Annotated in this window: 55 protein-coding genes and 1 other annotated feature (2 of these 56 cut by a window edge); of the genes, 2 read left to right on the top strand and 53 right to left on the bottom strand. The window is 30.6% G+C overall.

The window, feature by feature from the left end:
- The 42 genes from HYG85_RS20330 to HYG85_RS20125 all read right to left on the bottom strand — a co-directional run.
- Positions 1 to 2,973, bottom strand: partial view of a hypothetical protein gene (locus HYG85_RS20330; protein WP_212691200.1) — the 5' portion only. The gene continues 114 nt to the left of window position 1, outside the view; the window shows 2,973 of its 3,087 coding nt (coding positions 1-2,973); it begins with the start codon at positions 2,971 to 2,973; its stop codon lies beyond the left edge, outside the window.
- 130 nt (positions 2,974 to 3,103) lie between these two features.
- Positions 3,104 to 3,571 (bottom strand): IS200/IS605 family transposase, encoded by a 468-nt coding sequence (tnpA, locus tag HYG85_RS20325; RefSeq protein WP_212691167.1) that lies wholly within the window; start codon positions 3,569 to 3,571, stop codon positions 3,104 to 3,106.
- A 66-nt stretch (positions 3,572 to 3,637) separates the two neighbouring features.
- The gene (locus tag HYG85_RS20320) at positions 3,638 to 3,856 is read right to left on the bottom strand and encodes a hypothetical protein (RefSeq protein WP_212691199.1); all 219 of its coding nucleotides are present in this window, start codon (positions 3,854 to 3,856) and stop codon (positions 3,638 to 3,640) included.
- Between the two features lie 156 nt (positions 3,857 to 4,012).
- Positions 4,013 to 4,885: a secretion protein F gene (locus tag HYG85_RS20315; RefSeq protein WP_212691198.1), complete on the bottom strand. Its 873-nt coding sequence runs from the start codon at positions 4,883 to 4,885 to the stop codon at positions 4,013 to 4,015.
- 4 nt (positions 4,886 to 4,889) lie between these two features.
- On the bottom strand, positions 4,890 to 5,813 hold the full coding sequence (locus tag HYG85_RS20310) for a type II secretion system F family protein (protein ID WP_212693805.1): 924 nt from the start codon (positions 5,811 to 5,813) through the stop codon (positions 4,890 to 4,892).
- A gap of 1 nt (position 5,814) precedes the next feature.
- Positions 5,815 to 7,137 carry an ATPase, T2SS/T4P/T4SS family gene (locus HYG85_RS20305; RefSeq protein WP_244971232.1) on the bottom strand — a complete coding sequence of 441 codons (1,323 nt, stop codon included), beginning with the start codon at positions 7,135 to 7,137 and terminating at the stop codon, positions 5,815 to 5,817.
- A complete protein-coding gene (locus tag HYG85_RS20300; protein WP_212691196.1) occupies positions 7,130 to 7,951 on the bottom strand; it encodes a ParA family protein in 822 nt (273 codons plus the stop codon). Before HYG85_RS20300 ends, HYG85_RS20305 begins: the two co-directional genes overlap by 8 nt.
- The gene (gene cpaB, locus HYG85_RS20295) at positions 7,944 to 8,750 is read right to left on the bottom strand and encodes a Flp pilus assembly protein CpaB (protein ID WP_212691195.1); all 807 of its coding nucleotides are present in this window, start codon (positions 8,748 to 8,750) and stop codon (positions 7,944 to 7,946) included. Before cpaB ends, HYG85_RS20300 begins: the two co-directional genes overlap by 8 nt.
- A gap of 53 nt (positions 8,751 to 8,803) precedes the next feature.
- Positions 8,804 to 9,049 (bottom strand): hypothetical protein, encoded by a 246-nt coding sequence (locus tag HYG85_RS20290; RefSeq protein WP_212691194.1) that lies wholly within the window; start codon positions 9,047 to 9,049, stop codon positions 8,804 to 8,806.
- 72 nt (positions 9,050 to 9,121) lie between these two features.
- Entirely contained in the window at positions 9,122 to 9,418 is a 297-nt protein-coding gene (locus HYG85_RS20285) for an SIR2 family protein (protein ID WP_212691193.1), read from the bottom strand.
- The gene (locus tag HYG85_RS24830) at positions 9,366 to 9,584 is read right to left on the bottom strand and encodes an SIR2 family protein (protein WP_408647995.1); all 219 of its coding nucleotides are present in this window, start codon (positions 9,582 to 9,584) and stop codon (positions 9,366 to 9,368) included. Before HYG85_RS24830 ends, HYG85_RS20285 begins: the two co-directional genes overlap by 53 nt.
- A 195-nt stretch (positions 9,585 to 9,779) precedes the next feature.
- Positions 9,780 to 10,214 (bottom strand): hypothetical protein, encoded by a 435-nt coding sequence (locus tag HYG85_RS20275; RefSeq protein ID WP_212691191.1) that lies wholly within the window; start codon positions 10,212 to 10,214, stop codon positions 9,780 to 9,782.
- A gap of 71 nt (positions 10,215 to 10,285) precedes the next feature.
- Complete coding sequence (locus HYG85_RS20270; protein WP_212691190.1) at positions 10,286 to 11,512, bottom strand: hypothetical protein; 1,227 nt, start codon at positions 11,510 to 11,512, stop codon at positions 10,286 to 10,288.
- A gap of 668 nt (positions 11,513 to 12,180) precedes the next feature.
- Complete coding sequence (locus HYG85_RS20265) at positions 12,181 to 12,591, bottom strand: prepilin peptidase (RefSeq protein WP_212691189.1); 411 nt, start codon at positions 12,589 to 12,591, stop codon at positions 12,181 to 12,183.
- Between the two features lie 5 nt (positions 12,592 to 12,596).
- Positions 12,597 to 12,863, bottom strand: coding sequence for a winged helix-turn-helix transcriptional regulator (locus tag HYG85_RS20260; RefSeq protein WP_212691188.1), 267 nt, complete (start codon positions 12,861 to 12,863; stop codon positions 12,597 to 12,599).
- Positions 12,844 to 13,182, bottom strand: a complete 339-nt coding sequence (locus tag HYG85_RS20255) for a hypothetical protein (RefSeq protein WP_212691187.1) — start codon at positions 13,180 to 13,182, stop codon at positions 12,844 to 12,846. The genes HYG85_RS20260 and HYG85_RS20255 overlap by 20 nt, the downstream gene beginning before the upstream one ends.
- Positions 13,183 to 13,192: 10 nt before the next feature.
- Positions 13,193 to 13,402, bottom strand: coding sequence for a mercury transporter (locus HYG85_RS20250; protein WP_212691186.1), 210 nt, complete (start codon positions 13,400 to 13,402; stop codon positions 13,193 to 13,195).
- Between the two features lie 65 nt (positions 13,403 to 13,467).
- Entirely contained in the window at positions 13,468 to 14,307 is an 840-nt protein-coding gene (locus HYG85_RS20245) for a conjugal transfer protein TrbL family protein (RefSeq protein WP_212691185.1), read from the bottom strand.
- Positions 14,308 to 14,337: 30 nt separating this feature from the next.
- Positions 14,338 to 14,556, bottom strand: coding sequence for a DUF6133 family protein (locus HYG85_RS20240; protein ID WP_212691184.1), 219 nt, complete (start codon positions 14,554 to 14,556; stop codon positions 14,338 to 14,340).
- Positions 14,557 to 14,614: 58 nt separating this feature from the next.
- Entirely contained in the window at positions 14,615 to 14,953 is a 339-nt protein-coding gene (locus HYG85_RS20235) for an Mbov_0395 family pilin-like conjugal transfer protein (RefSeq protein WP_212691183.1), read from the bottom strand.
- Positions 14,954 to 17,059: a VirD4-like conjugal transfer protein, CD1115 family gene (locus HYG85_RS20230; protein WP_212691182.1), complete on the bottom strand. Its 2,106-nt coding sequence runs from the start codon at positions 17,057 to 17,059 to the stop codon at positions 14,954 to 14,956.
- Between the two features lie 164 nt (positions 17,060 to 17,223).
- Positions 17,224 to 18,192: a relaxase/mobilization nuclease domain-containing protein gene (locus HYG85_RS20225; protein ID WP_212691181.1), complete on the bottom strand. Its 969-nt coding sequence runs from the start codon at positions 18,190 to 18,192 to the stop codon at positions 17,224 to 17,226.
- Positions 18,141 to 18,470, bottom strand: coding sequence for a plasmid mobilization protein (locus tag HYG85_RS20220; RefSeq protein ID WP_212691180.1), 330 nt, complete (start codon positions 18,468 to 18,470; stop codon positions 18,141 to 18,143). Before HYG85_RS20220 ends, HYG85_RS20225 begins: the two co-directional genes overlap by 52 nt.
- Positions 18,471 to 18,510: 40 nt before the next feature.
- Entirely contained in the window at positions 18,511 to 18,825 is a 315-nt protein-coding gene (locus HYG85_RS20215; protein ID WP_212691179.1) for a hypothetical protein, read from the bottom strand.
- Between the two features lie 275 nt (positions 18,826 to 19,100).
- Positions 19,101 to 19,412 carry a hypothetical protein gene (locus HYG85_RS20210; RefSeq protein WP_212691178.1) on the bottom strand — a complete coding sequence of 104 codons (312 nt, stop codon included), beginning with the start codon at positions 19,410 to 19,412 and terminating at the stop codon, positions 19,101 to 19,103.
- Positions 19,413 to 19,597: 185 nt separating this feature from the next.
- On the bottom strand, positions 19,598 to 19,939 hold the full coding sequence (locus HYG85_RS20205) for a helix-turn-helix domain-containing protein (protein ID WP_212691177.1): 342 nt from the start codon (positions 19,937 to 19,939) through the stop codon (positions 19,598 to 19,600).
- 130 nt (positions 19,940 to 20,069) lie between these two features.
- Positions 20,070 to 20,882, bottom strand: coding sequence for a hypothetical protein (locus HYG85_RS20200; protein WP_212691176.1), 813 nt, complete (start codon positions 20,880 to 20,882; stop codon positions 20,070 to 20,072).
- Positions 20,883 to 20,894: 12 nt separating this feature from the next.
- Complete coding sequence (locus HYG85_RS20195; protein ID WP_212691175.1) at positions 20,895 to 21,851, bottom strand: DUF3991 domain-containing protein; 957 nt, start codon at positions 21,849 to 21,851, stop codon at positions 20,895 to 20,897.
- Positions 21,852 to 21,865: 14 nt separating this feature from the next.
- Positions 21,866 to 22,585 (bottom strand): JAB domain-containing protein, encoded by a 720-nt coding sequence (locus HYG85_RS20190; RefSeq protein WP_212691174.1) that lies wholly within the window; start codon positions 22,583 to 22,585, stop codon positions 21,866 to 21,868.
- A complete protein-coding gene (locus HYG85_RS20185) occupies positions 22,578 to 22,826 on the bottom strand; it encodes a hypothetical protein (RefSeq protein WP_212691173.1) in 249 nt (82 codons plus the stop codon). The genes HYG85_RS20190 and HYG85_RS20185 overlap by 8 nt, the downstream gene beginning before the upstream one ends.
- A gap of 45 nt (positions 22,827 to 22,871) precedes the next feature.
- Positions 22,872 to 29,045: a helicase-related protein gene (locus HYG85_RS24860; protein WP_244971231.1), complete on the bottom strand. Its 6,174-nt coding sequence runs from the start codon at positions 29,043 to 29,045 to the stop codon at positions 22,872 to 22,874.
- A gap of 16 nt (positions 29,046 to 29,061) precedes the next feature.
- On the bottom strand, positions 29,062 to 30,102 hold the full coding sequence (locus tag HYG85_RS20175) for a ParB N-terminal domain-containing protein (protein ID WP_212691172.1): 1,041 nt from the start codon (positions 30,100 to 30,102) through the stop codon (positions 29,062 to 29,064).
- A gap of 286 nt (positions 30,103 to 30,388) precedes the next feature.
- Entirely contained in the window at positions 30,389 to 31,165 is a 777-nt protein-coding gene (locus HYG85_RS20170; protein ID WP_212691171.1) for a ParA family protein, read from the bottom strand.
- A gap of 516 nt (positions 31,166 to 31,681) precedes the next feature.
- The gene (locus tag HYG85_RS20165; RefSeq protein WP_212691170.1) at positions 31,682 to 32,689 is read right to left on the bottom strand and encodes a M48 family metalloprotease; all 1,008 of its coding nucleotides are present in this window, start codon (positions 32,687 to 32,689) and stop codon (positions 31,682 to 31,684) included.
- Entirely contained in the window at positions 32,682 to 33,029 is a 348-nt protein-coding gene (locus HYG85_RS20160) for a DUF4160 domain-containing protein (RefSeq protein ID WP_212691169.1), read from the bottom strand. The genes HYG85_RS20165 and HYG85_RS20160 overlap by 8 nt, the downstream gene beginning before the upstream one ends.
- 287 nt (positions 33,030 to 33,316) lie before the next feature.
- Entirely contained in the window at positions 33,317 to 35,092 is a 1,776-nt protein-coding gene (locus HYG85_RS20155) for an alanine--tRNA ligase (protein ID WP_212691168.1), read from the bottom strand.
- Between the two features lie 160 nt (positions 35,093 to 35,252).
- On the bottom strand, positions 35,253 to 35,720 hold the full coding sequence (tnpA, locus tag HYG85_RS20150; protein ID WP_212691167.1) for an IS200/IS605 family transposase: 468 nt from the start codon (positions 35,718 to 35,720) through the stop codon (positions 35,253 to 35,255).
- 157 nt (positions 35,721 to 35,877) lie between these two features.
- Positions 35,878 to 36,123: a binding site (T-box leader), on the bottom strand.
- Positions 36,124 to 36,621: 498 nt separating this feature from the next.
- A complete protein-coding gene (gene metA, locus HYG85_RS20145; RefSeq protein ID WP_212691166.1) occupies positions 36,622 to 37,548 on the bottom strand; it encodes a homoserine O-acetyltransferase MetA in 927 nt (308 codons plus the stop codon).
- Positions 37,549 to 37,676: 128 nt separating this feature from the next.
- Positions 37,677 to 41,300, bottom strand: coding sequence for a chondroitinase family polysaccharide lyase (locus HYG85_RS20140; RefSeq protein ID WP_212691165.1), 3,624 nt, complete (start codon positions 41,298 to 41,300; stop codon positions 37,677 to 37,679).
- Between the two features lie 547 nt (positions 41,301 to 41,847).
- On the bottom strand, positions 41,848 to 43,029 hold the full coding sequence (locus HYG85_RS20135) for an iron-containing alcohol dehydrogenase (RefSeq protein WP_212691164.1): 1,182 nt from the start codon (positions 43,027 to 43,029) through the stop codon (positions 41,848 to 41,850).
- A gap of 18 nt (positions 43,030 to 43,047) precedes the next feature.
- Complete coding sequence (locus tag HYG85_RS20130) at positions 43,048 to 43,530, bottom strand: hypothetical protein (RefSeq protein ID WP_212691163.1); 483 nt, start codon at positions 43,528 to 43,530, stop codon at positions 43,048 to 43,050.
- Positions 43,531 to 43,787: 257 nt separating this feature from the next.
- Positions 43,788 to 44,825 carry a LacI family DNA-binding transcriptional regulator gene (locus HYG85_RS20125; protein ID WP_212691162.1) on the bottom strand — a complete coding sequence of 346 codons (1,038 nt, stop codon included), beginning with the start codon at positions 44,823 to 44,825 and terminating at the stop codon, positions 43,788 to 43,790.
- A 200-nt stretch (positions 44,826 to 45,025) separates the two neighbouring features.
- On the opposite strand from HYG85_RS20125, the gene HYG85_RS20120 reads away from it, so the two are divergent.
- The gene (locus HYG85_RS20120; protein ID WP_212691161.1) at positions 45,026 to 46,363 is read left to right on the top strand and encodes an alpha-amylase family glycosyl hydrolase; all 1,338 of its coding nucleotides are present in this window, start codon (positions 45,026 to 45,028) and stop codon (positions 46,361 to 46,363) included.
- A 72-nt stretch (positions 46,364 to 46,435) separates the two neighbouring features.
- Here the strand turns inward: HYG85_RS20120 and HYG85_RS20115 are convergent, their stop codons facing one another.
- From HYG85_RS20115 to HYG85_RS20105, 3 genes are read right to left on the bottom strand one after another with little or no spacing between them, the layout of a single operon-like run.
- Positions 46,436 to 47,311 (bottom strand): sugar ABC transporter permease, encoded by an 876-nt coding sequence (locus HYG85_RS20115; RefSeq protein WP_212691160.1) that lies wholly within the window; start codon positions 47,309 to 47,311, stop codon positions 46,436 to 46,438.
- A gap of 4 nt (positions 47,312 to 47,315) precedes the next feature.
- The gene (locus tag HYG85_RS20110; protein ID WP_212691159.1) at positions 47,316 to 48,686 is read right to left on the bottom strand and encodes an ABC transporter permease subunit; all 1,371 of its coding nucleotides are present in this window, start codon (positions 48,684 to 48,686) and stop codon (positions 47,316 to 47,318) included.
- Between the two features lie 29 nt (positions 48,687 to 48,715).
- Complete coding sequence (locus HYG85_RS20105) at positions 48,716 to 50,209, bottom strand: sugar ABC transporter substrate-binding protein (protein ID WP_212691158.1); 1,494 nt, start codon at positions 50,207 to 50,209, stop codon at positions 48,716 to 48,718.
- Between the two features lie 259 nt (positions 50,210 to 50,468).
- Between HYG85_RS20105 and HYG85_RS20100 the strand changes: the two genes are divergently transcribed.
- The gene (locus tag HYG85_RS20100; RefSeq protein ID WP_212691157.1) at positions 50,469 to 51,797 is read left to right on the top strand and encodes an alpha-amylase family glycosyl hydrolase; all 1,329 of its coding nucleotides are present in this window, start codon (positions 50,469 to 50,471) and stop codon (positions 51,795 to 51,797) included.
- 65 nt (positions 51,798 to 51,862) lie between these two features.
- Here the strand turns inward: HYG85_RS20100 and HYG85_RS20095 are convergent, their stop codons facing one another.
- The 8 genes from HYG85_RS20095 to HYG85_RS20060 form a co-directional block, all read right to left on the bottom strand.
- Positions 51,863 to 53,953, bottom strand: a complete 2,091-nt coding sequence (locus HYG85_RS20095) for a methyl-accepting chemotaxis protein (protein ID WP_212691156.1) — start codon at positions 53,951 to 53,953, stop codon at positions 51,863 to 51,865.
- A gap of 160 nt (positions 53,954 to 54,113) precedes the next feature.
- Positions 54,114 to 54,710 carry a hypothetical protein gene (locus HYG85_RS20090; RefSeq protein WP_212691155.1) on the bottom strand — a complete coding sequence of 199 codons (597 nt, stop codon included), beginning with the start codon at positions 54,708 to 54,710 and terminating at the stop codon, positions 54,114 to 54,116.
- Between the two features lie 137 nt (positions 54,711 to 54,847).
- Positions 54,848 to 55,183 carry a hypothetical protein gene (locus HYG85_RS20085; protein WP_212691154.1) on the bottom strand — a complete coding sequence of 112 codons (336 nt, stop codon included), beginning with the start codon at positions 55,181 to 55,183 and terminating at the stop codon, positions 54,848 to 54,850.
- A gap of 30 nt (positions 55,184 to 55,213) precedes the next feature.
- Entirely contained in the window at positions 55,214 to 55,720 is a 507-nt protein-coding gene (locus HYG85_RS20080) for a putative signal transducing protein (protein WP_212691153.1), read from the bottom strand.
- Between the two features lie 43 nt (positions 55,721 to 55,763).
- A complete protein-coding gene (locus HYG85_RS20075) occupies positions 55,764 to 56,420 on the bottom strand; it encodes a class I SAM-dependent methyltransferase (protein ID WP_212691152.1) in 657 nt (218 codons plus the stop codon).
- Positions 56,421 to 56,434: 14 nt separating this feature from the next.
- The gene (locus HYG85_RS20070; RefSeq protein WP_212691151.1) at positions 56,435 to 57,127 is read right to left on the bottom strand and encodes a hypothetical protein; all 693 of its coding nucleotides are present in this window, start codon (positions 57,125 to 57,127) and stop codon (positions 56,435 to 56,437) included.
- Between the two features lie 2 nt (positions 57,128 to 57,129).
- Positions 57,130 to 57,375: a hypothetical protein gene (locus HYG85_RS20065; protein ID WP_113675618.1), complete on the bottom strand. Its 246-nt coding sequence runs from the start codon at positions 57,373 to 57,375 to the stop codon at positions 57,130 to 57,132.
- 35 nt (positions 57,376 to 57,410) lie between these two features.
- Positions 57,411 to 57,671: the 3' portion of an NUDIX hydrolase gene (locus HYG85_RS20060; protein ID WP_212691150.1), read on the bottom strand. 156 nt of this gene lie beyond the right edge of the window; 261 of the gene's 417 nt are visible here — the last part of the coding sequence; its start codon lies off the right edge, out of view — the gene reads right to left on this strand; the stop codon is at positions 57,411 to 57,413.

Below are 57,671 nucleotides of genomic sequence, written 5' to 3'. Positions count from 1 at the left end.
GAAATAATACAAATTACAATACATATCTATACTTTTAATCTTACCATTTAATGCTTTGTGGAGTATAGATTGCATATCTTGAGTGACCACTTTAGATTCAAATTCTTTGAATAAATTAAGCTCAGCAAGTGTACAATAATTTCCATCATTACATGACGCAACTTCATCAAGGCTCAAATTATTATCTTTTATTAAATAGGCTGCATCATCTGTCAATATTCCTTCTAATAATTTTTTCTTATGTGATTTGCTGGTATAACTTTCTTCTTCATTATGATATTCAACATTAATACCATACTCTGATATAATTTTAGTCTTTGCGTTTTTTGAATTAAATCTTAAGGACTTTCCACTCCATTTGATATAGTCTAAAGCTAAATTCTTATATTTTGAGTTTAAGACATTTTCAATATCATCATATTCAATATAAGAGTAGATATATCTTCGCTCCATTTCATGATACAACAGGTTAACAAACTCTTGTCTTCCTAGCATTTCTATATGTGTAACAGGAAGTTCAAGCCAACGAACATTTAAATCCTTTAAGTCATATTTTCTCCTCATCCTCTTTATTATTGATGTATCACAACTATTAACATAGTTATGTAAAATATGTCTAATACCTTTTTCAGATAAATTTTGAACATCAATAATAATTTCTAAAGATACTTCTGGTGAAATAAAACCACATTTCTCAAATACAATTAGTGCAGTATCAACATTTACTACTGTGTAATCTTTCCTCATATAATACATTGCAAAATAACTACTTATGCTTTCAATATCTATTTTTCTAGATTGAAAAATAGATAATCTAAGATAGTTTAGTATATGTTCTCGTAAATCAAATGACCCTTCATTCTTATATATCTCAATAAGAGCTGCTAAAGACTTGTCTATATACTTATTTTTAACATTAATAATACCCAGTGCATTAAGTTTGTTAGAAACTTGAATTAATGTATGCCTAATAAAAGTAGTATTCATTTTATGTTTTGTCATGAAAGTTTCAATTCTTTTTTCTGCACTACAAACATCTTTGTCATCTATAAAAGATCTAATAGCACCTTCAAGCTCTTTAATTTCACTAATATCTGTCCCATTAATATAAATATTCACAAGTAATTCAATTAAATATTCATGATAGTTTCCCTCTTTTGAAAGAAATGCTCGCATACTATTATTCATGGTCATTTGACATTCTAGATGTTTAAAAAACAACTTTTCCACCTTTATATCATTAAGAAAATTGGTGTAATAATCATCAATTGAATAGTTATTATCAGAAGTCATCCTTAATAAGACATCAATATTATTCTCTTCGATGTAATAAAACATTCCAAAAAGAAATTCAGAACTTGTTATATCTTCAATTGTATATCCATTAAAGATTAAAGCTTGTACATAGGTGTATAAAAATCCATTTAGTGTACTAAAATGGTCACGGCTAACTATGTTAAGGATTAAACCAATATCATAATATTCTTCCAGAGTTAAAGCATTAGGAGGTATTCTATATATTTCATTTCTGATTTCTAAATAAAAATTTCTTAAGGCTTCAAAATCAATGCATTTCTTCAAAGCATTGTTGAAACAATCAATATTTGCATACTTTTTAATTATGTATAATTTCTGTTCTGGTAATAATTCGAATAGACCAAATCTACTTTGAAATCGACTTTCTTCCTTAATCAGTGATTCGTATACTTTATTGTATATTGGTTCAAGTAAACTACTGTATTGCGGAATGCTTTCTCTTATAAATGTATTAAAACTATCATGAATAAGTGATACTCTATTTAACCTTACTTCAAATAAGTATGGATAGTCATTTAAAAACTCATTGATTGTTTCGCAAAGCAAAGGATCACTAAGTAATAATTTAATTTCAGAAATCATCAAATATGATTTAGTACACAAAAAAATTGTCAGCGCAGATTTTACTCTTACTCTACGAGTCAATTGATCATAATATTCATTTAAGTCATTAATAGTTTCTAATTTAGGAATTGATTTAAATTTGCTGTAGTGTTTGCCCAAATAGTTAACAATAATAGGATAACCTTTGGATATTTTATATATTTGCATTACAACTGTATAATCTGAAATCATCAACATTTTATCCAAATAAATTTCTACTTGATTAAAATTCCAGTTACTCAAACAAATTTTTTTCCAGCCAGTCTCAATTCGTAAAGGTCTAGTAAAAATAATAATTTTCGCATTTTCCCAATTATGATTCAAAAAATTGATGAACAAATTTAGTTGTTCATAGTTATAGTTTTCTACATGATCTAAACCATCGATAATCAATAGTCTTGATGTTTCATCAAGTTTACTAATTATTTTATCCATACTTCTAAATACTAAGTCATTAAACAAGCTCTTAGATAAGTCAAAAAGAAAATTATTAAACTCTAACCTATTTCGATAATCAGTATCTTGATTTGATATCCAAAATCTATATATAATATCATAATCATCTATTTCAATATGGTTAACTAAATGACTCTTACCTACACCAGGCTTGCCTTCAATTTGTATAATTTTATTATGTCCTAGTTTTATATTACCTAGATTCACAGTTTGGTCCAGTAATTCTGTTGAGTACACTTCTATATAAGGAAGATCTTTACGAGTTAACTTCAAGTGTCTTATATCCAATTTTCTTTCAAATATTTTTTCTAACCTAGGTATTCTACTAATACAATGTTGATACATTTCCTCAATTATTTCGTAAATTTCTACTCTAGAAAGCCCTATAATATATACATTTTTCATCTGATATGCTTTAAATCCTAATATTTTTGAATTGTATTGTAAATCTAAATGTTTAACAAAGATAATATTTTTATTAGATGAGATATCATGCGATTTTCCTTTAATAATAACTTGATCTTCTACTATTTTAATATCTTTTATTGAGATTTCACTAAAGTCCTTTAACTGACAACTTATTTCTTCATTTTCCAAAATCACCACCACCCGTAAAACGGGTGGTTTGCACTTACCCTATAAGGGTATATTACTAGCTGAGTCTCAAGACTCATTGAATAGTCTGCCAACTGCATCTATTCTCAAGTTACACCTAAAGGTGTTTTCATTAGCCTTTTATTATCGGCTTACCCGTAAACGGGTCAATATATTCCTTCAGACTTAATTGATCTGAGGCTATATCTTCTTGTAATTGATTTCTTATATACTGTTCTATTGCCTTCTTGTTCCTTCCTACTGTATCTACAAAATATCCTTTACACCAAAATTTTCTATTCCCATATTTATATTTTAAATTAGCATGTCTGTCAAATATCATCAGCGAACTTTTTCCTTTTAGATATCCTACAAACTGTGATACACTTAATTTAGGTGGTACACTTACTAACATATGTATGTGATCTTTACATGCATTTGCTTCTATTATTTCTACGCCTTTATACTCACATAATTTACGAATTATCTGCCCAATATCTTTTTTTATCTTTCCATAAATTATTTGACGTCTGTATTTTGGTGCAAATACTATATGATATTTGCAATTCCATTTGGTATGTGCTAAACTTTTGTTGTCCATTTGGACTTCCTCCTTTGTCTATTATAGATGCGGTCGGCAAACCTGCTTCTATCTTAGCATTGGAGGTTATTTTTTTCTACTCATAGCTATAAGCTTTTTAGAACCACAGGCATAGCCTGTGGTATTCATTAATACAACAAGAATTAAATCATCAAATTGATGATTTACATCTGCTTCAATTTCAATTTCTTTAATTTTTCGTTCAACATCCATTTTTGCTATCATTAAGAAAGCTACAGATTTTTGATAGCTATAACCTATAAATGCATTTCGTGCTGGTTTCATTTAACACCTCACATTAATTAAACATTGGTACTATTTTTTAATATTGCTAAAAATCTAGTATTTTATAATATATAAATCCTTTTATTTACACTATTATTATAAAATCCACATATGCCAATTATACACCTGCTAATTTATTCCTGTCCACCAAATATATTAAAATAACTCTCCCATACTCTCAATAATCTGCAACACCATCACCACAAGATACATCATCACAAAACACCCAAGCATCATCATAGAATATTTCTTTATCTTCGCTGGTCTTCTCATAACTTCTGATTTTAATCTTTGCAGTTCCAATTGCTTAAAATCATGAGCTAACATATGAAAGTACACGATATTATTGTCACCTCTAATTGTCCCTATGAGTCCTCTAATTACATCTGATAACATACTACTACCTATCCTTGTTTCAAATCTAGTCAAAGCACTTTCAAGATTACCTGACTTCATATCAGCTATAGTTATTTCTAGCTCTCTTTTAAATACTCCACTTGAATTTTTCTTATAAGTTTCAAGTATAGATAATACATCTCTACTTCCTTGAAGTTCTTGAGCTAATGTATTGACAAAGCGTGGTAGTTCATATTCTATGTTCCTTTTACTTTTCTTTAATATCTCTTCTGCACTACTTATCTCTTTAAAATAAATAAGAATAGCTACTATTAAAATCACTGGAGCTAATAATGGTAATATTAGAATAGCAGGAACGATACATAATAATGTCATTCCTGCTTTTACATAAGCTTTAGCAATATAGGTTTCAGGCATTAATTTTATATTTGCTGACCTTAAAGTCATTATTAACTTTCTTTTTTTGTAATTACCCAATTTAATATATTTACCTAATTTCTCTGATAGTTCTAATACGATTACTTCTGATAGCTTAGGCTTGTTTATTCCTTTTTTACTAACAGCTAAATAGACTTTATCAGCTCTTTTAGTTGGTACTTTCAAAAAATCAAGTAAGATAAAAAACAGCCCTACACTAAAACATATAATAAATAAAAATAATATTTTTATCACTTGGTCACCTCCTATATTCTACTGGTTTTGATAATTTTACAACACCTGCTATGGAAAAGAATAATACACTTGTACATATGGCAAGTGTCCCTTTACCTACTGGTGTGAATATAAGTGATTTGTACCAGTTACAATTAAGAAAATAAATTAGAGGTATGTTTGCTATAAGAAGTGCTGCCATTATCATAAATTCTTTTAATGGTTCATAGAGCATATTATTTAGTTCAGCTGATACTATTCTCATATCTGACAATTTTGTTACTATTGGCGTTAATGTTGATTTAAGATTCTTATCTTCTTGACATTCAATAACAGCATCTACCCACTGTCTAAACACATCACTGTCTATCTTACTTCTGAGTTTTTCCAGTGCCATAGTAATATTAGAATTTATAAGTGTACTATCTGCTAGAAATGATTTAAAAACATTATAGACTGGTGGGTTTATGTACTCAGCATTTTCTTCAATGGCTGTTATGATGCTATCACATCTCATATATGAGGTAGTAACTACAGATAATGCTGTTTCCAATTCTGCATTAAGCTCATTTTTCCACTTAGTAGCAATTAGTTTAACATACCAAAACGGAGCAAAAGCAAAACCCAACCCAAAGACTGGTATTAATAACATATTGTTTATCATAATAGCCAATAACATTCCCCCTACCGATAAAATAATAGATAGCATGGTAATTAAGTAAAAATGTTCTTCTCGACCAGTCATTTTAAGAATATCCTTCGTTTCAGTAATGACCAATTGAATATTTTTAGCTTTCTTTTTATGGGTTACTTCTAGAACTCTTTTCCTTATACTTTCTTTTTTCCTATTATGCTTTAGTAATTTAATCTTATCAAATAATTTTAAAGGGGATAACCTTATAAGTATAAATATACCTGTAACCATTAATATAAAAGCTATAGCAATCATACTATTCAATATCTTCACCTCCAACAAATTTTCTTAGTTCTGTCTTAGGCATACCATTTTCCAGTAATCTTTTTTGCATAGCTTTAGAGATATTATTAACCTTCTTATAATAACCTTCAATTTTAAGCGTACCATCAACTTCATTGTTATCTGTTATATTGTATTTATATAATGTATGTATTTCTCTGCTACCATCTTCTTTTATTAGGCATTCTGTAATCTCCATGATATGTCTAGTGTTGTCCTCTAATTTCTTACAGAACATTACTATTGGAAACGCTTCTGTTACAAGATTATACAATGTTTTCTCATCCATATCATATCGTTGTTTACATAATGTAACCATACGATAGTAAGTGGCTATACAAGAATTAGCATGGATAGTGGTACTTACTCCATGACCACACCTTGCACTTTCTTGTGCATAAAAAGCTTCATCACTCTTCATCTCTGCTACACATATATAATCAGGATTAACTGTAAGTGCTGTTTCAAGTAATTTTGCCATGGTAATAGTTTGCTTAGGATCATCACTATGTTTTGTAACAGCATGAATAACGTTGTTAACTATCTGACCACTCTCATCCTTTTTAACAAGATTGAATTCTCTTGTACCATTTTCGATAGTAAAAAGTCTTTTATTATTAGGAAGTGTAGACAGTACATAACTCATTAGTGTGGTCTTCCCACTTGATGTTGCTCCAGTAAAACAAATACTCTCACCGTATCTATGTGCCAATGTCAAAAAATCCAGCATCTCTTCACTAGCTGTACCACTTTTTATAAAATCTTCTTTTGTTAATTTTTTAGGGTTTACTATACGAATGGATACTGATACACCAACATTTTTATCCACTATACCTTTAGCTATAGCTGTAATTCTTATCTTATCACTTAGATGTCCAACTACAATAGGTTGAGAACTATCAAGTATCATACCACTTTGATGAAGTAGCCTTCTTATAACATCCATAGCATGAGAAGGTGAATTGAAATGTTCATCAGAAGGCTTAATTTCTCCATTAGAATAGGTGATTTTTATATCATTGTAACTATTGATATTAATTTCTTCTATATCGTTTCTATTAAGGTACTGTGTAAGGAAACTAAATTCAGCCATTTCAGTATATAGTCTATCTATTAAAGCTGTGGTAGTAAATCCGTCAACCTTTAGCTTATAATCTTCTATATATTTCTTAATATAAGCCTTGAGTTTAACTTTGCTATTTTCTATGTCATCACTAGATATAAGGATAGCATAATTACTTGAAATATGCTCTTGTACACGTCTTAACACCTCAGTAAAATCCACATACTTACTCATCTTCATCCTGCTCCTTCATCTTTTTTACTTTTAGTAGTTTAAATACATTATTGACTTTATTGACGTTCTTTTTATCTTTTGTTTTCCCTGTTATTCTAAAAAGCAGTTTTTCAAGATTGTCATTATAATATACACTTTTCTTATTACTCAATGCGTTTAATAAGCATCCTTCCTTATATTGGATTTGCAACTCTTCAGTGTACGGTAAATTGCTAAAAATAGTTCCATAATGATTAGTTATTATTGCCTTTGGTTCACCATCTTTTAATTTAGCTAATATCTTGATATGTTTATTTATGTTAAATGATTTATCTATAAGTAATGGAAATATAGATTTATAATAACTAATAGCTTTTAAATTAGTTCCACATAGTCTGATAACCTCATCTGCTAATTTTAAGGATGATCTTGAAAGTAAATCAAATTGTATAATTGATGATGTATCAATGATTAGATAATCAGCTAAATGTGATAAGTTAATAATTAATTCGTTGGCTCTATCCACTGTATACTGAGCATATGATTTATAGTTTTCTGTTTGGGCATAACCGAGAAAAGCTATGTTTTTATTATCCTTTAATGTTATTAGATTTTTTAAAATATCTTCTTGAGTCAATGTAACCATCTCTAATAACTTTCCCACTGATTTATCCTTTTCTTTAGAATAAGGTAATAACACTCCAATTGTTGGAGCAATTATATCTGTAGATAACATTATGACATTATTATTCTTAGATAATTCTTTAGCCAATTTAATTGCCAAGGTTGTCTTTCCACTATTAGGATTACCCCATATAGTAATTATTTTACTCAACTTTATTTACCTCCCATGTGTTTTTCTGTATTTCATCATTCAATTTATTAATTGATTCATCATCATTATCTTGTTTTTCTAACTCCTCTAAAATCTTTTCTTGCTTAACTAAAAAAGCCTTTGTATTATCGTCATTTCCACGATATACAAAGGCTAAATGTATCTTTCCATTGGCTTCAAGATCTGCTAACTTTATTGCCTGCTGCTCTGATACTTTTAATGTTACTGTAGATGGTAATTCTTTATCTTCTCCATCATCTGTTTCTTTTTGACTTGTATCATATCCAGTACTTAATGTTACCGCTAAAACTTCAACATATTTTAGTTCTATGGGTGATAAGGTTTGTTTTCTATCTCCGTATTCTGCTACATATACAGATACTATATCTCCATTTTGCAACTTACCTGATAGACCACTAGCTAAGCTTCTTAATGTTACTGATATGGCTCTTTTATCTCCAGTAAAGTTTTCAAGATAACCATATTCAGCAAGTGGTGTATTAGATAGCTTTGATGGCAATATATAATCACCTCTTTTCATGTCAGTAGTTACATACTTTCCTATAATATTTTCTTTGTTTTTGATAACTTCATTTGGTAAATTATATCCACCTACTTCTATACTCTGTACCATACTTGCTGTAATCTCATCACCTATGGTAATGTCTTTTGTTACCCTTACTATTTTAACTTTGTTAGCTACTGCTTTGTTGAACAATGGTGTTAAACCAAAGCAAATAAAAAGAGATAGTACTAAACTAGCTATCCCTAGGGTCGTTCTGTTTTTTAAGATTCTCATTATTTTTTCCTCCTCATAATTTTTTTTGACATATAAATTCATATAAAATAACTCTATTTAATATATTTACAAATAGAAATATGATATTTATTATCTGAACTTTTAATATTGATACCCGTTTCTTTTGTAATCCTATTTATTAAATCATTCGCATAAGACCAATAATCATAACCTAGTTGCTTTGCAACTTCTAGTAGTGTGTAAGGAAATGCAATATTAAATGCCGAAGGTTCACTAATATTAGTTATTCCAAATATCTTATTAATGTCTTTATCATCTTTTAACGCTGACTTAAGCATATCGTAATCTATTTCTATTCGATGTTTAGGTATATCTGTTCTAATTAATTCATATGTATGAGATATTAATGCTCATAATAATTTAGGATTTACTCTTTCTATAGCACTTTCATTTGTAAAAGCTTCATAAATCCAATCATAATCTTTCGCAGCTACTGAATTAATCCAAATAGTTTTTTTATCATATAAATTAATGAGCTTTTCTGTAGGATATGTATTGTCTTCTATAATATTTTCCTTATAATCAACTATAAAAAGATTAGGTACAATCTCATCAATATCAGATAATATTGACTGTATATTTAGATCACTGGCACTATATCCAATAAAAACAAGTGGATGTTCCAAAAAAAAAGTGAATAATTGCACTTAAGTATTTTTTCTTAGAATTAAATAATTCATAGTCATCACTAGTAAATACTAGACTTTCTGGCAAACTTATACAACCATGTATTTTAAATATTTCTCCAACTGTAATAAATTCAGACGTTAATATCTTTTGACCTATAACAGGAGTATACTCTGGAAAAATCATTTCTAAGAATTGATCATAATTAGTTTTATTATAAACAATTAATAGATAGTACAATGATATATAATTGCACTATCTATTTACTCTAATTAAGCATTCTCTTTATATAACAATATATACTCTTGAAGGTGACAATGATTTCTTTTTTAAAGATATAATTTCCCAGTTTTATATTGTTTTATTGAACTTCATTAATACCTACTTCTCATTCTCTTGATTATCTAAGTCAATTAATTTATCGTCTTTAAATATATCCCATATTTTATAATCATATATTTCAGTATGAATTGGATTGCTATAGCTTGTTCTTAAGCGATAATTAGGAATATTATCTTTTTTAATACTGCCATAATATATTTCTATTGTAAACTCACTAGGTGGTTGACTTGATTCTGAATACTTTTTTCTTATTTCCACCATATTTTCTATTGTGGTAAATTCTCTTGCTATTTGTAATATATTATTAAGGTGGCTTTTATCAAAGCTATCATTTACCCCCAGATAACATGTTATAGAATTTATTTGATAGATTAACTCAACTTCATCAATATAAATTAACTCTTCTAATGATTCAGTGAATTTTTCTGATTCACTTGTTTTAATTTTTTGAGCACTATTCTTCTTATAAGCCAAGTTGCTAATTATAATGAGTGATATTATTATTAATAATGTTATAAATAAAAGTTTTTTTATATAAATCACCTCTATACTTTTTTAAAATAAATATATGTATTAGGATATGCATCTACAAGCAATTTTAAATTAAATGAATACCTTTCTCCCCATGATGAAATGGCAATAAAACGATCATCAGTAGCATTATTTCTAAAATATTTAGTTATTGTTGTCCAATGCCAATTAAAATGATTTAAGTCACCAGTAAAGTCATCGTCATCATGTTGCATCATTGCTACTGGAGAGTCTATACTTAATCCTTCTTTAATAAAATTTGAAGTTTTATCAATATTATCTAGATATGATGGGTTGTCGTATATTCTTGCATATAAGTATACATTCTTGCTTCTAGCATACTCTAAAAACTTATTTTTTATATCGTTAACACCAGGTATGCCTGGAAGTATGCCAGTATGAGGAGTTACATAATCATAAACATCTTCCATATGATTTATAAAATAAGGTCTATCCAATATACTTGTTGAATACTTGTATAAATTGCTACAACCTTGAACATATGCAGCCATATGATATGCAATATTAGCAGCCGCAGCAGTACCACAACCTTGTTCATTTCCTAATTCTGAGCTAAACCATGCTTGATTACAACCATAATAAGTTTTTGAACCATCTTTAATTGGTACAAATGTAAGATCAGGATTACCAGATAACATAACTATTTCATGTGTAGAATCTGTAGTAACGATATTTTTATTAATATTATTGTTTATTAAATTTAACTTTCGAGATTGGATTTTAATATTATCAACAATATTTAGTGCACTTGATTCTGGTAATATATATTTCTCAATATTTTTATTTTCGCTTGATTCTTTCATCTTCAACTTAATTTCTGTTTCAGTCTTAATTCTATTTGGAAATATATACACCAATTTTTCATTTTTACTTTTTTCTAAAATATTATCAAGCTCTTCAACATTATAATTAACCTCACAAACGCCATATCCATTGATTCTTGAATCAATAATCATAAATCCTTTTTGCTCACCTTTCTCATTTGCAAATGGAACTAAATAGGCTATTTCTTTACCTGTTACATCATCTAATAATATTTCATTATCAGAAATTATAATTTCTTCATTTAATTCTCTCTCAAGATATTCATTAATATGATATTCAGCTAATATTTTTATGCTATTTTTATCAAGATATTTTTCTTCCTCTTTTGCATTAACATTAGAAAAATTTAATATAAAAGTCATTAATAAAATTAAAGTCAATACATTTCTTTTCATAAACATTCTCCTTTGTATTTATATTCATATAAATATGTATTCTTAAAATTTGCAATGCATTACTTTAATATTTTATATTATAAATATAATGTTGTCAATAAATCTATTTTATATAATATTTAATAAATATTGTTTTTTATCTAATTTAAGACAACTTTTCAAACTACTTGTTTTATATATTTCAGCATATAATCGCATTATATATCAGTAATGTATACGTATTAACATATTGAATTTCTCACAGTATATTGAATAGAATGAGTTGACCTATTGACCATTAACATCGTTATGAATGTGTCTTAAATGATATTGATAATACTATAGGGCTAAATAAAGCAATGAATTTTTGGGAATGGCTGAATAAATTACGTAAGCAAACTAAGCCCGATAGTATTTCATGGATTTATCAATGCGCTAAAAACAATATTCCTTTAGATAAAATTCTAAAAGTGTTAAAAATCACTTAGTGGTTAGTTTAATTATCAACTGTAAAAATTTGTAATCTAATTTGCTTTAGAGTTTATATATTAAAAAACTATGTCTCCAACAGAATTTCATTATAAAATATAATATCATTTTATACCTATTGCATTGCCAATAATCCCCCTTTATAGTATCTCCTTTTTTATTTTCAACTTATATATTTTTCTATAAACATAATATATACATTAATAATTTACCATAATTAATAAATACCCCACCCCCAAATAAGGAACTAAAGCAATTTTACCATTATATTTCTTCAATTTATATCTAGAGTATAATATACTTGTCAATATTCCGAAAGCCAGTCCTACACTACTTCCTATCAGTCCTCCTGTAAATCCTAAATAAAATGAACAAGCCCCAACCAACTTAACATCCCCACCACCCATAGACCCATTTCTAACAAGTGCCACCACCAAAAAAGGCAATGGCACTAACACTAATCCCAAAATTGAAGGTATCCAATTTAAATTAATTAACCCTAACAAAATAATTATAATATGAACTCTATCAGGTATTATTCTAGTCTTAATATCACAATAGCTAGCATATACAAGCACCAAGACAAACAACACATATTTAACTACTAACACTACCATCACCTCACTATATACTCATTTGCCAATCTGCCACCATCACTTGTATATCTACTCCTTATATATATCTGACCATTTTCCTCAAGTCTTCTAAGATTTCTACTTACAGCTGATTTACTAATACCTAATATTTCACTTAATTTTCTATGTGATATATTAACTACTCCATTTTTATCTGCCAACTCATTCAATAGCATATACAGCATTTTACCCGATATAGTTGTGTTTATCTTACCTACTACTTTAAATTCACTTATCTTGTCTGCCATATCTTCTCCTTTCCAATTTATAAACATACCTATATTTCTTTTGCCGAAATCTATACTTTATTAAAAATCCAATCTGATCCACTACTGAAATATTCGAATTGTCTTTTGTGAGCATAATAACAGTTCCAGATACAGCTACTAGCATAAATACTATCGCTACTACTGTATTTTTAACAAAGAAAAATAGCAGTGCATCTATTACACCTGCTATTAAAGTAACTATGATTGTTTTAATCAACTCTTCCTTAGAAAACCCATTAAAAATTTCTGTTCTCAGCTTAAGTCCTTGCGGTATATACAATGGTTTTTCTCTTGCCATTTCATCACCTCTATGTATAATACTTGGTTACTAAATCTTTAATCACATAACAACTCTCTGCTAATATATAAAATACAATTACATTCCTTATTTTCTTTTTATACGCCTTTTCATTTTCTTCATCTGTTCCCATCATTACAAAGCAATAAATAACTCTAAAGACTGTACCACTCCTTATAAGTATTAAAAAAGCATCTGATAACTCCTTAATCATATCCATTTTTATTCTAATCCTTCTTCTCTGATATTAAATATATCCCTATTAATTTTAATCATCTCAACCTCCTACTTCTTAAAGAATGTTTTACCCATCTGATATATTCTTGCTGTAGAATATATTTTATTGCTTATTCCACCACCTTGTCCTCCTGAAATAATCAAGAATTCCTGTAAGAACTTAGGTGTTCTTATAGCTAACATCATACTTGCCACGCCCCAAAATACATGAGCATTAAGCATAAGTCCTACACCTAATTTAGCTAATGTAATCTGAACTAATACAGCGAGTGTACTTTGAAAAAACTTTTGTATATAACTTTTAAAGAGATTACTATCTGTTCTATCCATCAATCCAACACAAGCAAGGGGTAACCCTATCCTAAGTATCATTATCTCAAGTCCTCTAGTTAAAAACTGTATATATAATATGAAAAAACATATGAAAAAGATTAAAGATACTATACCTGTAAAAAGACCTGCTGAAGCTACACCTGCTATGACAGTCTCAAAAGATATTGGCATCCCATCAGAAATAAGTAAAATAAGTTTATTAGACATATCTTCTATAATAGTGGCTAGCCACCCATACATGGTTGGGAAACATATAGCTATTGCCAAAGCTTTTAAAAATCCTATAAATAAAGTAGACGGTTCATCTGTTGAATCACCATCATGCCATAGAATATATTTATTAAATCCATTCTTTAGAAACTTAAGGATAATTAGAGATATACCAAAGGCAAAGAATATATCAAAGATTGGCTCTATAGCATTTGTCCCTAACAAGGTATCCATATACCTTTCAGAATATAACACCATTGGAACTAACCCTTCTAATAGGGTGTCCACATAAGCTAGACACCCTGATAAAATAGCAGATATAAGGAGCATAATTACTATTTCCAAGCTTTCACCTCCTCTTGATTATTGCAATGACTAACCTTTGAAGTTAAACATATCTGTTATTCTATTTTTTAATTCTGGAAGTACAGTATCACCAATTAATGCATATAATCCTGCAAGTAATAATGCTCCTAATACAACACTGATAAGTACAGTAATAGCTGTATTTAAAGCTCCTTCACCTTTTTTATCAGCTAATACATTCTTTACTCTCAAAACCATTCCCATTGCTTTTACTTGTAATTTTCTCATTTTACATCTCTCCTTCGATTTGTTTTATTTATCTTTAAAAGCAGTATTGCTCTTAAATTTACTTGTAGTAACCTATTACAAGGTTAATAATGGCACTTCCTAAAACTGCTCCAACTACTGAAATAATCGCAGTTGTAATACGATTATTCCATCTTTTCTGATCCTGCTCATCTGCTCCACTTCTTCTAATGAAAAAATAGATAATTAACAGTCCACCTACAATAGGTGCAAGTATCATAAGCCATGTTGTAACATCATTAAGTAGTGCCTCTGTTCCTGTTGCTATTTTGCTCTTTCCTACGTTATTGCTAGAACCAGCAAATACGCTTGTTACATTAAAAAACAGTACTTGTATTATCACAAATACTGTTAATACTTTGGATTTAATTTTACTCATTTATGAGTTTCCTCCCATCTGTGTGTATTTTATTTCTTCTTTTCTTTTACCAGACAATGAGTTACTTTGCATCTGCTCTTTATGAAATTCCCATACATTCCAAAGATCAATATAGCTTACACTCTCCTTTTCAAATCTTTGCTTTTCTCTAAACTCTCTCACCTTACGATTATGCTCCCTATTACCTAAACCAAATAAACTATTAAAACTCCATTTTGATAGATCAGGAATTTTCATCATAGCTGGATGATTACGTGACAGAACTAATGCATAAGGTCTGTTTATCAATTTAACTTCATCTGTAGTTAATAATGCTCTGTGGGTTAAATTTGTCGAATGAGATGAGGAAGGTGTTGTATATTTTCCATGAGAACTACTTAGAGAATAAGTTGAAACAGTATAATTACCTAACTTTTTTGAGATTTCTTCTAGTGTTCCTAAGTCATCTGCTTGTAAGTATATCCATGTTTCACAGTTACTCTTTATTGTCTGTGCTACTTCTTTATTATAGGTTTCATCCAACTGAGCTAAGGCTTGAACAAACAATGAGAATCTAATTCCACGACCGCCACCTACCGTTAACTTATTGGCAAAGTCAGGTATTTTGGTAAAATTCCCATATTCATCAAGTACCAAGTTTACTCTATTTTGTAATCGTCCGCCTCTATTGTCAGCTACCTTTACAAGTGACATATAGCATTGATTTACAAATAGACTTGCTAAGCTATAATACGTTCTTTTTTCATCAGGTAATATAATAAACAAAGCTGTTTTTTTGCTACTAAGGTCTTTTGGATTAAAATCACTTGTACTAGTCATTGACCATATTAGAGGGTTAGTAAATAATCTTAGATTTGTTAAAGCCGATGTAAAAAAGCTCCCACGTGTCTTGCTGGGTGCAACCTCTGATATGGCAAGAAGACCTCGTGCTGGGTGGCTACTTGGTATAGTTTTTAAATAATTCTCAAGTGGTAGTTTACCATTGATTGTTTTACACATTTCTGAAATAAAATAATATACGTTGCTCATATTTTGGTACTTCCTATTACCGGCATTATGATTATCTCTATTGTCATATACTACTGCCATGATTGCAGCTGCAATTATACTAGCTTCACCATTACTCCATATCTTTTCATTGTGAGAATCCTCTGGAACAAGTGCAGCCGTTAAGTCCCATGTAGCTTCAATTGCTCTTGGAAGATCATCTTCATCAATTGCATCAATAATGGGTTGTAAGTAGTTATACCTATTTGATTTTAAAGGGATTTTGAAATCTAATGCTATAACTTCGTATCCTAAATTTCTAAGGTAGGGAGCTGTATAGTTATAAAGCTCAGCTTTTGGATCAGATACTATTATGCTTTCTCCTGATAGACCTAATAAGCCTATTGTTTCAAGCACTATACACCTTGACTTTCCACTACGAGTAGCACCAATACAAAGAGTATGGGTATCATCATCAATATAATAAACACGTTCTTTCCCTCCTTCTTTTTTCATACCTAATATAATACCACCGCTTTCTAACGTTTCATTTTCTTTGGATTGCGTAATATCTGCCTGCTTTGCATAAATACTTTGGCTTTCTTCATATAGTTTATTTTCATATTCTTTGAATCCTGATACTTCTTCCTTTTCTTCATTAGTTTTTTCATCTCCTTGATTTATTCTATCCACTTCATCCTCAGCCAGTTTGTTAAGTCCCTTTATTTTCTTATCATTGGCATCCAAAACTACCGATTTAAAGTTCTTATCTTTTTCATTATCTGTAAGCCATCTAGCAGACCCAAATTGCTTTTGTCCAGCTGAAACAGGTGTTTTTATCATTGGTGTTATTTCTACTAATTCACTCTGATAAGGTTTATGGTTTAGAATATAATAAAAAATAGCTCCTAACAGGGCAATCCCATTAAAAGCTAGAAATAATAGCAAGTGTTCTTTATTATTTTTCATGCTTGCAAAGATTATATATATACTAAACAACTGTAAATTTCTAATCTTTCCTTTTAATAAGTAATGAAGATTAGTTGTAAATACCAAATTAAATAATGTTCCTACTATTAATATGAAGATACTAATAAATAGCTTCTTCTTTTTATTCATTACTTTTATCATCCTTCTTTACACAATTTTTTATCATACAGTAATACTTGATTTTTATATTGCCATCACAATCCTTAATTTTTTGTTTATGTAATAAGAATATACAACTATCGCACTTGCAGTTACTCTTAGTAAATGTAATTCCTATATTAAACACCACCCTTTTACATAACTTCACTTTTATTTTTTTCTTTTCCCCAGTTAAGACCTGCGTTCTTCTTTACATCTGCAATATAATCTTTTTTAGATGTACTCTCCATACCACTAAGCGGATATCTATTATTGCTACTATCAACATCATTGTGGTTATTCTGAAATAATTTAATAGTCGATAGTAAACTCTCAAATTTTGTATCAGCTACATGCTTTTCTAACTGCTGTGCATTAAGTTCAAATCTCTTTTCTAATGCTTCCTTTGTAAACTGCTCAGGGGGATATAATTTTCTATTTCTGCATTTCTTACCATCAATATTGGTAAAGGTAATATATTTCCTACTATCAGACCATTGAGTTTCATAACCTAACTTTTTTAATTTGACAATAAAGTCATTTCTAGAAATTGCATATTTCCTAGCTTCTTTGACAGCTAGATATAATTCATACTTCCAGCTTCTAGCATTTTCTTTAGAACGGTACTCACCTCGATTTATATGTGAACCTAATTTACCATGAGTGATGATAAGACCATATCTCCTACAGATTTCATCTGAATAATCCTTTAACTCTTGAAGTTCCTCTTTACTCATTTTCCATTTCATACCTGTATAACAATTAACTGTGTTCAATACAAAGTGAGTATGTAAATTATCCGTATCTTTATGAGTTGAATAAACTACTTGAAAACCTTTAAACTTATTCATTAATAATAATTCATCTGCAACAGCTTTAGTTTTTTCTGCTGATATATTTTCATGATTAGAAAAAGACTGGACAAAATGAATATATTGTCGTCCAGTCTCTTTGTTATAATTTCTCTTAGTCATTATAAAATCATTATAGGCATTATCAGCATCACAGTTAAATCCTCCATAGAGTCCTAATTCTGTTTTATCATCACGAAGTATATAATCTATTACTCTACTTAACCCTGTATACGTCTTATTTCTTCCGTTAATTTGTTCAATAATTGCCATACCTTATGTATCTCCTTTTTCACAGGCATTATATCTATAGTATTTAGCTTTCCTTGATGTACTAATATTAAGGCTTGATTCAAATTAGCTCCTATCTTTGACAATTGATGCGTATATTCATTTAATCCCTCATAAATAGTAATATCCCTCTCAAGAGCTTGGAGAGATACATATTGACTCATATTCATTTTGGCTTTCTTGGCTTTTCTTTCAATCACACGATACTCTACATCAGTTACTCTAAGACCTATAAATCTATCTTTTTTTATTATCCTCATCTCCTTTTAGCATAACTAAAAGCTAGTAACAATAAAGTCACTAGCTAATCTTTATAACACTTAATCTTTTCAGTATTCTCATTCCATCAATTTGTCCTTGTAAATAAATTTGGCTACCTTCCATAACTGCAACTATACTATATAACTCTATAAATTTTTCTATAAGTATTCTATTTTGTTTACTTACTTCCTCAGACAAACATTCTAACCTATGAAGTACTTCGCCAAACTCATTCCGAAGCATTCTATATTCTTTATTATTTTTTTTGAAACTCTTTAATATTTCTTCTCTATACTCTGTATGAAATTGTTCTAGATTTTCATAGAATAGTTTCTCATCTATTATATCATCCACCTATACACCTCCCTAAAGCTAATATAAATATTTTAATCTTTAGGAAGTCAAAAATCTAGTTTTGGATAAAAATATTTTATGGGTTTGGGCAAAGCCCAATATTAAGGGGACTGGGGATATCCCCAGCAAGCGACTTTGTTTAACAAAGTGGAAGCTTGCCCGCAGGAAGGCAAAGCCTTCCTAGGACTGCGGTTTTTATTGGGTATTGAATAAGTAATCTTTTAGTCTTCTCTAGTTTATTGTTTAAAAGTGAGATACATAAATTATATCAACTTCTACTTTAACAAGTTAAATCTATGAAACAGTCTAATACAATCACTATATCCTCTCATATAAAAGTAATCACCTTCAAAATAATGCATATCTTTTAAATCTACTACATAATCAGATATAGCTTCTTTATATTTCTCTGATAATTCATTGAGTAGCTTATCTACAACCTTTTCCTTTTCCTCCAACTCTTCAACTAATTCATTATAGAAAGGATGTCTTTGTAACATATCATTTCTAGCAGCATTTTTCATCGTTTCAGTAAATCTTGAAAATGCTTCAAATAAATCAGTTAGTTCATCAATATAATCACTCATTAAATCACCCCCATTCTATATGTAAATAATAGAATGTAGGTATTGAAATGTCTATAAATGGTTTAATTGAATTTTTTTATAAATTATTAATTTAAGTACTGATAGTTGTTTTGATTACTTATAGTGACTATTTTTCTATTTGATTATTAATTAGCTATATAATAATTATATTAAATATATCTGCATTATAAATATCTTTGTCTATGCTTAGAAATATTCTCTATAATATCTGTAGCTAATTCGATTTCATTTGGCGTTAGTATTTTTATTTTATTATATAAAGCTTTAAGATTATCAGGTTCTTTAATCTCTATTAAGCTATCTTTCAACAGATAATCAGGAGAAATGCTAAGTGCATTGCATAACTTAACAAACACAGGTATACTTGGATATTTAGCTGCACTTTCAATTTGCCTAACAAATGATGGTTCTATTCCACATAGTTCTGCTAATTTATTAGACGTTATATTTCGTAACTTTCTAACTTCCTTTAACCTTTTTCCAAACATGACTTTATTTACTTCCATAGCACCCTCCCGTTTCTTATAGTTGTATTAGTTACTATAAGATTATACGAATGATTAATTGTTTTATAGCCACTTAAGGAAACATAAGAAACTAATAGTATCATATGTAATTAATAATTTATTATACTTATTAAATAGCTATTTCATCTCCCTCTTCTTGAGCATATGCTTCATTAAGATAACTTTTCATCATTTCATCATAATGCTGTTTATATACCTGTGCATTATTCTTCTCTGGTGTAGATTGAGTTTCTGATTTGTCATTTTGCTTTTCCTCACTAACTTTAGATGATTTTGGTTTTTCTGTTTCTAATTTTTTAAATAAATTGGTTTTCAGAGCTTCAATATTTTTTTTTGATATCTCTGCCTTGCCTTCTTCAAATACTTTTCTAATTCCCTCTATTTCTTTTGCTCCTCTAACTCTACCGTTTTCTTGTTTTATGCATTTTTTGAGAAGATCCAAAGGTAATTCATTTTCAAGACCAATACGGACTTCTCTCATCTGCTGAGGTGTTAAAAAGGATTTGTCAATCAAAAACTCTACCTGTTCTTTATTAAGCCCATATTCAAATCCTTTTCTTATTTCCTTCATCTGTTCAGGTAATAACGTTGCTTTAGCATACATTTCAACTTGTGAATTACTTAGATTACCTTCAAGACCAAGCCTTACTTCTCTCATTTGGATATGAGTGAGCATTGGTTTATTAGCATATAGTGCTACCTGTAATTTACTTAATCCATTCTCCATACCTGTTCTAATCTCCTTCATCTGCTTATCATTTAAAATATCATGTGAATACATTTTAATTTGTGATACTGCAAGTCCTACTCTTAACCCTTCCATTACTTCATTAACCTGCATTTTATTTAAGTCTTGATAATCTATCTGTTTTAGACTATTACGGTATTTCAATTTCTCCAAAAAGTCTTTTACTAGACCCATAGCATCTCTCCTCTAAATTACTATTTCTTCATCAACACATATATCTACCTCTATATTATTAAGCTCTATTGGTTTGTTATGAATATTGATTAAGTCTTCATTAAAATCCTTGTGTACTGGTACATGCTTTGTAATTTGAAATTTATCTCTATAACGGTCATGAATTTGTTGTGAAAAAAAATGACCCTCTTCGTCATTGTCCAGACAGAGAATCATTTTCTTTATATTTGGATATTTATTTGTATAATACTTAATAGGTAGATAAGATGTACCACCCATAGATATCATATGATGTTTAAAGTCTTTTACATCATATAATTGTACTAACGTCATATAACTCATAAGATCAATAGCACTTTCAAATATCATAAGTACTTCATTTGTTCCTTCTCTATTAAAAGGATAGGTTTTATCAGAACCATATAAATCTTTTCTAAATCGTTTTAAACTTGTACCTCTTAGACTTGCAAATCTAGGTTCATCTGATTCGTTATAGCCTACAAATACGCAGTTATTCTTTTCATCTTCATAGAGTTGTTTATTCTTAACAAATTCTTTTACTACATTACTATCAATCTTTCTAGTCTGTATAAGATAGGCAAAGATATGTTTGTAAGTCTTATTTTTATTAGGTAATACTAGTTTACCCTTCTTATCAATATTTTTCGGTAGTGGTTCAACATAAGGCAGTTCTTCATTGTTTATACCTAATAATTCTTTTACTGCATCCACCCACGATTTGTTTTCTAGCTCCATTAGAAACTGTATAGCTCCACCACCTTTTCCGTGAGAAAACCAGTTCCATTTTGAACCATCTGCTTTAATGTATAAACCACCATAGCTAGGTATCTTGTAGGAATGAGGTGTTATTTTCTTCACATCGTAACCATGACTTCTAGCCAAGGCAATTATATTGATATCATCTGCTTCTTTTAATTGTTCTTCTGAAAAACGCTTTTCCTTGTACATCTATCATCACCCCATTATAGTCCTAGCTCTTCATCGTCATCATAATATAGTGAATCATCTTCTATATCTTCTTTTATCATATCGCTCAATGGTATAGGCTCATATCTAGCTTTATTAAGTGGCATATTAGGCAAACATCCTTTTTCAGCTAAAGATGAATATTGATTGCCCCCAACAACAATATGATCAAGAACTCTTATATTAAGTGGATGAAAAATATCAACCATTTTTTGTGTTATCTCAATATCCTCTCTAGAAAATATAAGAGATTTGCCTGGATGATTATGTGAAAGTATCATGCCACTGCAATCATTAGCAATAGCTATTTTCAAAATATCTCTTGGATAAACTGCTGCCATATCAACTGTTCCCTCTGAAACTACCCTTGTTTCTATAATATGATTATTATTATCTAAAAAAGCTATCATAAAACGTTCTCTATCTTTCATACCGCCAAGTAATGATAAGAAGTATTCCCCTGACTCACTTGGACAACCAAATCTGATTTGTTCTTGTTCTTCTTTCATTCTTAATACTTTATAAGAAGAAATAAATTCATTTAACATATTTATTTTTGTTAGTTGCTTTTCATTAGGTTCAACAACCATTGGATGTTCAAGAATATTAAATGGAGTATTGCCTTTTGAGTAGTTTTTTATCTTTTTTAGAGAAATACCTGTTAAAGCATTTAGACTCTTTATAAATATCTCAGAATCTTCTTTTCTCCTAACCAATATTACCACCACCTTGATTTTTATCAGGTAAATTATTAATGAATTCTTCTACAATATTACTTAAATCAATTAGCTTTTCCTTAACAGGTTCTGAAATATCATATGAATCAATATTTAATAGAAATGTCCTTATACCTAATACTCTAATTGCTTCTTCTATAATGCTTTTATCCTTTGGTTGTGGATTAGTTAATACTTCAATTGCCTGTAGCAACGTTATTTGTACATAATTTTTTTCCATTGTTTTATCATCTCCTTTTGTTATTAATTAATTGTTATAAGAGATTTATAAATCTTCCTCTATTTCTTGTTCTATTGACACACTCTTAATTTTTTTACTATTTTTGATATTATTTTGCTCATCAACTACAGGTGTGTCTGACTCTTTGTTCATGTCTAGTAAAACATTAAGCTCTGCTTGTCTCTTAACAAGTCTTTGTAGATTTGCTTGATGCACAAAAGGTTTCTCAAATTCTTCTTTAGCCTGCTCCATGTTTCTTGTTAATTCATCAATACGCATTTCACTATCCTCTATTCGTTTTTCCAAGCTATCAAGAATATTTTCTAATTTAATCATATTTCCATGAGTACTATTTGAAAAACTAACAAAATATGTTTTACTACCATGTAGCAACATTCCATTTTCATTGCTAAACATACTACTAGTTATTGATAGTTCAAAATCTTTGAAATTACCTATAGCCTTTGTATCACCTGCCTTCATACCTTGTAATAGTGCTAGCACATATGTACCTGCCCTCTCTCTTTCGTTAAAAACTTTGCCCTCAATAGTAATCTTGAAATCATTAGAACTTGTCATATCTCTTTTTTCAATATCTTTAACAAGACATTCAATAATTTCTTTCTGCTTCTTAATTTCACTTGGATACCTGTATAAAAATCTATCTTCCAATGAATACTTGTTACTATCATAGGCTCCTTTTAAAAGGGTAAGTCTGGCTACCTCATTATCTATTTCCATTTTCTCCTTGATTAAAGGGTTACCTGTGGCTATGGCTTTAACCTCTGCATAGGATAATACTGTTTCATCAATATCCTCAGCACTTCTTGTCACCGATTTAGAGGTCATTATCTGTGATATAAATCGCTGTTTATTTTCTACTAGTTGCCACATGTAGCTATCAAAGGTTGACTTAGTCACATATTTATAGATAGTAACTTCTTCATTTTCATTCCCTTGCCTTAGTATACGACCTTCACGTTGTTCCAAATCCGCAGGTCTCCAAGGGCAATCAAGATGATGAAGAGCAATTAGCTTCGCTTGAATATTGGTTCCTGTACCACATTTAGATGTAGAACCTATAAGTATTCTTTTATTACCACTTCTCATATCTGCAAATAGTGCTTCTCTTTGAACATCTGTTTTTGCATCATGAATAAAACATATTTCAGTTGCTGGTATACCCTTTTTTATTAGCTCGTTTTTAATATATGGATATACTGAAAAACGCCCATCAGTTGTGGGCGTTCCTGTGTCAGAAAAAATTATCTGTGTACCTTTAGTACTATTACTCGCTATATATTCTTGATAGATAGCTTCTATACAACGATTAACCTTTGAATCTGGATAGTTTGGTGCATTAGGGTCAAGAGTACGTGGGTCTAATCCTAGAAGCCTTGCTTCATTAGTGACTTTCAACATATTATCAATCCTCGGATCTTTTCCTGCCCTTATCTTCTCTGCTCGTTTTGCAAAATCATCCATCTTATTAGTAATATAATCATTACTTTCAGCTACAATTATTTTTGCTTTTCCATCCTTTAACTTAGGTACTGGTAAATCTAACATATCAGCTGTTTGAATATCAGCAACATTCTTAAACATAGTCATAAGCTCTGGTAAATTAGTAAACTTAGCAAATCTATTCTTTATACGATATCCTGTTCCTTCTGGGGCAAGCTCCAATGCCGAAACAACTTCTCCAAACTGTGCTGCCCAACTATCAAAATGCTTTAATCCTCTACTTTCTAATTCCTTATTTTGAAGATATCTCTGCATAACATATAGCTCTGTCATGGAATTACTTATTGGTGTACCTGTTGCAAAAACAACTCCCTTTTCTCCACCCTTTAATTCTTGGATACATTGAGTTTTCATGAGCATATCACTTGCTTTTTTTGCTCTTGATTGTCCTATGCCTCCTACATTACGCATCTTAGAAAAAACTGCACAATTCTTATAATAGTGAGCTTCATCAAGATAAATAGCATCAACACCCAGCTCTTCAAAGTTAATGACATTATCTTTAGGCGTGTCATGTAACTTCTTTAATTCTACATCTAGCTTCTTCTTCTCAGCTTCCATCTGTTTAACTGACCAGTTTTGTCCTTTTTTAGTTTTTGATTGATCGATACCATGCATAAGTTCATTGATCTGTTTTTGTATCATTAATTCTTGACGTTCTATAGAAACAGGTATCTTCTCAAATTGACTATGACCAATAACAATGGCATCATAACTCCCTGTAGCAATCCTTGATACAAATCTTTGTCTATTCTTTTTCTCAAAATCCTTCTTGGTGGTAACAAGTACCTTTGAATTGGGGTATAATCTTAGAAATTCTGAGCCAAAATCCTGTGTAATATGATTAGGAACAACAAAGATAGCTTTTTTAAGAATTCCCATTCTCTTTTGTTCCATACAACTAGCAATCATTTCAAATGTCTTTCCTGCACCAACTACATGTGCAAGAAGTGTATTTCCTCCATAGATTGTTCTGGCAATAGCATTAACTTGATGTGGTCTTAACTTGATATCGTTATTCATTTCAGGAAAAGTAAGATGGCTACCATCATATTCTCGTAATCTTATATTGTTGAAATTTTGATTATAGAAGTCTACATATTTTTTGCGACGCTCTGCCTCTTTGAATATCCATTCCTTAAATGCTTGTTTTACAAGGCTTTGCTTTTCTCTAGCTAACATAGTTTCTTTCTTGTTGAGAACATATTTGACTTTGTCCCCTTCTTCTACTCTATCTTTTACTGTGACATTTTTGAGATTAAGAGTATCCTCAATAATATAATAAGCATTCATTCGTTTTGTTCCATATGTTTCTCTAGCAGCTACCGACCTTCCATCTAATCCTTTACCATTTATAGTATAGTTGGTATTGTAATTATTATATGTAAGGCATATCTCATCTCTATCACCTGTTCTATTTTTATAGTAATTAGGTGTCTTTAAGAGTTCGTAAATAAACTGCTCATAGTCCTTATTATTAATCCATGTAGTTCCTAGCCTTACATCAATCTCACTAGCATCTAAATCTTTAGGTTGTATTTTTTCTAATGCAGTTATATTTAATGGAAATAGCTCAGGATTAGTCTCTGCATAGACTCTAGCAAACTTAAGCTTCTCTCTAACATTTCCAGATAAGTATTCATCATAGGTTTCATAACCTACATAGGGATTATCCTTGTCATATCTAATAGGATTTAGAAATATTTCTCCTTGAAGTTCTTGTATAATATCATCTTTTTCTTCATCATATAACTCTGACATATAACCAAGATCTACTTCTCCCTTTTCATTAAGAGATACTGTTAGAGCTTCTCTTGCTGTATCTACAGAAGTTATCTTTTCTATAGGTTTTATGGTCTGCTTTGTAAAGATATCAGCTTTCTTAATATTTCTATCTTGGTCTATCACTTCTAAAGAACATAAAAGAGGATAGTCATTATCCTCTCTAAAGGCTTGCATATTGGTTTTAGATGAGATTGCTCCATGCTTTTTAACAAATGCGTCATACTTATTATTGAGTATAGATTGTGTATATTGCAATTTCTCTTTTGTACAACCTTCTACTTGTATGTTTATTAAGTTCCTTGTAATTTCCCTGAGTTCTATCATACCTTTGATACGTTCTAATTTCTTACCAGTAATATCTATCCTTCTCATATGACTGTTTTCACGATAATAAAGATTATTATCTAAGTATGCATAAGTATAGTTTTTAACATTAGGATTAGCAGCTACAAGTATTTCATTATTATCACTTTCAACAACTTCTCTCTTATACTCACCTATTGAACCTTTTATATAACTAACAGCTTGGTTCAAGCTTTCTTCTAAGTTGAATGTTTTATCTATAACAACACATGTAGTGTAATTACTATTTTCACCATACATCCTTGTATCAAACTCCATATTACCTAAACACATATGTGGATTTTCTAAGAAATAATTATTTATGGGTACACCATTTTCATTTTTTCCTACTTCAATCCAACTTGGATTTTCTACTGATATTCTTTCACGTTTCTTTAAAAATATGATATCTGATGTTACATCTGTTCCTGCTACTTCCTTAAAAGCTGTGTTAGGTAATCGTATAGCTCCTAAAAGTTCAGCTCTCTCAGCTATATACTTTCTAACTTTATAATCAGCTTTATCCAATGTACCCCTTGACGTAACAAGTGCAATTATACCGTTAGGTCTAACTTTATCTATTGTCTTGGCAAAGAAAAAGTCATGAATAAGAAAATTATGTTTATTATACTGCCTATCATATACCTTATAATTACCAAACGGAATATTACCAATAGCTACATCATAAAAATTATCTTTCAGATCAGCTTTCTCATAACCACTAATAGTAACATCTGCTCTTTGATATAACTGTTTCCCTATTCTTCCTGATAAATTATCCAATTCTATACCATAAAGCTTAGAATCTTTCATGCTATTAGGTAGGTGAGCAAAAAAGTTACCCACTCCCATACTTGGTTCTAGGATACTTCCTTTCTTAAAACCCATTTGCTCTAATGCCTTATATATGGCTTTAATAACAACTGGTGAAGTATAGTGGGAATTTGGAGTTGATTCTCTGGCACTTACATATTCATCTGGTGACAATAAATCTTTCAACTCATGGTATTCATTACACCATTGATTATTATGACTATCAAATACATTTGCAAGTCCACCCCATCCATTATATTTTGCTAAAATAATTTGCTCATCTGGTGTAGCCGATCTGTTTTCTTTCTCAATAACATTAAGTGTCTTAATGGCTTCTATATTTTGCTTATATTTAGTTTTTGCTCCACCTATACCGATACCATCTTTAGCATTATAGATATAATTTATTTTAGGTATATTATTTTCATCACTAGAATCTAAATCATCTTCGTCTATTACATTACTAGGTTCGTCAAGGTCATATACAATATTGTCAATATCTGTAGCATTATTAATATTGTCTTTCAAGTAAGTATCTACTTTAGATTTAGTTTTTGATTCCTTCATTTCATCTATCTCATTAGGTATGTTTTTATTTTCATTAGTACTTTTGTTCAAAAGAAAAGAGCCATCATACGACGACTCTGATTGTGTTCCTATCTTGGTTTGTATACTATTTCGTGAAGTACTATTTCCTCTGCTCTTGTTCTTATCATTTCCCTGTGTCTGTAACTCTCGTAAAAGTTTTCTGGATTCTTTATCGGTTCTGTTGTCAACATTAGTTGTTGTAATAGCTCCATCCTTTGATGAGCTTCCTCGTTTACCTTGTACATGGTTTTCAGCAATATTCCTTCTGCTCTGAGATAACTGTATCTGTGTGGGTATTCTTCCTTCAGATAAGTCAATGCTTTGTTTCCGTACTTCCCTATTTCTAGTTGTTTGTTCGTTACTTCCAGTATTGGTTCTAGATATCCCTGCTCGGTCATTTTGTAATCTAATGTTATTGGATTCACTTGCAACACTCCTTTCCCTTTGGATTGCTTTAACTTCTTTTTCAATATCCCTAAGAATATTTTCTGCTATATTACTAACAATACTTCCCATTCTAAAGATTAAAGGTTTTGTATTGAAATAACTTATAACTTTAAAATCTGGTGTTACTTTAAATCCACATCTAGTGGCTGTCATGTAATAAATACTTTCTAGTAAAGTAGTATAAAATTGAGTTTTTACTCTTTCTAAATCAAAAGTGCTTAAGTGACTATCTTCTATATCTTTTTTAAAATTCTTAAATATAATCTGTTCTCTTTTTTGAAGTCCAATTAAACTTAGTTCTTTAAGATAATCATCTACTGTATTTACATCATAATATCTATTAATGCGATTTAAAAGGAATTGTTCATTTTTTTCATTAATTCTCCAATAGGTTGGATAGCTAAATCTATTTTCTTCTCTAACTGTTGTATCCTTTATATCAAAGTAATTTTTTAGAGTAGGTAAATTGTTAGAATGGTCAAATACAGCAATGGATTTTGCTCCTTTTTTTATCCATCTACCTACTTTCTGATTCCACGTTTTCATATCAGCAACGAAAGTAGCATCAGGTCTTTGAGCATAGATTAAAACTGCATCATCAAAAGTATGTTTATATACACTACCATGAAAGTTTAGGAATAGCATCCACTCTTTACGATCTTTAACTATCTCTAAAAGAGTATAATCATATATATCCTTTACTTTGTTGTATCGTCTCAAGTCTAGCCTCCTTTCCTTACATATCTAATTCTTCATTTTCTGATTCATCACTTTCTATATTTACATCTTCATACTGTGTAGATTTATAATACATAGCTAATGCCTTTTCAATTATACTCATTACTTCTTGTTCATCCTGTTCGGGTTTGAAATGTTTTATAAAAACTTTATTCCAATATTTCGGTGGTTTAGGCTTTTTTTCTTTATCTTTATTTTCTCCTCTGATAATTGCATGTGCTGATTCAAAAGTTAAAGGTTCTTTTTTATCTGCTCCTCGTAGATTTCTAGCTCTTTTCATATCAATCTTAAAATTTTCTTCTGTTACAATAGCGTGAACAATATCAAGACTCTCTTCTCTTAGATAAGATAAGTCAACACCTGCTCTAATAGCTATTTGTCCAATGTCCACTAATTCTTTAAATTCCTTTGGAAGTTTAGCTATACGTAAATATCTTGCTACTGAATTTTTTGATAGATTATATTCTTGTCCTACTTTTCCCATACTGGTTTCTAACTTCTTCCCCAGTGGGGAAGAAGTTCCTTGATCTATGCTTGGTGATTTAGATAACTTCTCTATCTCCTTTAATAAATCTGTTCTAACTCCTTGTTTCTTCATAGCTTCATGTCTTACTGCAACTACTGTTGCCCTTTCTGAATGAGGTAAATCAGTAAAGGATCGTTGCATTGTATTAGTTTCAGTTACTATAAGGAGTGCTTCTTCTTCTGTTAACCCTTCCTTAACAATACCTGGTATTTCACTAAGTCCCAATGCCTTACAAGCTTCGACTCTATTATGTCCTGAGAGTATTTCAAATCTAAGTTTTTGCTTTCTTACCACAATAGGTACAATTACACCAAATTGTTTTATGCTCTCTACCATTTCATTAAACCTATCTCCCTCATATAACTTAAAAGGATGGTTTTTAAATGGTACTAGTTGTTCTATCTTTATCATATCTTGATTAATTTTTTCATCTTTATTTTCTATTTCATTTTCATAATCCTCACCGAAAATTGCCATAAAAGGCTGTACCTTTTTTGCTTCATCTTTTCCCAATTTTTATCAACTCCTTACTTAACTGTTCATCTTAAGTATTTTTTGCTTTCTTAACACAATCATCTCCAAATATCGTCATGAAGAGCTTCACCTTTTTTGATATCAGCTTTATTCAATTTAACATCTCCTTCCACAAATCATATTTTCTTTTAATTATTGATGCTCTCAAACTTACAAACTTGGTTTTAAACATAAAAATAGGACAACGGTTATTCAGTGAAAAGAATAGGAATTTAAACCGTTGTCCTTCATAATATTTTTATATGAATTTACTCAGTGAACAATGTTAACTTACCAATTCTTGTGCAAATTCTTGATAAGCTTTAGCTGCTTTATTATTTGGCATATACTCTACAATGCTCATGCTTTTAAGATTGGCTTCCCCCACTTTAACTGACTTTGGTATCTTAGTATTAAATATCTTGATATTCTCGCCATAGGAGTCTTGAAGCATTTTATATATATTCTTAGATAAATTCGTCCGATCATCAAACATGGTTAAGAGTATACCCTCAAATGTGATTCTTTTGTTAATACGTCTTTTGAGTTTATATATTGTTATTAGCAGAAGCTCAAGTCCTTTTGCAGATAGATATTCTGGTGTTGCAGGAATTAATACACTGTCACAAGTTGCTAACACATTGACTGTCATTAGTCCTAATGAGGGCATACAATCAAGAAGAATGTAATCATAATAGTCCTTTATCTCGTCAATGATTGTCTTAAGCACATATTCCCTACTCATTGTTGATACTAAGTTAATATCTACTGCCGATAATTCTATACTACTTGGTATTATATCCACACCTTCTTTTTTGATAACGTATTCTTCCCTAGGTGGAAGGTCATTATCTGTTATAACCTTCATCATTAGATGATATAACGTATTATCTAACTTATGAGGGTTCTCTATTCCAAAGCAATCCGTCATGCTCGCTTGATTGTCACAATCAACTGCTAATACCCTATACCCTTGATTAGCTAATATAGTTGCTAAATTTCTACAGGTTGTACTTTTACCAACGCCACCCTTCTGTGATGCAATAGCTATTATCTTACTCATGGTTTATCCTCCTTTTTATCTTCTCTATAATTTGATTATACCTATGTTAGACAACCTATCTCAAGGTTTCATCGTTTTTGTTTGTATTATGATTGGCAAGATTTATTGCAGTTTATATATCAAATAAAAAAATCCTAAAAAATAGACTCTTTTATCTACTTCTTAGGACTTTATATTAGTCATTCATATCGTACCTTGTTTCCAACGTTACTGAACTGGACCCGCTGAGCCCCTCTTCTTGGCAATGCTCGCACCCAGTTAAGGAATGTGCGTAGCGTACGGAGACATTTTGTTAGGTGATGGAATCAATGGAAGCTGCCATTAGCCATTAATTAAAAATCGTTTAATTTGCCTATTTAAAACATTAACCTAAGTTCAATTATGTACTAAAAAAGTGCTCTCTTTATGTAGCTATTAACTATTCTATATCAATTGAATTAGAATAATATATAAAAGCCTCATAGACACCTAAAAACAGTGGTTGTTTTTATTGTTGATACCCTAATATCATAATTTTTAATAATTAGAAATATATGATAAGGCAAATTGTTTTACTTTATAATACATATCTTTGCGCCAACAATCTTCAATCTCTTTTGCCTCTCTGCCATAAGACACCATATCGTTAACAAATTTATCCTTATCTACATTATTTAAAGTATTAAAAAAACTAACAACGTTGGCAATAGTTTTAAATATTTCGTCTTTATAATCATTATCATTTATTAGTCTACATGCTCCATCTATGCATAAACAAGCTCTTACTGATGACTTAGGATGAGTATTGCTTATTTTGTTATCGATGCCCATCAGACAACATACACCTTGTATGCCCGCTGCAAAAAGCCTGTAAACATCAATTTTACCTTCAACTAAAGAAAGAATATAATCATCATTTTTTATTAATTCTTCCATTTCTTGAAAAAGAAAACAAGCAGCATATGAATCCGCATCTACTTCTAATGCTTTAGATTGTTTAGAGGATAGCTTAATATGTATTGGTTCGTTTAGATGAAATGTAAATTTGTTTTGGTTAACTGATCTTGAATATCCGCAATGGCCATTTAAATAATGACCTAGTTCATGTAAAATAACAAACTTGACAGCAAACATTGACATATATTCAGCTATTGCATTTACTCTACTATCAGCATTAATGTGGAAAATAACAGGAATTTCTCTGTTTTCTTCATCTCTTGATATTAGTTTTATTCTTTTAATATTTTCCTTAGAATAAGTAAACTTACATTGACATATATCTGTACATAGATTAAGCTTATAAAAGATTTCGTATATTCTTAATAATGTTCCTTCGGTTACATATAATTTTATTTTTTTGTTATCCATTGTATTAATTACGGCATCAATATAAGGAGATCGTATATAGTCAAAAGTCAATAATTTTTGAATTCCTTTTGTAATTAAGTACGATTCTGCATATTTTTTATACAAATCATATACAATTATATCGGTCCCACTAAACCACGAATAATTACAGCTTTTTTGAAGAAAAGTATTATCCATTAATTATTATCTCCTTGTCAGGATGAAGTGAATTCCATTTACAAATTAGTATATCTTGATGTGCAATTCCCCAATTTATAATTATTTTATTATCCTTCGAAGAAAAATTACCATCCCTTTTTTGGACAGGTACAATTAAATAACTTCCACTGAATTCACCTGCTTTAACGTGGAAATGTCCTTTATAGTGACATTTTTCACGAGGTCTAATTTCAAAATTAAATTTCTGATAATTTCCTACGTTAAGAGGAAAATCTCCGCTAGGAAGATTATCCCATATGTCATTAGGCAACAGTTGTAATTTTAATTCTTGTATTACTTTTTCAAAGTCTTTATCCATAATACCTCCGTAATTAACATATAAATTTGTCTGTCATACTTCCTATTATTGCTAAAATACAACTTTATGTCAAATAAATTTCGTGCAGAATAGAATACTAATTGATTCTGTTACCTAACTTCTAGGTTTACATCTAAACATATTATTTTATACCGTTTATTTTCCTTAAAATATATTCTTGGAACATCACAATTGTATAGAAAACTATTAAAGATTATTGGGGGAAAGTACGATTTAAAAAACTATATTTTTCTATACGGTATACTTATTCTTCTTCAGTTGTTACATTAATCCAAATCAACAATAGCTTTTATTCTTCTTACACCTGAAGAAGAACTTTGCTCTTTAATTATTTTAAAATACCTAAGTTCAGCTGTATTAGAAACATGTGGTCCACCACATATTTCTAATGAATATCCTGGAATAACATAAACTTTAACAACGTCACCATATTTTGATTCAAAGATTCCTATTGCTCCACTTTCTTTAGCATCTTCTACATTCATTTCAATACAATTAATATCAATACTCTCATTGATAGCCTTATTAACAATGCTTTCTACCTGACTTATCTCTTCTTCAGATAACTTTCTATGAAAAGAAAAATCAAATCTTAGTCGTTCAGAATTGATGTGGCTTCCTCTTTGAAAAACCGAATCTCCCAGAACTTGACGAAGCGCACTATTGAGCAAATGCGTTGCGGTGTGTAGTCTAACACTGTTACGATTATGTTCTGCCAACCCTCCTTTGAATTTCCCAGCAGCTCCACTTCTGGATTTCTCCTGGTGCTCTTCAAACTTTCCTTTAAACCCCTCTACGTCAACAATAATTTCTTTTTCCCCTGCTAATTCTAATGTGAATTCAATAGGGAAACCATAGGTATCGTATAATTTAAAAGCTTGTTGACCGTTCAAACATTCACCAGCTTGTAATTTCCCAAAATATTTGTTTGCCATTTTCAATCCACTTTGAAGAGTTTTATCGAATTTATCATATTCCTTTTTCAACTCTTCAATGATAGTTTCTCTGCATAACTTAATCTCAGGATATGCTTCTCCATATATTTCAATAACTTCTTGCGCTAATTCAGGTAATATATTCTTTTTAACACCTAACTTATGAATCATACGAATAGTACGTCGAATAAGTCGTCTAAGTATATAGCCTTGTTCTGAATTTGATGGAACAATATTCTTTGGATCAGCAAGAATAAATACAGCAGCCCTAGTATGTTCACATATGATTTTATAAGTCTTTTCATTGCTTTTATCATATGATACCTCACTTATTTCTTCCAATTTATTGATTAATGGAACAAATAAATCTGTTTCATATACATTTTGTAGATTATTTGCTAGAATTAATAATCTTTCAAATCCTAAACCCACATCAACGTTCTTTTGCTTTAGTTCAGTAAGATTACCATCTTTATCTTTGTTATATGTCATAAAAACATTATTCCCTAATTCAACATACTTTCCACAACTACAGTCTGGTCCACACTCCTCACTACAATCAGGTAAATCATTTACATAGAACATTTCTGAATCAGGACCACATGGACCTGTCTCTCCAGCCGGTCCCCACCAGTTTTCATCATCTCCATAACAAAAAATCTGTTCTTTACTTAATCCTAGCTCTAACCATGTCTGAATAGCTTCAGCATCATATGGCACTTTATCATTTCCTTTGTAAACTGTTACTGCAAGGTTAGAAACAGGTATATTAAGTTTCTCTGTAAGAAATTCAAAGCTCATAGTAATTGCCTCTTTTTTAAAATAATCACCTAAAGACCAGTTTCCTAGCATTTCAAAGACAGTTAAGTGATAATCATCACCTACCTCCTCTATATCTCCTGTTCTTACACATCTTTGTACATTCACAAGACGTTTCCCCAATGGATGCTCTTTTCCTAAAAGATAAGGAACAAGTGGTTGCATGCCAGCTGAGGTATATAATACACTTGCATCATTTTCAGGCACTAAAGATGCAGCTGCGGCTAACTGATGTCCCCTTTCTTTGTAGTATGATACATATAGTTTTCTTAATTCATTTGCTGTCATAACCATTATCCTTTCTTATAAGATTGCATTAATCACCACCACCCGTAAAACGGGTGGTTTGCACTTACCCTATAAGGGTATATTACTAGCTGAGTCTCAAGACTCATTGAATAGTCTGCCAACTGCATCTATTCTCAAGTTACACCTAAAGGTGTTTTCATTAGCCTTTTATTATCGGCTTACCCGTAAACGGGTCAATATATTCCTTCAGACTTAATTGATCTGAGGCTATATCTTCTTGTAATTGATTTCTTATATACTGTTCTATTGCCTTCTTGTTCCTTCCTACTGTATCTACAAAATATCCTTTACACCAAAATTTTCTATTCCCATATTTATATTTTAAATTAGCATGTCTGTCAAATATCATCAGCGAACTTTTTCCTTTTAGATATCCTACAAACTGTGATACACTTAATTTAGGTGGTACACTTACTAACATATGTATGTGATCTTTACATGCATTTGCTTCTATTATTTCTACGCCTTTATACTCACATAATTTACGAATTATCTGCCCAATATCTTTTTTTATCTTTCCATAAATTATTTGACGTCTGTATTTTGGTGCAAATACTATATGATATTTGCAATTCCATTTGGTATGTGCTAAACTTTTGTTGTCCATTTGGACTTCCTCCTTTGTCTATTATAGATGCGGTCGGCAAACCTGCTTCTATCTTAGCATTGGAGGTTATTTTTTTCTACTCATAGCTATAAGCTTTTTAGAACCACAGGCATAGCCTGTGGTATTCATTAATACAAAAAACCCTAAGCTTTTAATAGCTTAGGGCGAATTCTTAATCCGTGGTACCACCTAAATTCAGAGATAATCTCTACACTCATCAAGTACAGGCAACTCAATTACCGATACTCTATCCTATGATAACGGTGGATTTCCGTTGAAGTCTACTATTATTTCGGTTCAAAGCTCCGAGACTGCTTCAATATATTGCTTGTGAAGATTCGCACCACCCATCTTCTCTCTGAACAATACAAGTATATTTACTACTTCTCTTCTTCGCCTTTATTATTTATTTCCATAATTTTATCACCATATATCATTTTTGTCAAATAAAAATATCCTGAGAATTTTTGCTATGGATTTTCATGACAATTTTTAATAATAAAAAAAAGTAACAGAAAACTGGCAAATCATAAAACTCCTTAAACACTAGTAAAATTAATGGGTTTGACGACGTAGTCGTACTACAGTCTTCAACAGATTACAGAAATTATTACTTACCCACTTTGTTAATTATTTTTGAATAATTATCTTTCAATAAAAAAACGAGAGCAACTGATAATTACCAGAGTTCTCGTTTTTCATTTAAAATTTCACTATAAATTATATAACCATTATAAGTTCAATATCATTAAAATATTAATTAAATACATCAAAATTTTTGACACCAATTCAATACCTTCCGACACCATTTTGACACCAAATGACACCAATTTGGCCCCATAAGCTACGATAACTTACGATACTTTACGAGTTTCAATAATCGCTGTAACCCCTGTAAAACCTAGCTTTCCTCACCAATTTCTTCCATTTGGTATGGCGTTTGCTGATATACATAATAATTCAACCAGTTTGAATATATAAGATGAGCATGTGCTCTCCAAGATACCTTAGGATACTGATTTTCATCATCGTAAGGAAAATAGTTCTTAGGTAACTTCACGTCCATACCTTTTTCCTTATCTCTAAAATATTCTTGTTTTAAAGTAAGAGGATCATACTCTGAATGTCCAGTAACGAATATCTGTTTAGCATCTTTGGACATAACAATATATACTCCTGCCTCATTGGATTCCGATAAAAGTTCTAATTCAGGATTATTAATGATATCCTCTCTATTAACTCCTGTATGTCTTGAATGTGGAACAAAAAAGCTATCATTGAATCCTCGTAATAATTTATAGTTAGGCTTTAATACATTATGCTTGAATATACCAAACATTTTATTAGAAAGCATATGCTTATTAACTCCATAATGATAATATAATCCCGCTTGTGCTCCCCAACATATGTGAAAAGTTGATGTAACATTGGTTTTAGTCCATTCCATAATCTCTTTTAACTCATCCCAATATCCAACTTGTTCATAATCCATATGTTCCACTGGTGCACCAGTTATTATCATACCATCAAATTTTCTATGTCTTATCTCCTTAAAGATTGTATAAAAACTCAATAAATGCTCCTTGGATGTATTTTTGGACTCATAAGATTCAGGATGCAATAGAGTAATTTCAACTTGTAAAGGTGTATTACTGAGTAGACGTAACAACTGAGTCTCTGTAGCCTGTTTTAATGGCATCAAATTAAGTATAGCAATCTGCAAAGGACGTATATCCTGACGCATAGCTCTATCTTCATCCATTACAAATATATTTTCTTGCTTTAGAACTTGTTTAGCTGGTAAATTATTGTCAACTTTAATTGGCATTTCGATCACCTTTTCTATTTATAGTAAATAATTATTAATATAATTAATACGAATTAGTACAAATCATTTATTAATTCATTATTATACTACAATGCTGTAAAAAACAAAAGGTGAAATGAATATTTATACTAATATGATATAGTTAATTGTGGACCATTAATGTCTTCTCTACTATCAAAAACCAATGTATTACCAGATACAGTATCATCTACAAAGTACAATGTCATCACTTTATCCCCTTGCAATTCACTATTAACGAATTGAGTTATATCAAATGTATACCATTTATTTGGCTCATCTATATTGACAGTAGTAATTTTGGTAGTCACATCTGGTTTATTATTATAGGATATACTGCTTTCATTCCATGAATCATCTGTTACAGCATAGATGGATACTGGTACTACTCCTGTCACTTTTGTAGGATATATTTTAAGTTCAGCAGTTTTAGCATCTACGCTAACATTGGTCATATCAAATTTCATGATAGTTTCTCTATTATTATTAGTGGAACCACCTTTTACTCTTAATGCTACTGTCCCATAATTCTGATCTCCATAATTACCATCTCTAACATAAGTATCCTCTGTAGGATTCAATGTTACTGGTGTTGGAGTTTGACCATTTCCTGAACCCTTTACCAATTCTATTTCTATGTTTTTACCATCAACACAATCAAATTCAATTGTTGTATCTGTATTAGAAGTTATAATCCTAGCTTCATCAGATGGATTCTTAAGCTGCCATTCTCCTCTTATTGTAAGAGTAGCTATATTTTGAGTACTTGGTACTCTAATGGCATCAGAAGTTATATCTTTATGTTTATCAAACTTTGGTAACCTAAGGTCTGGATCACTCATACTAAGTACTATTTCGTCTTCATTGAGATCTTTAGTCATTACCATACAAGGTACACTTACATTTTTTAAATATCCATGATCTATAACATTGTTTTGATTCATTATTGCATATCCTGTAACATTCAAGGATGAATCAGTTACAATATGTGCATCAACGTCTTTTTGTAGCACTTGATATGATGGATTACTAACAAATGTTTCCATCTGTTGTGGAGTAGCGCCTAATTTAATGGCATATTCATAACCTTCACCATTAGGATTTGTTCCATGATTAATCCAAGCTGTTGTATAATTTCCTGAAGTATCTAAAGAATCTCTATTATCCCTAGAGTTTTGAACTCCTCTTTGTATAAAAAGTCCATTGGCATCTGGTATATAATATCCGTTATTGTATGGGTCAATCAACCAAGCTGAGTCATGAGTATTTACTTGTTCTGAATAAGTATCACTAGTAATCTCGTTACTGGAATTATACCAAAATGGCATTGTACTATTGTTCATATATGCTTGGAATAATGTTGTTTCAGTTGGATTGATACTATCATTATTTTCAATATCTGAACCTAAACATACTATTGTATCTCCTAAGAAGAAAATTGATTTATTAGCTCTAAAACTTGTGTCATCATGGATGTCATGTAATTTCATACCAAAAACACCATACTGATTCTGCAATGTACTCCCACCAACAAAAGTTTGGTCGCTGAAACGTCTATGATTCGCATGACCACCAGTAAATATAAGTTCTGATAATGGTAAATGTTTTGTTGTTGCTCCAGGCCATCTATTCCAATCCCAACCATTATCTAGGTTATAACCGCTTTCTATTGTTCCTATTGGATTACCGCTTCCATTAATCTGTATACTTCCATATGATTGATATTTACCATATACATTTTCTTTTAATTGAGTTAACGTTTGTGGGTCAAATTTATTAGATGATTCATAATCCCAGACATATTGGCTATATCCTTTTACAGCCACCATAGCTTCTCCTTGCCTGTTTATTGCTAGACTTGAATATGGATATACCCAAGTTCCCTGTGGTGTACTTTCAGCTTGATATCCCCTTTCTGATAATTCAACTGCTAATTGCAACCCACCCATTGTATTTAAGTAATGAACAGAATATGTATTAGCTAATGGGAACAATCCATCTTTTAGATATGTTGAATCAGGTTTCCATAATTTCATAAAAGCTGTAGCCATCTCTTCATCAATAGGATTAGCTGCAAGTGCCATATAAGCATATGCTGGTACAAGTTTTGAAACTACTCCTGTAACATCTGGTAATCTACCACTAGCTCCTGCTGGTACGTTATACTGGTTTGCATATATACGTGCATGTAATAAAGAATTTTTTATATTATTAGTACTATTTTCTGATAAAGCAAATGTAGTATCACTTAACAAATAAGCTATCAATGATGCCATATGAATACCATTTACACCATATGCAGAAAGATAAGTACCTCTATGGTGATATAATGAATAATCACTCTTTATTGTATCAGAATACCCTGGTGCTATTGTAAGAGCTATATTATAGTAATTAACTAACCCTTTCATATAACGTACCTTCTCTGGAGTATCTTCCATGATAAGTACATATAATAGGTTATACATGAATTTTGTTCTTAATTCATCTGATGTTACTTCTTCTTGGTCTATATTCTCCTCAAATGTTTTACCAAAGATTGTTTGCCAAAAAATAGTCTCTCTTTCTCTTTCAAGTCTATTAGTTGCAGCTAACTCATCCTTCATCAAATATATAGCATGAAAATATCCATTATGCTTATTTGTTTCATGATCCATTGTTCCAAGTCCGCTTCCATATGCCCAACCTTGGTCATTCATATAATCTAGAGTATCAAAGAATTTTTCTTTACTTGAATCATTTCCATTTATTTTATAATCATAGACTAATGGTAGTAATACTGCTCTACTTACATCTACACCAAATTTCATTAAATGTGGGTCACGAGATGAGAATAGTGGTTCTCCTGTAATTCTGCCATCAGCATGTTTAACAATATTTAATTTCTCATATGCTTGCAAACCTTCTGTAATGAATTGTTGTAAAGCATTATTTCTTATACTTAGAGGTTCTTTTGTCAAATCTATATTTTCACCAAAAATCCATTTTTCATATTTTGCTTCAATATTATTAAAGGCGTTAATTTGTTCTTGAGTAATCTCTGTCTCTTCTGGCAAAGATGGTGTTAACTCACTATAATAATATGCCATATCCCAATACATTGCAGTTTCAATATCTGATACTCCTACTTTTGGCATTTGATAATCTGCACTACGGCTTTTTGGCATTTCATTAACAAATTCAACAATATCAAAATAAAGACTTCCTGCTTCACTAGGAGCGACTATATCCATGATCTCTAGTGGATCATTGTCATTGCCACTATAATTAGGGTTATCACCTTCTTGCTGAAATTTGACCCATATAGCTCTCCAACCTTTGAAGTTAATATTTACATCAAATTTATAATGTGGATTGTCTATATCTAGAGAAGATTCACCACCGAATTTAAAGGTAACCTTATCATTTATTGGATTTTCATTATATATCCATATTTTCATTCCGCCTCTTTTCTTAGCACCTGCTTCACTAAGATATAGTGGATTGTCTACCCTTAACTTAGAATCGGAAACAAAGTTCCATAAAAGTGAATTGGTCCCATGTTTATAATGATTATCACTTACTTCAACAGAACCACCATTAACAGTTTGCCAATTACTAGGAACATTAGCACCTTCAAAATCTTGGCATCTTGAATAATCATCATCTGCAGCCATTACTTTTATTGGTTCACTATATGCTAATGTACCCACCAGCATAATTAAAGCCATAAAAACTCCTACCATTTTCTTCATATAATTTTCCTCCCAAGCCTATAAATTTTAATGTATCTATATGTGGAATAAACTGTGGAAATGGATAATTTACATATATAAATTTAATAACTTAATATTTTCACTTTCCTCCTTTCTACTTATCCATCTCAAAAGACAGTTCACATATAAGCTAAGTAACAAATAACTATATAACCTTCCCCATAAACAATTATTATGTATTTGTTTCTATTAAAAAATAATTATTTTATATTGAAATCTTTATATTTAATACAAAAATACTCCTTTATTCAAGTAGTATTATATACTTTTAGAAATATTTTACACAACCATAAGATATTAATATTGTTGTTACATCTTAATATCTTATAATTATATAACAATATTTGAATTTCAATATATGATACTAATTTATCCTGCTTAACTACTGTTCTAGCAACTTATTATATAATAAAAAAAGACTATCTCATAATAATTATTTAACATCATCATAAAGAATATAAAATATTTCTTATACGATGATACTAAACTTATTATAAGACAGCCTAATAAAATTATGGCAATAAACTTAATAAGCTTGATTTAATATGGCAAACACTGCTTCTTTACTTACATTTCTATAATTAACTATTGCTGCTCCATCATTTATGGCATTTTCAACTATTTTTTCAAAGTCATCTTTTGAAACATTCACATCTCTAAGGCGGATAGGTAATCCACCCACTTCATTCAACTTTTTCAACATTTCCCTGATTTCTTCAATACATCTTTTTCCACGTTCATTCCTTGGGGTTACAGCTGTTTCTTCTATTCCTACAAAATATTGTAAAAGTTCACCATAAAGATTACCAACCGCATCATAATTATATTCCATACAGTAAGGAAGTAAAATAGACATTGCATATCCATGGGGTATATGACAAACTCCTCCAAGGGCGTGACCTATTGCATGAACCATACCAACCATGGAATTAGAAAAAGCTGTACCAGCCATATATGATGCATTAGCTAAAGCAAGTCTGGCATCTTCATCCTTACCATCAACTACTCCTCTTATTAGATTGTCGCAAATGAATTTTATAGCTCTTATAGCAAAAACATCACTTATTGGATTCTTTTGTTTACATGTATAAGCCTCAATAGCATGAACTAAAGCATCAAAACCAGTTGCCGCTGTTAATTTTGGTGGTAGTGTCAATGTCATTCTTGGGTCCAGTATAGCTACATCTGGGACTAAATTATATGAGATAAATTCCATTTTTACATTTTGTAATTTATCAGCTATTACCGCTACTAAAGTTGCTTCTGAACCTGTTCCTGAAGTAGTTGGTATCATAATCGACGGTACAGTTTTTCTTTGTATGATACCAAGTCCCATTATATCCAATAAGTTATCTGCTCCCGATGATAGTGTCAAATTAACTCCTTTGGAAGTATCTAGAACCGAACCTCCTCCAAGTGCTATCAAGCAATCGCATTCATTTTCTCTATAAATACTGGCAATAGCATTACAGACTTCTACACTTGAATCCGCTGGTACATCATCATATATTAATGGATTATCTATATCCCCTTCTTTTAAGGCTTTCAATAATATATTTACATGACCAAATTTAACTAACATCTTATCAGTAATAATAAGCGGTTTCTTACACATCATATTATTAAGTTCATAAGCTATATGGTCTATAGCATTTTTTCCTGAAAGTAGTTTCCCACGGTTTTGATATTCAAAATACTCTGAATTCATATTGTCTCTCCTCCTTCCTTATTTTAACCCGAATATTGTACCCATATATATGTTAAATGTATTAGAAGTCAATATAGGCTTCTCAGTAATAATTTTTTTCCAAATGAATTTTGGAAATAAATAACATTCACATATATAAAACATTCTAACTATTTTTAGTGTTTGAAATATATCTCCCTTCACAATCATTCTATTCTGGGCATATGCCTTGTCAAGCCCAATCTGTCCTGTAAATATTTCATATACTATATTCGTATATTTGAAGATTATTCTAATATCAGTTTTCATATCATCCTGATATTTCTTTTTTAATAAACTATTTCCCTGCTTGACAAAACAGATTTTAGGTCCATTCTTATAAGTGTCGATTATAATTGTATAACCATCTTTCCATTTAATAATTTCTTCACGGGCATTGTAATCCATTCTGACTGTTGCTTGTAACCCTCTTCCTATTATCTTAGCTATAAACCAAATAATAATCTTTTTAATCCAAACCACCTCCCAAATTTAATTTTTCAATGAAAATATGAATAATACTTAGATACTAGAAATTTATAATAGAATAAAAAAACATATAGTTGAAAAAAGTTAGGTTTTATTTCAAATATATGTTTAATATGTATATTAATATGCGATTTTTATTACGAAATATGTTCGGACGTCTATTCCTCTTAAGATTACCATATAGTGGATAAAATGTCAATTAGCTCTGTGCATTTCTAGCTTATATTTATTATTGCTCTCATTCTATTTATCTACTTGTTTCTTTGCTTAGTAGTTTCCCTGATTACTACTGAAACCGGCAATACTAGTGAGTTGGGAATTTCTGCATTTCCCTCGATACATCCTATTAGCAATTTGGATGTCTCTACCCCCTTAGTGTATATATCTTGTCGAACTGTAGTCAATGCAGGAATTGTATAATTAGAAAAACTTAAATCATCAAATCCAATAATAGAAATATCATCAGGTACATTCTTACCGAATTGGTGTAAAGTCTTTATTACACCATAAGCCATTATATCTGCTACAATAAATATGGCTGTAACATCTTTATGGTCTTTTATAAGACGATATCCAATATTGATTCCACCTTTGATAGATACCTCTTCTTCAATGACAGGACAATTTTTAATGTCTATACCTTCTTGTGTTAATGCACTGACAAATCCTTTATACCGTTGCTGATTTACTGGAGAATAATCAAGTATTGCTGTACCTATTGCAATATTTGTATGTCCAAGTGATAATAAGTGTTTTGTAGCAAGGTATGCCCCAAATTCATCATCAATGCCTACATTTATTACATCTTTTCTTTCATGATCATAAGAGTCTATGGTTACAATGGGAACTTCAAGGGTATAGACTTTATCCCAGAAATCCTCTTCATAACCACCTAGTATAGCAATACCATCAAGCATTCTTTTATGGGTCAATTCAATGGCTTGTTCCGCAGAACCAATACATGCAATTAAAATATCATAACCCAACATCCTGGCACTATATTCTATTCCACTAATAATCTCACTATAATAAGGATTCTCTTTCAATATAGTACCAGGTATATTATTTTCATAAACCTGTGGCATAAAAATCCCAATAAGATTAGATTTTCCTTTTGACAGAGTTCTTGCTGTCATATCCATTCTATAATTAAGTTTTTTGACAGCTGAAAATACTTTATTTCTCGTTGCTTCTGTTGTTTTATGATCATTGTGGTTTAATACATTGGAGACTGTTGCTACAGAAACACCTGCATACTTTGCCACATCTCTCATAGTTACCTTTGCCATTGCCATTCATCACCTTTATCTTAGATATTTTTTATTATAACGTTAAATATACTCTATAGCAATAGTTAATCCATGTACTCTATCCCATCTTGATATATAAAACTTGCACTATAACCGAAATAATATTTAACCGATTAACCTTGCTATTTTACTACATTTGTTTTATAATAATAGAGATGTTTTAGAAAGGGTGTACATTTATGCAGTTACAAAAAAAGGTATTCTTACTTATTCTATGTATAACTGTTTCACTAACTTGTTGTGGAAATTATTCACATTCCAAAGATTGGTTTGATGATGCAGTTATCTATGAAGTCAACTTAAGGCAATACACCGAAGATGGCACAATATCGGCTTTCAGAGAACACTTACCTCGCTTAAAAGAATTAGGAGTAGAAATTCTATGGTTTATGCCAATTTATCCAATCTCAGAAGTTAAACGTAACGGCACCTTAGGTTCATACTACTCTGTACAAGATTACAAAGCTGTCAACTCAGAATTTGGTACTTTTCAAGAATTCAAAGAACTAGTTGAAGAATGTCATGAAATGGACTTCAAAGTTATTTTGGACTGGGTACCTAATCACACAGGATGGGATAATCAGTGGATCTATGATCACCCTGAATGGTATACACAAGTTGATGGTCAGATCATCCACCCCGCTGGTACCAACTGGACAGATGTTGCTGACTTAAACTATGATAATCTGGAAATGCAGGATGCAATGATTGATGCTCTCAGCTATTGGATTAGAGAAACAGATATTGATGGTTATCGTTGTGACGTGGCTGGTAGAGTTCCTGTAGACTTCTGGAAAAAAGCAATTACAGAATTGAATTCAATAAAACCTATTTTTATGTTGGCTGAAGACGGAAGCAATATGAGTCTTCTATCAAACGGTTTTCAAGCAAATTACGGATGGTCATTATTTGGAACTATAAACAATTCCTCTAGTGGATATGGGTATGCATCCAACATTAAAAGAGAACTTCTAAGAGTACCAGTAATCTATCCAGATGGTTCATTACCCATGAACTTTATAACAAACCATGATGAAAATTCATGGAATGGTACCACTGGAGAACGTTTAGGTGATTGTGTGGATGCTATGAACGTGCTTATATTTACTTCACCAGGAATTCCTCTTATATATTCAGGACAGGAAGCATCTCTTAATAAACGTCTTGAATTTTTTGAAAAGGATGAAATTGATTGGTCTGATTTGTCAAAACAAGACTTTTACAAGAAGCTTATAAATCTCAAAAAAGAGAATCCAGCACTTTGGAATAATAATACCCAAAGTAAAATGACTTTTATAAATACTTCAAACAATCATATATTGATTTACATAAGACAAAAGGACGACAATACTGTTATAACAATTATAAACCTCTCAAATGAGACTGTTAATACTACCTGTGATTTTGGAGATTACGCAGGAGAATATACGGAATATTTTAGTGCTGATAAAACTTCATTATCAGCACAATATTCCATTGACATAGCACCATTCTCCTACTTGGTTTTTACAAAGTGATAATGGAAGAATATAATTAAGCAAATAAGAGCTACTATATACAATAGTTACTTGTATACAGTAGCTCTTATTTTAACCCTTATTAGCTCCTGCTGATAATCCCTCAACAAGATATTTTTGTAAGAATAAGTACAATAATGCTACTGGTGCAGCCACAAGAACTGAACCTGCTGCGAACATGGTAAAATTATTGTTGGCTAGTCCATTGATAAGTTCATATAATCCAACTGCCAAGGTTTTCTTTTCGTCTGAAGATATTAAAAAGCTAGGCAAAATGAAATCAAACCAAGGTGCCATAAATTGAGTTACTGCCACGAAAGTTAATATTGGAGACATTAATGGTAGTATTATTCTCTTGAATGTCTGAAATTTGGTTGCCCCATCAATATATGCTGCTTCGTCAAGAGATATAGGTACATTTTTCAAATAACCCTTAACAAGCCATGTATTATAAGGTATCTGACCAGTGGCATAAATTAGAACAAGTGCCAATGGCTGGTCCAATAATCCAAAATTCAAAAATAGTACATATATTGCAATCATCCCCATAAAAGATGGGAACATCTGGAGAATAAGTATTGATAACAGTCCGAACTTCTTTCCTGCAAATTTTAATCTAGCAAATACATATCCCATTGTTCCAGTGAGCACCACTGATACACCCATATTTATTACAGCAATTGTTAGAGTATTGAGATACCATTGTTTATATTTTGTTTCTTCTAATAGTCTTATATAATTACGTAGGGAAGGATTTCTTGGGATTGCAGTAGCAGTTGCCAGTGATGAACCTTCAGTAAATGAAGAACCTACAATCCAGATAACTGGATATAGTATCACAAATGCAAAAATCAGCAATACTGAATATATCCCTATATATGCTAAAACCTCTTTCACATTATCAATAAATGTCTTATTATTTATTTTTTTATTGGTCAATACAGTCATTTATCTAATCCTCCTTAAATGCATCTGTACGCATAAAGTTCCAAGTTGATATACCACCAATTAATAGGAATATGAGAATAGACATGATGGATGCCATATTGTACATCTTGAAATCTTTTGTCATCTTATAGATCCATGTAATAAGTATATCTGTGTGCCCCGCATATTCATAAGCAATATTTCTTGGACTACCATTTGTCAAGAAGAAAACTGCTCCAAAATTATTGAAGTTACCAGCAAATGACATAATAAGTAATGGCATAACCTGACTTAGGAGAATTGGAAATGTGACCCTCCAGAATATTTGTTTTTTATTGGCTCCATCAACTCTAGCTGCTTCATAAATGGTTTTATCAAAACTTGTTAGTATCCCCGTCATCAACATCATAAAATAAGGTACACCCAGCCAAAAGTTAACTGCTATAAGTGTAACCTTTGCAAGGGTTGGATCATTGAGCCAAGGAATATTCATACCCAGCATTCTATTTAAAGGACCATAAGTCTGGTTGAAAAAATTTTTGAACACAAGCAAAGATACCATACCAGGAATTGCCCATGGTAATATTAAAATAGTTCGCCATATTTTTTTAAAACGTACCCGATGATTATTAACAACCAATGCAAGAAATAATCCTCCAAAAAAAGTTGTAAACGTTGCAATTATAGCCCATACCAATGTCCATATGGCAACACCTACAAAGGTTGTCCTCCATCCAGGAAGCTGTACTACCTTCACAAAATTACCCAATCCAACCCAATCAATCAAATCAGCTGGCGGATTGTGATAGGCATCATAATTAGTGAATGCTGTAAAGAAAGCAAATAAAATAGGCATGATAGAAATTAAGAGCAACAGTACCAATGATGGTCCACTAACTACATATGCGAAACTTGTCTCAAACACATGTTTAAAATATTCTTTGGATGATTTGATTTGTCCTGACTTTTCATATTCAATAGCAGTTTGATTTGCATCTCTGATATTCATTATCCAAAAGAATATCAATATACCTAATAGTAGTATCACAATCAAACCTTCAATCATCAACACAGGAGAGTTATCTCTAAACCTACCACCTGTTGTCTCTCCTAATGTGAAAAATCCCCACAAACCTTTTCTAAAAAATCCATATCCCCAAGCTTTTGGTTGATTAGGTAATCCACCACTTACTATAGAGCTTGTTAGAATTTCAATCAAAACATAGACCAGCTGTATTGAAAAGAAAAATAGCGCTTTCCCTTTTTGTTTATTCCTGAGCTGTCCTGCACCCATAATAAATAAGGATAACATTCCCGATTTAGTCATTCTTTCACCAAATATCTTCTGCCATCTAGAATAACGTTTCTTATCCAAGCTGTTTATATCTGTTTGCATATTTACCTCCTATCAACAAGCAAGATTATCTATTTACCAGCATCCTCAAGTATACGTTGATAATCACTCAAAGACTTTGCTTGAGCTTCTTCAATTGACATTTTTTCAACAAAAATATTTGTCCAAACATCACGAAGAGGGTCCCACATATAGTTACCTTCTTGAATGACAGGCATAGCATGGGAATAAATTGCTTGTTCTAGGAAACCATTTGAAATAGAATCTTCATTAAGCCCAGGTATCTTAGAAGAGTCTTTTACAGCTGGAATTTTACCTAATGTAGAGTATACAACCTTCATGACCTCATCACTTGCTAAAAAGCTAATCAGGTTCATTGCTGCATTAGGATAGTTTGTATATATATTCATACCTGTAACTTGAACACCAGAAAAAGTTATAGGATTATTGCCATTACTAAATTTTGGTAGGGCTGTTGCTCCAAATATATCTGAAGGTTCACTATCAGGAGTAAGTCCAAATTTGCCCTCTTGTATCCATAGATCCCAGTTTTTCTTAATATCCTGCATTACCCAAGGACCTGTTATTGTCATAGCCACTTGTCCTTTTTGGAATCGTGAAGGAGCTTGGTCCCATCCCATATCTTCTAATGTAGCAAGTCCTGGAAATAGTCTTGATTCATCTTTATTTCCATACCAATCACCAATGACAGCTTCAATGGAAGATCTGACCTCTGGTTTATCAATATCAAACATATCCGGATTATTATTATCACTACCAAATACACGATATCCATCACGGGTCAGAAATGGATAGTTATGATATGCATCATAAAGTTGCCATGCCAAAATAGTATGTATATCTTCTGATTCACTTATTTCTTCACCATCACCTTTATAGAAGCGATCTTGCTTATATGGTACTTCTATTCCAGCTCCCGAATAATTGTTTCCCCAAGAAGCAATACCTTCCAAGAGTTCTTCCATATAAATCTCTTTATTCTCAACTTGCTCCAATAGATTGGAAGCATTGGTTTTAATCGTTGTTGGCAGAACTGGAAGTGCTTTCAATAACTGTTTGTTATATACTAGTGCTATATTTTCTATTGAAGATGGAATGGCATACATATCATTCTCATACATGGCTACTTTATATGCTGATTCCTGCATATCATTCATAACCATTTCTTTAACACGTTCAGGAAGTTTATACAATGTACCAGATTCTCTAGTATCAACCACACTATTGTGAGGCATATAAAAAACATCAGCTCCAAGACCTGCTGGACCATCAAGTTTTATTTTCTTTGCGCTGTCATTCGCAGCTACGTTCTCATATTCTAATGTAACGTCTGGATATTTTTTATCCCATAATTCTATAACTTTTTCAGCAAATTCATCATTATCTGTCCACAACATCAATTTTGCATCTTTTTCCATAGCATAGGATTGAGATTTATCATCCCACTTCAAGTCATCTTCAAACTTTGCAGTAACACTCTTTTTACATCCTGCCAATGACAACGTCAACGCTAAAATCATAATAATACTTAATAATTTTCTCATCAAAAACCCTCCCTGATATTTATCATATTTTTTACTATAATCAGAAAGTTAGATTATATTATACAAAAAACTTTCTATTATAGAATCAATTATAGTTTAACACCATAATATTAAAAAAGTCAACAAAAAATATAATCGGTTAACCAATTATATTGTCTTTACATTTAATGTTTTTTATGATTTAATATAAATAGTTAAATTAATCGATTAACCTGATTATTCATTAAAAATCATTCAATTATTCATTAGGAGGTTTACTATGGCTAAAAATAGTCCTGCAACTTTAAAAAACAAAACTATCTACGAAATATATGTAAGAAATCATACTAGAACTGGTACTTTTAAAGACATTTTCAATGATCTGCTACGTATTAAAGACTTAGGAGTAGATATAATCTGGTTTATGCCAATACATCCTATCGGTCAACTAAATAAAAAAGGGACTTTAGGTTGCCCTTATTCAATTAGTGACTACACCAAGATTAATCCTGAATATGGAACAGAGGAAGATTTCAAAGAACTTATAGAAACTATACATAGTATGGAAATGGATGTTATGATTGATGTCGTATATAACCATACATCCCATGACAATATCTATAAAAAAGAGCATCCAGATTATTACTACAAAACAAAAGAAGGTAATTATGGCAATAAGATTGCTGATTGGTCAGACATCATCGACTTGGATTATAATAATCCTGAACTTTGGCAATCACAGATTGATGCTCTTAAAAAATGGGCTTCCTTAGGTGTTGATGGATTTAGATGTGATGTTGCACCTATTGTGCCAATGGAATTTTGGGCTGAAGCACGCAGACAATTAGAAGAGATTAATCCTAATATATTACTCCTTGCAGAAACTGTTGAACCCCATTTCTTAGAAAGTGTTAGAAATGCTGGTATTCCTATGGCTTCAGATTCTGAAACCTATCAAGTCTTTGATATTTGTTATGACTATGACACATACGGGGAATTCTCAAATTATCTACGTGGGAAATGCACTCTAGATCATTTTTTGACACGAAAAAGATTACAAGAAGCAATTTATCCTGATAATTATGTAAAACTAAGATATCTTGAAAACCATGATATTCCCAGAGCAAAAAAATTAATACCAAATGATTCATTACTAGCTACTTGGACTTCATTTATGTTCTTTGAAAAAGGCGCTGCCCTTTTATATTCTGGTCAAGAAGTAAAAGCAGAACAACAGCCCTCATTATTTGATAAAGACCCTATCAATTGGTCTAGTGTGGATAAACCATTTATATCTCTTATCCAACGACTATCCCAGCTAAAAAAAGAACCTATCTTCGCTACAGGAAGATATATGATTCATAAAGCGAATGTTGACGGAGTTATCTTTGCTACTTATGCTACTTCAACTGAAGTTCTCTATGGAATATTTAATGTTGGAAGCAAGACAGGTCTATTGGATGTATCAATTGATGATAATAACTATTTACCAATTCCTGCTCTTAAGAATGGAAATTACAAGAACCTTATCACTGACGATTATGTAAAAATAGAGAATCAAGAATTTCCATTAAGTGAACAAGCTTGTATCTTTAGAGTTGAATATTAAACTGTTACAGCTGACATCTGAACAAAAAGGGCAGCCTATTCAATTCACTAGGCTGCCCTTAATTACTATTTCAATCTATTCTCGAATATTTTTACATTTCCAGCAGTTACTTCAAAAGTACCAGTATCTTTATACTTGGTAGTATTCTTTCCTTCCATTGCATCAAATAAGATTTTGATTGCAATATCTCCCCAAGTAAAGTTTCTCTGTGCTACAGCACAATATATTATTTCATCAACTACATCCTGTTTTAGAGCTTGTATATAATCAATAGTGACTATTTTTTTATCTACCTTATATTTTCTTACGTACTCAGCATACCTTTTACCCCAATCATTGTTGGTTGAATAGAACAAATCTACGTCTGGATATTTATTCAACATATCCTTAATAATTTTTTCTGTTTCAGCTTCGTTAGGTATACTTGGTACAGGCACTTTGATTACTTCAATATCAGAAGTTGCACTTACTTCTTGTTCAAATCCTTTACCTCTATCAATGATAGAACTGATATGTATATCATTCCATTCTCCTAGTATTACTTTTCCCTTACCACCTAATAATTTTACTACGACCTCTCCTGCTTTCTTACCGGCATTTACTCCATTTGTTTCAATAAGCGCTTCATATTTAACACTTTCAAGAGGAGAGTTGAGAAGTACTACTTTTATGCCTCTACTGATAGCTGTATTAAGCTGTTCTTTTATTCTAGGAGTGTCAATAGGACTAATGATAATACCATTGTAATTGTCATTTAAGATATTATCCAATATTTCCTCCATCTCTACGTCACCATTTTCCCTTGTTTTTGGTGCATAGAAATCAACATGAGCATTATATAGGTTAGCGGTCTTCTTAGTTTCTTTAACTGTAGAATTCCAGAATTCACAATCAAGGTCATATACTAATGCAAATTTTATCTTATTTTCTTCTTGATTATCTATCTTTATCTTTTCAAAGTCCTTACTTATACCTTGAACCTGTCTATACAGCTTTGTAGAAATATCTTTTACGACATTAGTAGTATTGGACTGGGATAAGGTTAAAGAAGCTAATTCTTCAGTAGTAGCAGTTGATTCTTCTATCACAGAAGCCATATTTTCAATTGCTTCGGCAAAATTGTCTTTGGATTCATCTAATTCCATAAATGCATTCCCGAATTTTGTTTGCCTGTTAATGAATGTATCTATAAAGTTATTAATGGAATTAAAGGATTCAATAACTGTATTTACAGCTTGATTCTCTTCTTCAAAAACACTTTGTGATTGGTCAACTATAGTCTTAAGATAATTGAGTTCTTCTGTAATATTGGTTATCATTTCATTGATATTAGCACTAGCTTCCCTACTTTGATTGGATAATCCTCTTACTTCATCAGCAACTACTGCAAAGCCTTTTCCTGCTTCTCCCGCTCTAGCTGCTTCAATAGCTGCATTTAAAGCTAATAGATTGGTTTGGTCAGCTATATCATATAATACATCTGTAATGTTTTTAATGTTAGAAGTTTTTTCAACCAACTGGTATATCTCTTCTATTATTTTATTAATGACCTCTTGATTTTTCTTATTATGCTCAGAAAGATTTTTAACTGTTATATTACCTTGTCTGCTGGTTTCGTACATTTTATCAGCTTCATCTATAAGCTCTTTTGACATACTATTCAACATATTCAATTTATTAGTTAATACTTCAGTTAGATTAACACATGAATCAATGTCATTGGTTTGATTTACAGAAGCACTAGCTATGTACTCGGATGCTTGAGAAATATTGTTTGAAGTATCTATTATATTGTTTAGAACTTGATCCAGCTGATGTGCAATATTATATACATCCTTGAACTGTTCATCAAATTTGAGAAAATAGTTCTTAAAGTTATTGTATATAATCCTTACATTCGTTTCAATAATGTTATTATCTTCATCTAGTTCATCTTCAAAATTCCAATCAAGTATTTTATTTGTTAAGGAATCATCTTTTTCTTTTACTTTGAAAACGAACTTCCCAGTAATGATAACCCCTGCAAAAGTCCAGGCAAAAAGTATAACATAAATAATTAACGATGTGTCAACATGAAATACACTTAATATTATTAGCAAAGTTATTGGTATTAAGTGTATGACATACGCAATAAGCCACTTGATTTTACCATTCATAAATCTCCATCTCCCTATAATGTAATATATACAGCACATTGAAACCAGTAATAAACATTTGTACTTCACTTCAAACAAAGTTACCGTTTAACAGTTATATTGCATAAAATTTTATCATATCGACATTGTTCTGTCAAATAATTGAAAATTCAGCATCATTCTAATTATTTATATAACTGTTAATTTCATCATTAACTTCAATACCATAAACTTTGAATTCCATACTCCAATCATACTTTTCATTTCTGTTATCATATTCTTCATTTTTAATATCATATTGATTACCAATAGCTATAATACCGTCCTCATCTAATATGCCGCTATCGCATATAGTACCTGTATGACCACCTACATCAAAGAATAAGTCTAACGTTTCTAACTTTTTAGTGATTTCATCATGTCTTATTGTCCAGACAATTTTGTTATTATCTTTATCCCTATCTACCAACAAACCAAAAGTACCATCAATATCTGCAACATCATCTTTAATATCTTCTAATTCTATTCTACCTATTACTTCTTCTTTTTTCTTGATTATCAATTCTAACTTAATTTTATACTTCTTATCTAACTTATAATAAAAGCTATGACTAAAATCATCATTGTAAGTAAGCGATATGGTATTATTAGTAATCATATAAAACCTATTAGTTTCATAAGATTTTTTATTATCAGTTGTGTTTTTGCATGCTGTAATTGAAAAAATTATAGTACTTACTAGTAGCATCAATATTAATTTTTTATTTTTCCGCATCATTTATCTATCCCCGTATATTTATAATAATTAATTTGTCCTCTCAAAACAAGACAAACTACAAAAGAAATCAAAATAATACTATACATGCTTAAAAATATCCATCTTGATTTCTAATTCATTAATTTTATCCTAAAACATCATCCAAATAAGAAATAAATTAATATTCCTATTGTTACTAATATCAGTGACGCTTTTCCAAAATTATTTATACTTGTGTTATTCCAAACAAAAGCCAATAATACTAATACTATTAGGTTCAATATAGGTATAGCTGATAAAATTAAGATTATTATCCATTCACCTAAGGTTACCTCTTCAGAATAATTGTAACCTACAGCTTTCCCGCTGAATTTTATGGGATCAATAGCATCTTCCCTCTTTTTTACATCTCTCAATGAGCTATTACAATTACAACAATAAATGGCGGATGCACTATTAAACTCACCACAGTTCTTACATATTTTATGTGCCATTATACTCCCCCCTCAAAACATAGCATCATATTAAATGAACCAACTAATAATAACAATAAGTAAAGGTAATACAATGAATAATAGTATTAATATTAGTAACCCAGTTCGTCTCTTACTGCTATTCTTTTTATCTAATTGATCTAGCTCTTCGTCTTCAAAATTATTGTTATCTTCAATTATATTCTCTGTCTGAGTATCATCATCCAAATCTACATTATTTGAATAATCAATGATTTCTTTTGCTTTGGTTAATACATCAGCAGGTACATAGATATCCACCCCCTGATAATTAATTCCTGTAGCTACTTGTAGATATTCTCCAGAACCTTTACTCTTATGAATTGTAGGTATGTCATAGGATTCTAATAAAGAAATTAGAATATTAGCTTCATTGACTGTTCCTACATTGATTAAAAACTCAAAATTCTGATATTCAACCTCATCATTTTCCAATTGGTCCACTAGCTCAACATTACACTCTTTGCACACTTTTACATTATCTTCGTATTCACTTTTACATTTTGGACACCAAGCCATTCTTTTCACTCTCCACTTTTTAATTATTTTAATATCATCATTATTATTTTTTAGCCACTAGAATTACCGTATTTTCTTTTTGCCATATCTTTTCTACTGACTTAAATCCTGCTTCATATAACATATTTTTCTCATTTTCAAAAGTACAAGGAGTATCGTAATGATAATACCCTTCTTTTATACCTAATTCATTTCTCATTCTAACATTTTCGCTATAATGAAAATCTTCATATTCTTGATTAGGAGCAATATAATCTGTTTCTACATAAATACCATTATGCTTTAAGCTTCTAAATATCTTACTAAAGATCTTTGTTTTCTCTTTGTGAGTAAAATGATGAAGTGTCTGAACAGATAGAGCAACATCATATATATCTTCACCTATATTATATTCTAGATAACTTTCATTAATTATATTTATTTGATTACTTCTATTTCTATACTTATCTAAAAGTTTATCTGTCATTTTTTTTGCTATATCAATTCCTGTAACCATGATTGTTGGATTCACTTTAAATATTTCATCCAATTCCAGCCCAGTTCCACAACCTAGATCTAGTAATTTCAATCCTTCTACTTTTGGAATTATCTTTGCTGTTTCAATATAATATTCTTTTGCTCCATCTACATAAGTCATCATATGTTCTTCATAACCATCTACTCTTTTATTAAAAAAGCTACTTATTTCTTCTAACTTCATATAGTCGTCCCCTCTCACTTACTAAAGTCTTTTTCTTCTACTCCTGTTATTTCTCCACTTTTATAATAATAGATAAATGCACCTTCATCCTTAATTTTGACAAATATTCTCTTTTCATTATTAACACTTGGATTTGATAGTACAGTTATTTCAATAATATCTTCATCATCAATTTCTTGTTCATTTATCAGATAACCATTCAATATACGTTCTTGCTTTGTGCTTGTTAAATATGACTTAGGATAAATCATAGTCATGATACCTATTATTATGATTCCAATTATATTTGCAAAAATCATTACTGTTCTATCATCTCTTTTATAAATACTCTTAATATTAGTAATGAATGTTAAAACAATAACCATATAATTTAATGATATCAATAATCTTCCATTCATTATTCTAATTGAATAAAACATTATTACATAAAATACTATAAAAAACCCAAAATATGAATATGTGTTTTCTCTAGTTTTTTTCTCTAACAACGTTAATATAACTAAAAGCACAATAAAATAAATATTGATAAATATAAAATCATATATATTATCAGTTTCATCATAAAAATAACTTACAATTATTATAATAAGGGGAATTAAAATAAATACTATACCAAATATTTTTCTGTGTTTTTCAAATGGCTTCAGTCTAATAAGGATACAGCTAATTAAAATTACACCGAACAAAATTATTACAAGTAAGTCCATAGTTATTCTCCTAAATCTATTTCAGAAATCTTTATTCCATCAACTTCTATTACTTGTAAATAATTTGACTCAAACCAAAATATATCACCCTTTGAATCACATACAGCAATAGTTTTAACCGTTCCCTCTTCTTCATGTGGGAACAAGTTGCCCCCAAAAAAGCTTGGTCGAACAGCTTTATATGCTCCCAGTCCAGTTCCTAATACTATATATTTTTTATATGTTTTTCTATCTCTAACAATAATCATAATAACATCTCCTAAAATAAATATTTATTTAACAATTAAATTGTAATGTTGGCTAATACTTTTTTATATAATATTGGTTGAATCTTATCGTAGGTTAATTTTTCAGGTAATTCATCTTTTGTAATTATCTCAGCGATTTCATAATCACCTAACTCACCGATATTTTTTACTTCTGCATAGTATAATCTACCAAAACTTTTGCTTTCATTAATTTCTACAGAATAATTACAGATAGGTGATAAATCGTATTCTATAGCCCCTGTTTCTTCATATAATTCTCTAGCAGCAGCTTCATC

Origin of the sequence: Vallitalea guaymasensis (assembly GCF_018141425.1) — a bacterium.
Taxonomy (GTDB): domain Bacteria; phylum Bacillota; class Clostridia; order Lachnospirales; family Vallitaleaceae; genus Vallitalea; species Vallitalea guaymasensis.
Note: the sequence above shows the minus strand (reverse complement) of the source record. Positions and strands in the feature narration are given on the sequence as shown.

What these genes read in the sequence shown, in the direction of transcription:
- tnpA (WP_212691167.1), bottom strand. Translation starts at nt 3,571, where the DNA reads ATGGACAACAAAAGTTTAGCACATACCAAATGGAATTGCAAATATCAT.
- HYG85_RS20320 (WP_212691199.1), bottom strand. Translation starts at nt 3,856, where the DNA reads ATGAAACCAGCACGAAATGCATTTATAGGTTATAGCTATCAAAAATCT.
- HYG85_RS20310 (WP_212693805.1), bottom strand. Translation starts at nt 5,813, where the DNA reads ATGATTGCTATAGCTTTTATATTAATGGTTACAGGTATATTTATACTT.
- HYG85_RS20305 (WP_244971232.1), bottom strand. Translation starts at nt 7,137, where the DNA reads ATGAGTAAGTATGTGGATTTTACTGAGGTGTTAAGACGTGTACAAGAG.
- cpaB (WP_212691195.1), bottom strand. Translation starts at nt 8,750, where the DNA reads ATGAGAATCTTAAAAAACAGAACGACCCTAGGGATAGCTAGTTTAGTA.
- HYG85_RS20290 (WP_212691194.1), bottom strand. Translation starts at nt 9,049, where the DNA reads ATGCTTAAGTCAGCGTTAAAAGATGATAAAGACATTAATAAGATATTT.
- HYG85_RS24830 (WP_408647995.1), bottom strand. Translation starts at nt 9,584, where the DNA reads ATGATTTTTCCAGAGTATACTCCTGTTATAGGTCAAAAGATATTAACG.
- HYG85_RS20270 (WP_212691190.1), bottom strand. Translation starts at nt 11,512, where the DNA reads ATGAAAAGAAATGTATTGACTTTAATTTTATTAATGACTTTTATATTA.
- HYG85_RS20260 (WP_212691188.1), bottom strand. Translation starts at nt 12,863, where the DNA reads ATGGCAGACAAGATAAGTGAATTTAAAGTAGTAGGTAAGATAAACACA.
- HYG85_RS20255 (WP_212691187.1), bottom strand. Translation starts at nt 13,182, where the DNA reads ATGGCAAGAGAAAAACCATTGTATATACCGCAAGGACTTAAGCTGAGA.
- HYG85_RS20250 (WP_212691186.1), bottom strand. Translation starts at nt 13,402, where the DNA reads ATGGATATGATTAAGGAGTTATCAGATGCTTTTTTAATACTTATAAGG.
- HYG85_RS20240 (WP_212691184.1), bottom strand. Translation starts at nt 14,556, where the DNA reads ATGAGAAAATTACAAGTAAAAGCAATGGGAATGGTTTTGAGAGTAAAG.
- HYG85_RS20235 (WP_212691183.1), bottom strand. Translation starts at nt 14,953, where the DNA reads ATGAGTAAAATTAAATCCAAAGTATTAACAGTATTTGTGATAATACAA.
- HYG85_RS20230 (WP_212691182.1), bottom strand. Translation starts at nt 17,059, where the DNA reads ATGAATAAAAAGAAGAAGCTATTTATTAGTATCTTCATATTAATAGTA.
- HYG85_RS20225 (WP_212691181.1), bottom strand. Translation starts at nt 18,192, where the DNA reads ATGGCAATTATTGAACAAATTAACGGAAGAAATAAGACGTATACAGGG.
- HYG85_RS20220 (WP_212691180.1), bottom strand. Translation starts at nt 18,470, where the DNA reads ATGAGGATAATAAAAAAAGATAGATTTATAGGTCTTAGAGTAACTGAT.
- HYG85_RS20210 (WP_212691178.1), bottom strand. Translation starts at nt 19,412, where the DNA reads ATGAGTGATTATATTGATGAACTAACTGATTTATTTGAAGCATTTTCA.
- HYG85_RS20205 (WP_212691177.1), bottom strand. Translation starts at nt 19,939, where the DNA reads ATGGAAGTAAATAAAGTCATGTTTGGAAAAAGGTTAAAGGAAGTTAGA.
- HYG85_RS20200 (WP_212691176.1), bottom strand. Translation starts at nt 20,882, where the DNA reads ATGGGTCTAGTAAAAGACTTTTTGGAGAAATTGAAATACCGTAATAGT.
- HYG85_RS20195 (WP_212691175.1), bottom strand. Translation starts at nt 21,851, where the DNA reads ATGTACAAGGAAAAGCGTTTTTCAGAAGAACAATTAAAAGAAGCAGAT.
- HYG85_RS20185 (WP_212691173.1), bottom strand. Translation starts at nt 22,826, where the DNA reads ATGGAAAAAAATTATGTACAAATAACGTTGCTACAGGCAATTGAAGTA.
- HYG85_RS20170 (WP_212691171.1), bottom strand. Translation starts at nt 31,165, where the DNA reads ATGAGTAAGATAATAGCTATTGCATCACAGAAGGGTGGCGTTGGTAAA.
- HYG85_RS20165 (WP_212691170.1), bottom strand. Translation starts at nt 32,689, where the DNA reads ATGGATAATACTTTTCTTCAAAAAAGCTGTAATTATTCGTGGTTTAGT.
- HYG85_RS20160 (WP_212691169.1), bottom strand. Translation starts at nt 33,029, where the DNA reads ATGGATAAAGACTTTGAAAAAGTAATACAAGAATTAAAATTACAACTG.
- HYG85_RS20155 (WP_212691168.1), bottom strand. Translation starts at nt 35,092, where the DNA reads ATGACAGCAAATGAATTAAGAAAACTATATGTATCATACTACAAAGAA.
- tnpA (WP_212691167.1), bottom strand. Translation starts at nt 35,720, where the DNA reads ATGGACAACAAAAGTTTAGCACATACCAAATGGAATTGCAAATATCAT.
- metA (WP_212691166.1), bottom strand. Translation starts at nt 37,548, where the DNA reads ATGCCAATTAAAGTTGACAATAATTTACCAGCTAAACAAGTTCTAAAG.
- HYG85_RS20140 (WP_212691165.1), bottom strand. Translation starts at nt 41,300, where the DNA reads ATGAAGAAAATGGTAGGAGTTTTTATGGCTTTAATTATGCTGGTGGGT.
- HYG85_RS20135 (WP_212691164.1), bottom strand. Translation starts at nt 43,029, where the DNA reads ATGAATTCAGAGTATTTTGAATATCAAAACCGTGGGAAACTACTTTCA.
- HYG85_RS20125 (WP_212691162.1), bottom strand. Translation starts at nt 44,825, where the DNA reads ATGGCAAAGGTAACTATGAGAGATGTGGCAAAGTATGCAGGTGTTTCT.
- HYG85_RS20120 (WP_212691161.1), top strand. Translation starts at nt 45,026, where the DNA reads ATGCAGTTACAAAAAAAGGTATTCTTACTTATTCTATGTATAACTGTT.
- HYG85_RS20115 (WP_212691160.1), bottom strand. Translation starts at nt 47,311, where the DNA reads ATGACTGTATTGACCAATAAAAAAATAAATAATAAGACATTTATTGAT.
- HYG85_RS20110 (WP_212691159.1), bottom strand. Translation starts at nt 48,686, where the DNA reads ATGCAAACAGATATAAACAGCTTGGATAAGAAACGTTATTCTAGATGG.
- HYG85_RS20105 (WP_212691158.1), bottom strand. Translation starts at nt 50,209, where the DNA reads ATGAGAAAATTATTAAGTATTATTATGATTTTAGCGTTGACGTTGTCA.
- HYG85_RS20100 (WP_212691157.1), top strand. Translation starts at nt 50,469, where the DNA reads ATGGCTAAAAATAGTCCTGCAACTTTAAAAAACAAAACTATCTACGAA.
- HYG85_RS20095 (WP_212691156.1), bottom strand. Translation starts at nt 53,953, where the DNA reads ATGAATGGTAAAATCAAGTGGCTTATTGCGTATGTCATACACTTAATA.
- HYG85_RS20090 (WP_212691155.1), bottom strand. Translation starts at nt 54,710, where the DNA reads ATGATGCGGAAAAATAAAAAATTAATATTGATGCTACTAGTAAGTACT.
- HYG85_RS20085 (WP_212691154.1), bottom strand. Translation starts at nt 55,183, where the DNA reads ATGGCACATAAAATATGTAAGAACTGTGGTGAGTTTAATAGTGCATCC.
- HYG85_RS20080 (WP_212691153.1), bottom strand. Translation starts at nt 55,720, where the DNA reads ATGGCTTGGTGTCCAAAATGTAAAAGTGAATACGAAGATAATGTAAAA.
- HYG85_RS20075 (WP_212691152.1), bottom strand. Translation starts at nt 56,420, where the DNA reads ATGAAGTTAGAAGAAATAAGTAGCTTTTTTAATAAAAGAGTAGATGGT.
- HYG85_RS20070 (WP_212691151.1), bottom strand. Translation starts at nt 57,127, where the DNA reads ATGGACTTACTTGTAATAATTTTGTTCGGTGTAATTTTAATTAGCTGT.
- HYG85_RS20065 (WP_113675618.1), bottom strand. Translation starts at nt 57,375, where the DNA reads ATGATTATTGTTAGAGATAGAAAAACATATAAAAAATATATAGTATTA.